Here is a 57,671-nt window from a genome sequence, read left to right as displayed (position 1 = left end):
AACCCGCCTTACGTAGATGAAGAAGATATTGGCGATATGCCTGATGAATATCATCACGAACCAGCCATAGGTTTAGCTTCAGGGCGCGACGGTTTAGATTTAACCAAGCGTATTCTTGCAAATGCAGCTGATTACTTGACTCCAGATGGCTTGTTAGTTGTTGAAGTGGGCAACTCTATGGTGCATCTAAACGAGCAGTTCCCTGATGTTCCTTTCACTTGGGTAGAGTTTGAACATGGCGGAGACGGTGTGTTTGTTCTTACTTATGATCAGCTAGTTGAAAATGAATCACTTTTCGCCATCTATAAAGATAGTGAATAATAACGATTAGAAAAATATATCACCTTGAGGTAATGAGATAGCATGTCGGGAAATAGCATAGGTCAGAATTTTGTCGTAACGACTTTCGGTGAAAGTCACGGTGTTGCATTAGGTTGTATTATTGATGGTTGCCCACCAGGTCTTGAACTGACAGTTGAAGACATGCAACACGATTTAGACCGCCGCCGCCCTGGCACATCTCGTTACACGACAGCACGTCGTGAGCCTGATGAGGTGCGGATCCTATCGGGTGTTTTCGAAGATAAAACAACGGGAACATCCATTGGTTTATTAATTGAAAACACCGATCAGCGCAGTCAAGATTATTCAAACATCAAAGACTTATTCCGCCCAGGCCACGCTGATTACACCTATCAGCAAAAGTATGGTCTACGTGATTACCGTGGTGGTGGCCGTTCATCTGCCCGTGAAACTGCGATGCGAGTAGCAGCTGGCGCGGTTGCTAAAAAATACCTAAAGCAAGTTCATGGAATCGAAATTAATGGTTACATGTCTCAGTTGGGGCCTATCTGCGCCGAATCGGTTGACTTAAATGAAGTCGAACAAAATGCTTTCTTCTTTCCTGACGCCTCTAAATTAGAGCAACTTGATGAGTACATGCGTGATTTAAAAAAATCGGGCGACTCTGTTGGTGCTAAAATTACTGTTGCAGCTACAGGGGTTCCTGTTGGATTAGGTGAACCAGTATTTGACCGACTTGATGCCGATATTGCACATGCCTTAATGGGGATCAATGCCGTTAAAGGTGTTGAAATCGGCGATGGATTCGGTGTTGTGACTCAAAAAGGCTCTGAAGGGCGTGATTTAATGTCTCCAGCTGGCTTTGAGTCAAATCATGCTGGCGGCGTTTTAGGTGGCATTTCTTCTGGTCAACCAATCGTTGCTCATATTGCGCTAAAACCAACATCAAGTATTTCAGTTCCAGGACAAAGCATGACAGCACAAGGCACTACTGCTGATGTTGTGACTAAAGGTCGTCATGACCCTTGTGTTGGCATTCGAGCGGTACCCATTGCTGAAGCGATGTTAGCGATAGTTCTAATGGATCACTTGCTTCGTCATCGCGCCCAAAATCAGGATGTGGTTTCCCAAACCCCTGTTATCGGTATGAAATAAATGCCTAATGCGTCATCTGCTGAGCCCAACGTTCGTTGGCTCAGCGCTTGTTACTTTTTCTTTTTTTCAATTCTTGGTTTAATGGTTCCATATCTCGGTGTCTTTTTTGATAACCGAGGTTTTAACGCGCAAGAAATTGGCTTTCTTATGGCAATACTCATGGGAACCCGCATTATTGCTCCCAATGTCTGGGCCATGGTTGCTGACAGAACGGGTATGCGTTCTGAACTGGTTAAGTTTGGCTCAGCTGCAGCTGCGATAACCTATATCAGTTTTTTCTTTGACGGAAGCTTAACGTACCTTGCGTTAAGTTTGATGGTTTATACCTTTTTCTGGAATGCGATTCTTGCTCAGCTTGAAGTCATAACGCTCGAGAGTTTAGGGGATGAGTCGCATCGTTACGGCGCGATAAGAAGCTGGGGCAGTGTTGGCTATATCTGTTTAGTGATTGCAGCAGGTTTTGCTATTAGTGAGTACGGAGCCGAAATTGTTCCCTCCATTGGCATGGTGCTGTTTATTGGCATGTTTTTATGCGCATTGGCATTACCTAATAATAGAGCCTCGCTCGGTGAGGCTAACGCTAGGCCCCCTTTAACCTTAACATCGCCTATTATTTGGTTTTTAATCTCAGCGATATTATTGCAAATGAGTGTTGGCCCTTTTTATGGCTTCTTTGTTTTATACCTAAAACAAGCTGGTTACTCGGAAGGGGTCGCAGGTTTATTTGTGGCATTTGGCGTGGTTGTTGAAATTTTAATGTTTATGCTAGCGCCGAAACTATTAGGGCGCTTCGGTGTAAAATTGTTACTGATAGTCAGCATAGCCTTCACAGTATTAAGATGGGTGCTATTAGCTTATGGGGTAGATAATATTCTACTTTTATCAGTTAGTCAGGCATTGCATGCATTCACATTTGGTCTCACACATGCAGCATCGATACATTTTATTCATCGTAATTTTGATATTGCGCATCGCAGCAAAGGCCAAGCTTTATATGCCAGTTTAAGCTTTGGTTTAGGTGGCGCGATTGGAATATGGATAAGCGGAATAATCTGGGGTGATGGCTCAGGGTCTAGTCTGACTTGGTTATTTGCCTCCTTGTGTGCCTTATTATCATTATTAGCTGCAGTAGCGATAAAGGAGCCAAAGGCTCTTGGTATAAGTAATGGTTAATATTAGTTTTAATAGTGGTTTTTACGTCAGAATAGACAAATAGAGGATTGATAGCAGTGAAGCGTTTTCGATTAGGTTTGATCATTAATCCGCTAGCCGGATTAGGCGGCAGTGTAGGGCTCAAAGGCTCTGACAATGTGGCTCAAATAGCCATAGAAAAGGGCGCAGAGCCAAAAGCTGGTTTAAGAATGCAGCAAGCTTTAGCTGTGATAGAGCCGTTTAAAGATCAAATAGATATCATTACTGCATCTGGTGACATGGGGCAAACCCTCGCCGTTGAGATGGGGTTCAGCGCAACCTGTGTTCACTCTTATCAAGAGAACAACGCTAGTCAGCATACTTTAGATTCCACAGATTCAGCAGATTCAAAGATTGCAGCTCAATCATCCACAGCTCAAGATACTCGAACGACTGCGAAAGCGCTCATGAATGAATCTTTAGATTTATTATTGTTCGCTGGTGGCGATGGCACTGCCCGCGATATTTACGCAGTAGTTGATGACTCATTACCTACCCAGTTGCCAGTACTGGGCGTGCCAGCGGGTGTAAAAATTCATTCAGGAGTCTATGCAATAACGCCTCATGCTGCTGGCGTTGTCGTTAGCATGCTGCTCAAACGAGAGTTAGTGAGCTTAATGACTGCAGATGTCATGGACATTGATGAGCAAGCGTTCAGGCAAGGAAAGGTTAAAGCAAAACGTTTTGGTGAAATGTTAGTTCCTGCTGAGCCGCGTTATATTCAAGCGGTTAAAATGGGCGGTAAAGAAGTCGATGAATTAGTTTTGGCTGACATTGCAGCGGATGTCATCAATCAAATGGAAGATGAGTTATATATCATCGGCAGTGGTTCAACTGTTGCTGCTGTTATGGAAGAATTACACCTAGATAATACTTTACTCGGTGTTGATGTGATTCAACACCAAGAGGTGATTGCTGCAGATGTGACTGCAAATCAGTTGTTAACATTAACTGCAGACAAGCCTACAAAATTAGTGATTACGTTAATAGGCGGGCAGGGACATATCCTTGGCCGTGGTAATCAGCAGCTATCGCCTGAGCTGATTAAAAGAGTCGGAAAAGATAATATTATTATCCTAGCGACAAAAACAAAACTAAAAGCACTTGAAGGCAGGCCATTAATTGTGGATAGTGGCGACCCTGAATTAGATAGTGTGCTTACTGGTTATTATAAAATTACCACTGGATACCACGATTACGTGATGTACCAAGTTGCCAACCCAGATTTATCGGAGAGTTAAACCATGTTAGAGAAGTATGATGCAGCGTTAGAAGGGTGGATTGAGCATACCGTTGCCAACGGTGATGATGACGCGCTTTTTGCAAGTGGCTACTTACAAGGTCATATTGCCGTGGTTTTTTCTCAGCTTGAACAAGAGCAGCTAAGTGGTCTTGATGCTTTAGATGACAAAATGGTTGATTGTTTGGCGCTCGCTAATGATGAATTAGAATCTGCTGACTTTGCTTTAGTACAATCGGCTTGGCAACAATTACGTCAAATCATCAGCGATATAAAATAAGCATTAGTAAGCGAATTGGCATGACTGAACAAAAAAACATATCAACAGCTTCAATCGGGCTGGTTAATCCTAAAACGCCAGTGAATGTTGGCGGTATCATGCGCGCCGCAGGTTGCTATCAAGCACAATCTGTTTTTTATACGGGTAATCGATACGAGTTAGCGGCACGTTCTGGTGAGGCGCAATACGATGTTGATACTAAAAATGCAGCTAAAACGATTCCGCTAACACGGGTTGAATCACTGCTTGAGCAGGTGCCTGAAGGCGCTAAAATTGTTTGTGTCGACTTAGTTGTTGGTGCAACGCCGTTGCCGTTATTTGAACATCCTGCAGATGCGTTTTATATCTTTGGTCCAGAAGACGGCACCATTCCGCAGCAAATTATTGATGCTGCAGACGAGGTGGTTTATGTGCCAACGGTGGGATGTATGAATTTAGCGGCCTCAGTCAATGTATTGTTATATGACCGTTTATCAAAAAGTACTCAAATAGCGGCTGATGACGAATTAATCCGTGAAAGTCGAGACAATAATAATCGTACCAAAGTAAAAACTTGGCTTAAATAACCGATTATTTATTTCTCATATTTAGTTAAAAATTGGTCAAGCAATGCTTGGCCATTTTTTTGTGCTAATTCAGCTTGTAAGCATTGATATATCGCTGTTTCGTGGTCAGCGATTAAATCAAATATGACTTGGTTTTCAGTACAATCATTTGCCCATTGACGATATTCGACTTCATAAGGTTCAACCCATTTCACTAACGTTTGTAGTAATTCATGCCATTCAAGCTTCATCCACTTTTGCGCATCATGATTACCTTTCTGGGTCATTTGTTCGACAGGGTAACTAAAGCGTTCAGATTGTTTTAACAGGTGCGATAATAAGTGTTCTCCTGTTAACGTTTCTACTTCAACTAGTTTTCGCCACAATGATTGACGCGGCTTATCTTCCTCAACATTCATTAGAAGAGTAAAAAAAGCGATGCCGTACAACTCGCCTAAATAAGCTTGGTGGATCCTTTGGTTCATAACACTTCCTATAACAAGTTTAGAATATTGATGTTAAATGAATCTTTATCGTTTACTGACTAAACACCTTAATCAAACTCGAAATTAAACCATCAACGATTTACCTTTGAGTAATTTCCTTAGCCACATACGGTTAGGGTTTAACATTGCAAACATGTCGTAACTTATGGGTGGGGTTTGCTCGCATAATATTGAGGCCAGAGCTTCAGCAGCCAAAGGGCCTGAGCTTAACCCTCTAGAGCCTAGACCGCCCAACACATATAAGCCTTGGTATGATGGGGCAGTTCTGCGGCGCCAAAATTTTCTGCTGGCTACTGTCAATTGGTGTTCGCCTAATGGCTCAGTATTGTACTGCTCAAAAATAGCGTTAATGTTTGGCGCTAATCCCATCATAGGGCAGTGATCTCGAGTCACCATGCGTACACCAACTCTTGCGTTTGCATCAGATATATCAACATCATTTACCCAATCTCTATCGGGGAAGCTGTGATGCATCTTTTGAGCGTTCTCAAGTTGTTCATTGGGACAATACTCAAGACTGTCTGGTGATTTGACATAACTTGCGCCAACACAGTGATGTTGCTGATTTTCTGGTGTCAGGTAACCGTGAGCGCAAATGACAGTATTCAAATCAGCCAACTTTCCTTTTGATGGAATATGACTGACTTGACCACGAAAGCCCGTCACTTGCAGCGAGCTAGTTTGCGCAAATTCAGTTAATTGCGCGCCAGAAGCGACCACCACTGTTTGATGAGTAAACTGCTGCTTGGTTAATTCACTTTGCACACGGGTAGTTAACTGCCAAGTGGAACTTGTTTGTTTGTTAGTTGGTTCAGCTTGGGTAATTTCAAGTTGAGTTAGCTTACATACTTGATGATTAAGCTTTACGATAACCTCAACGCCTTTGCTAGCAGCAATGGCTTGGGCTTGTTTAATGGCGGCTTTGGCGAATTCATGGGGGCAGATCCAGCCAGCTAATGGATAGAAAAATGCGGGTTTATCAATCTGAATATTGGCTAATGCATTCGCTTCATTAGGTTTGACAGCATAAGCGACTTCGCTTGGCCAATGTTGACCGTTAATGATTTTATTTAATCTGGCATCACTGCGCTCATCAAAGCCAGTTTGAAGAACACCACAAAGCTGATGACTAATTTGATGACCAGCATCGGTGAGCTCTTGTAAACGGCGGCGACTGTATAAAAATGCTTGCTGAAAATATTGACTCATCAAGTTGTTATCAGGGGTCAATAAAGGGTATATCGCCCCTTGTTTATTACCTGAAGCGCCATCGGCAAGGTGCTCATCTTTACAATAAATAGTGACACTTTTGCCTTTCTCTGCAAGTGATAAAGCAAGATGAGCTGCTGCAATACCACCACCAATAACTGCAACTGAGCTCTCGCGTTCATGATTATTATGTGCACGATTATTCGCATCTTCACACACATCGGTTTTAAATTCAGTATTAGGCAAACAATAGGCATATTCGCTTAATAACGTTTGGCGTAGCGCTTTACGTTCACACAGTGCAATGTCATCGAGAGCCCGATTTAAATCAGTTGGCCTGGTAGTTAAAACACCTTCAACTTGCTGGGTAGATGTGAGTTTGAACCCAGTAAGCTTGGCAAGGTGCGATAGCTTTGTGGGCTTCTCAAGTTCACTAAAAGCATAAATTGTAGCATTATCTTGGCTAATTCTGCCCATCTGCCAACAGAGTTTTTCTGTTAGGTGTTGATCTAAATACTGAGGACAGGTCGTATGAGGTAAGCAATGCCAAAAGCTGATTAGAGATGGCTGGCTAAAAGGCACACCTTGGACATTTTTGAGAATATCACCAAAGTGAATATCAATGATGAATTGACCTTGGTTGAAACTAAGTCTTTGACAGCCAGCAATATTGGCAATGCAAGATGTTTTTAGTTGTTGAGAAAGCGCATACCAAGGATGTGACGGGGTATTTATTTCACTGTTAGCATGTTCAATTAACTGGAACAGCTCCAAAGCATTTAAACTATGAGCATCAAATACACTTAAATGAATCGATTGATTGAATCGTTCAGATAATTGCCATAGCAGCATGATTTCCATGCCAATCCCAAAACCGATTTGACCAATACATAAGGTTTTATGAGAGTTTGGCGTATCTAACAAGACAGTTTCATAATAATGCCTTATGCTTGCTGCATAATCAGGGTTTTGACAGTAACTACTTGGAAAATTAGTCGATATTGTTGCACAATCTCGGGTAACTATAGGGAAGTCAGTGGTTAAATTGGTCAAAGCTCATACTCAAAATTGGTTCTATTGAGATTATTTTACCTATGTTTGTTGAAAGCTGACCACTTTATTCGTCTAAAGCGGATATCATTGCGGCAGCAAAATTAGGTACTGACACGTACAAAATGGATAGCAAAAAATGAAAAGAGTCGTAATAACAGGTTTAGGTGTTGTTTCAAGCATCGGTAATAACAAGCAAGAAGTGACAGATTCACTCAAAGCTGGACGTAGTGGTATTACCCATTCTGACCAATTCGAAGAAATGAAATTACGCAGCCATGTGTGGGGCGAGATTAAATTAAACCCAGCAGATCACATTGATCGTAAAGCGCTACGTTTTATGGGCGATGCTGCAGCTTATGCATACATTGCTATGCAAGAAGCTATCAGCGATGCAAACTTAACTGAAGAACAATATTCTCACCATCGTGTGGGTTTAGTTGTAGGCACAGGTGGTGCATCTTCTAAAAACCAAGTTGAAGCAGCTGATAAGCTACGTGACAAAGGCGTTAAACGTGTAGGTCCATACATTGTACCTCGCATCATGGCCAGCACGGCAAGTGCATGTTTAGCTACGCCATTCAAAATTAAAGGCATGAACTATTCAATTAGTTCAGCTTGTGCAACTTCTGCTCACTGTATTGGCCATGCGGCTGAACTTATCCAAATGGGTAAGCAAGATATGGTATTTGCTGGTGGTGCTGAAGAGTTAGATTGGACCCTCACCATGGGCTTCGATGCAATGGGCGCACTATCAACTAAGTACAATGAAACACCTGAAAAGGCTTCTCGTACATATGATGCTGATCGTGACGGCTTTGTTATCTCTGGCGGCGGCGGAATCGTTGTTGTTGAAGAGTTAGAACATGCATTAGCACGTGGTGCTAAGATTTATGCCGAAATTGTCGGTTATGGTGCATCTTCTGACGGTTACGATATGGTTGCTCCATCAGGAGAAGGTGCTGTGCGTTGTATGCAAATGGCACTTGCTGATGTAGATACACCCATTGATTATGTCAACACTCATGGTACATCAACACCTGTAGGTGATGTTCGTGAACTTGAAGCGTTACATGAAGTATTCCAAGACAATATCCCGCCAGTGGCTTCAACTAAGTCAATGACAGGTCATGCTCTAGGCGCTGCTGGTGTTCATGAAGCTATTTACAGCTTAGTGATGATGGAAAATAGCTTCATCGCTCCAAGTATCAATATTGATACCCCAGATGAAAAAGCGGCTGGCATTCCATTAGTGACTGAGTATCGTGATGCTGAACTAACTACTGTAATGAGTAACAGCTTTGGATTTGGTGGCACTAACGCAACATTAGTGATGCGCAAATTTAAATAGTTATTTATGACTATGATGAGTTAGCTTTTATCACAGTCTTTTTGAACATCGTTTTAGAATGACAGTTTATAAAGCTAAACTTGATTAAAGCCTTTAACGGAAACGTTGAAGGCTTTTTTGTTTTTAAATGAACTGATTCGCGACTAAACAAGCTGTCAGGCAAAAAAGAATTCATTATTTCGTTTTTGTAGGTAACGACTGTTTCTCATTACTTGATAGAATAAGCTAATTGTGTCGTTTTATGATGGTAACCCCAAAGTATGAAGATTGTTGCTGATGAGAATATGCCTTATGTCGAAGCGTTATTCGGCGAATTAGGTGAAATCACCCGAGTGAATGGCCGCCAGTTAACCCCTGAGCAGTTAATTGATGTTGACGTTTTATTAGTGCGTTCAGTGACCAAGGTGAATCAAGCGTTATTAGCACAAGCGAACAAACTTAAATTTGTTGGCAGTGCCACTATAGGTACTGATCATATCGACTTGGAATATTTACAGCAGCAAAATATTCCTTTTACTAATGCGCCTGGTTGTAACGCAACCGCAGTGGGTGAATTTGCTTTTATTGCAATGCTTGAGTTAGCTAAACGATTTAAGCAGCCATTACAAAACAAAGTGGTTGGCATTGTGGGTGCTGGCAATACCGGCTCAGCACTTGAATATTGCCTAAAAGCTTACGGTATGAAGGTGCTATTGTGCGATCCAGTATTGGCTAAACAAGGTGATATAACCAATGCTGCTCGAGAGTTTGTCTCCCTTGATACCATTATTGAGCAAGCCGATATTATCAGCTTACATGTGCCGATTACGCGAACTGGTGAAGATAAAACTTGGTACATGTTTGATGAAGCCAAACTAAACCAACTTAAACCCAATACTTGGTTGCTAAATTGCTGTCGCGGCGAAGTAATAGATAATCGTGCTTTGATAAAAGTGAAGCAACAAAGAGATGATGTAAAGTTAGTGCTAGATGTTTGGGAAGGGGAGCCTAACCCAATGCCTGAGCTAGTGCCCTTGGTTGAATTTGCAACGCCACATATTGCAGGTTACAGCCTAGAAGGTAAAGCGCGTGGAACGCATATGTTGTTCCAAAAGCTATGCGATATTTTAGAGGTTGAAGTTGATAAAAATGTCTCTGACTTGCTACCGGCTTTCAACATTACCCAACTAAATATTGATGGTGAACTTACAGAAGTTCAGTTACTCAATATTGCTAGATTAGTCTACAACCTCAGTGATGATGACTATTTGTTTAGAAATAGCTTCCTTAATAACCATGGGTTTGACCATATGAGAAAAAATCACACTCATAGACGTGAATTTAGTGCATTGTCGCTAGTCAACACGGGGCAATCTGAGGTAGATTGGATGTTTAAATTAGGTTTTTCAGGAGTCGAGCGTTAATTATGTCACAAGAATTTAATGTTGTTGTTTTAGGTGCGTCGGGCGCAGTGGGTCAAACTATGATTGAGATCCTCGAAGAGCGAAAATTCCCAGTCGCGAACTTATACCCATTAGCAAGCAGCCGCAGTGCTGGCGATACCGTTAGCTTTAATGGAAAACAAGTTGAAATTCTTGATGTGGACACGTTCGATTGGAGCAAAGCTCAAATCGGCTTTTTCTCTGCTGGTGGTGATGTATCTGCTAAGTGGGCTCCAATAGCGGCAGAAAATGGTTGTGTTGTGATTGATAACACCTCGCACTTCCGTTATGACATTGATGTTCCACTTGTTGTACCTGAAGTTAACCCGCAAGCAATTGCTGACTTCCGTAACCGCAATATTATTGCTAACCCTAACTGTTCAACGATTCAAATGTTAGTGGCACTAAAACCAATTTATGATGCATTTGGTATTTCACGTATTAACGTTGCCACATACCAGTCTGTATCGGGTTCTGGTAAGCAAGCCATTGATGAGCTTGCTGGTCAAACATCAAAGTTACTCCAAGGCTTACCTGCTGAAAATAAAGTTTATCCAAAACAAATCGCGTTTAACGTTTTACCGCAAATCGATGTGTTTATGGAAAACGGCTACACCAAAGAAGAAATGAAAATGGTGTGGGAAACACAAAAGATTTTTGGCGATCACGATATTGTGGTTAACCCAACAGCTGTTCGCGTTCCTGTATTCTACGGTCATTCAGAAGCAGTACATTTAGAAACTCGTCAACCTGTTGAAGCGGAAGAAGTGAAAGCAGTGTTACGTGATGCTGAAGGTGTTGTGTTATTCGAAAGCGATGAGGACTACCCAACAGTGGTGACAGACTCAGCGGGTACAGACCCTGTGTTTGTTGGTCGAGTAAGAAAAGATATTTCTCACGATTACGGTATAAATTTATGGGTTACGGCCGATAACATCCGTAAAGGTGCTGCTTTAAACAGTGTTCAAATAGCTGAAGTTCTTATTAGAGATTACTATTAATCTACTATGAATTGAGTTATTTAGACTAAAAAGCCTGCAGCCTGCAGGCTTTTTTCGTTTTACCGCTGTCAGCAGTAGCAGGGTGACTAAATCTGGTTTATAGTCTTAATTAATAAAAATAAATGACCTAAAGCCAGTTGTCATGAAGACAACTCGATCGCGCTCAAAGGGAAAGATTGATGATTTTTCGTACTTCTTATTTTGTTGGCATTATGGCCTGTGCAATGGCCGTTGTTTCTGCTTCTCATTTTATCGAGCCTGCCCATGCAGAAACGCTCAGAATTACAGGCCCAAATGGTGAAGTGAGTTCAGCTGCAACTCGTCAATACGGTCCTACAACATCTGCTGATACCTTTTGGAGCATTGCTCAGAAAGTTAGACCTAATCAAGACATCTCTGTTTATCAAGTTATGGCAGCGTTATTTGATGCCAACCCTCATGCCTTTAGTAGTGATAATTACAATTCCTTAGAACGTGGCATGACGTTATTAATACCTTCTGCAGATGTTATGGTTCAAATTAGTCGTAGTGAAGCGAAAACCCGAGCAGAAAATAACGACAAACGTCTGCCTAATGCAAATAAGCCTAGCGCCACAAACATTAGCGCCACAAACATTAGTGCCACAAGCCCTGCTATTCCTAGTGCTAATAATCAGCCTTCAGCGCAGAAACCGTTGCAGATTGTCGCTGACCCCAAACAACCCACGGCCGAAGAGCTTGCTAAACAAGCTGCAGAGCAAAGCAAACCTCAGATAGATGAATTAACGGTTAAATTAGAAGAAGCTCAATCCAAAGCATTATCTCTGACAGATGAATTAGCCCGTTCAGAAGATATGTTGATGGTTAAAGACGCTGATAACGCCGCATTAAAAGCCAAGATTCAAGAACTCACCTTGCAGCTTTCTGCAATGCAAGAAGACTTTCAGTTACTGACAGAAAAATACCAAGGGTTAGAAACAGCGCACCAACAGTTAGTTGAGCAAAATAACCAGCCTGAAGTTGTGGAAGAACCTACTGATTTCTGGCGCTCAATTTCAGACAATATGCTGGTGTTAGCAGTAGTTGCAGCGCTGCCACTAATCATTATTTTCTTACTTATATTTTGGCTAATGCGTCGTAAGAGTAAAGCCGCCGAAGCTAGTGAGGCAGAAACCGCCGAAGAAATTGCCCAGCCACTGACTCAGCCAGAAGCAGAAGTTGATGATGTTGAAAACTTAGCCATACATTTAGATGAAGACGAAGCAGCATCAGAAAACATAGATGATTTGATGGAGTTAGAAACAGCTGCCACAGAGGAGCTAAGTCTTGATGATTCTTCTGACGCTGACATGTATATCACTGAAGATGCTGATAGCGCAGAAGAAGCTGAAGGAACATCATTAGATGATCTTTGGGCTGAAGCGATGGAAGAACAAGAGGAAGACCTTCAACCTCTAGAAGCTGATGAAGATGATCTTGATAGTCTGCTAGAAGGCTTAGATACGCCAATTGAATCAGATAACTCTGAGGCAGCCGAGGAAGTCACCAGTAATGATAGTGTCGCTGATGAAGATGATTTAGATAACCTGTTAGCAGGCTTTGATGAGTCAGAATCAAGCGCTGATACAGCCGAGAGTGAGTCTGACCCACAAGATGATATCGATAACTTATTGGCAGGCTTTGATGAGCCAGAACCAAGTGCTGATACAGCCGAGAGTGAGTCTGACCCACAGGATGACATCGATAATTTATTGGCAGGCTTTGATGAGCCAGAATCAAGTGCTGATGCAGCCGAGAGTGAGCCTGATACACAAGAACAAGATGATATCGACAACCTATTAGCTGGTTTTGATACTCCTGATAATGCCAATTCTGGACCATCTGAAGCAGAACCTGAAGTCAAAGTAACAGAACCTCAGGATGATATTGATAGTTTATTAGCTGATTTTGATTTGCCAGCTGAGACATCAACTGAATCAGAGGTCGAGTCAAAGGTAGAGTCAAGCCAAGATCAAGAACTCAATCAAGAACTCAATCAAGAGCCATCAGAGCAAACAGAAGTTGTCGCTGAAGATGATTTAGATGCGTTATTAGCTTCTATTGATGCTCCCGCTGAAGAAGAGCATGACTTTACTGCAGAAATTGCAGCTGAGTTAGAAGATGACGTATCACTTAGCCTTGATGAAACCGCTAATATTGATGAGCTGGTTGCTGAGGTGGACCCTGAAAAAGAGTTTGCTCCTCTTTCAAATGAAGGTCTTGATGTTGAGCAAGTCTTGAATGCTGAGCTTGAAGAAATTGAATCAGAACTTTCTATAGCATCTGACAATGACGATATTGATTCTCTGATATCAGAGCTAGAGTCTGAGACGACGCAAGAAGCTGAACAAGATGAGTTTGAGCAAAGTTCAACTGATTTAGATGCTACAAATGAGCTGAGCTCAGATTCAGACTTAGAAGTAGGTTTAGATTCTACATCAGAGCCAAGCCAAGAAATTAGTGACATTATTGCAGATATTGAAGCTACTGAACCTCAATCCTCTCCAGAGAATGACATTGTAGAAGAGGCTGAAGCAGAGGCAGAATTAGATAAAGCTGAGCCAGATTTTGATGAGTTATTAGCTGATTTAGATGTAAACAATCAGCAAGAAACTGCTATTGATTCATCAGACGTTCAAGAAGAAATTGAGGCTAACGATAACAGCACTGAGCTAAAATTTGCTCCTGGTGATGAGTCTGCATTAAATATTCAAGATGACTTACCAGCATCAACAGACACCAATGAAGACCCACTTGTTGCTGAACTTTTGGCAGCAGAGCATGAAGATGAGCTATCGCAGCAAAGTCATAACGAACAAGATTCAGATATTGACGAGTTAGATGCACTTCTAGCTGATTTTGATGTTGATAAAATTGCAGACGAAGAAGTGCCATTATTCTCAAATGATGATGCTAGTTCAGAGCAAGAGACTGTTTCTGAACAAGAAATTAGTTCTGTACAAGAGACTGCTTCTGAACAAGAGTCGATTTCTGAACAAGACTTTGATGCCATGTTATCAGAGCTTTCTGTAACTGATAACGAGCCTGAATTAAGCACTGCTGAAAACGAGCTTAATGTCGAAGAACAACCAGACACTGATCTAGTGGCTAAAGAGTCAGGCTTTTTTGATGATTTAAAATCTAAGAAAAGCGGATCTCAGAGCTTAGATTGGGAAGCCGATTTATTCCAACAAGCGTCAAATCATCCGGCTTCAGAACAAGTTGAAGAACTTGATACCGATGATGATAGTTATCAATTGGTTGACGATAATTTAACTGTTGATGAAGCCCTAGCGGCTTTAGATGCTCAAGAAGCCAAAGGCGCTGATAAAAGTGATGTGCAACCAAGTGCTGAACTTACTCCAGAGCTTGCGCCAGAACAGACTCAAAACCTTAGTCCTGAAAAAACGCTATCTAGTGAGCCTTCAGATGACATGCTGAATACCTTTGAGCAAGAAAATGGCTTTATTGATATCGACAAGTTACTTAATGATGCCGATGAAGATGTTGAGATAAGCGATCAATATAAAGATGTCGATGTTGATATGGGTGAGGTAAATTCTCTCATTGGTAACGCTGAAATGATTGATGTTGATGATGAAGAGAATTCAGTTAACGCCAAATTAGACTTAGCCCGTGCCTACATTGAAATTGAAGATGAAGACGCAGCTAAAGCGATTTTAAAAGAAGTTCAAATTGACGGTAATGAACGCCAGCAAACAGAAGCAGGCAAATTGCTCAAAGATATGAGCTAATAAACAGCGAATATAGTGTGTTAACTAAGCAGTAAAAATGAGGAAACGGCGCAGCATGCATGCGCCGTTTTTTTTGTGCTAAAATGCGCGCTCTTTAAATTTGAGGGTTATTTCAATGCGTGTGGCGTTAGGTGTCGAATATGATGGTAGTCAGTACTTTGGTTGGCAACGACAGAAAGAAGTTGTTTCTGTGCAAGCCAGAATCGAAGCGGCTTTATCATCAATAGCCAATGAACCAATTGAGATAATTTGTGCCGGTAGAACCGACTCAGGCGTTCATGGCACAGGGCAAGTCGTGCATTTTGATACTCAATCTACACGGCAAATGTCAGCATGGACTTTAGGCGTTAATGCTAAGTTACCTGACGATATTGCAATTCGCTGGGCTAAAGAAGTGGATGATACTTTCCATGCGCGGTTCTCTGCTACAGCACGCCGATACCGTTATATCATCGATAACAGTGAGTTTAGACCTGGCATTCTGCGCAATGGTTTAAGTCATTATCATTACGACCTTGATCATCAATTAATGCATCAAGGAGCCCAGTTGTTTGTCGGTGAACACGATTTTACCAGTTTCAGAGCATTACAATGCCAAGCCCACAGTCCAGTGAGAACCATTGAATTCATTAATGTTACTCGTCAAGGGCGATTCATTATGATTGATATTAAAGCCAATGCTTTTTTACATCATATGGTGCGTAACATTGTTGGCACCTTGATTGAAATTGGTCAATCAAACCAAAAAGTTGAATGGGTTAATGAGCTGCTAGCATTAAAAGATCGCAAGTATGCGGCGCCAACTTCAAAGCCTAATGGCCTTTATTTAGTCGATGTGACTTACCCTGAGCATTATGAGCTACCCAAACCGCCAATGGGTCCATTGTTTATGTTGGATTAATTTAGCCGAGTGATTAAGGCTAAAGTAGAATATGACTTGTTGAGTTAAGGAAAAACATGAGTTCAGTAAGCGACAGCGCCAATAATAATAGTCAGGCTATCGTAGCTCCAGACAGTAATGCGAGCTTGTTACAGTGGCTGGATTATTTACTTTCTATTCATCCTACTGAGATAGAAATGGGCTTAACTCGTGTCACAGAAGTCGCAAAACGTTTAGCGTTATTAAACCCAGACTCAACGGTTGTCACCGTTGCAGGCACAAATGGTAAAGGCACCACTTGTGCCATGATTGAATCGGTATTACTGCAAGCAGGTAAAACGGTTGGAGTATACAGCTCACCTCATTTAGAGCACTTTAATGAGCGAGTTCGTCTAAATCATCAAGATGTCTCTGACCAACAACTCATCTCAGCATTTCAAGCAATTGAAGATGCAAGAACACAAAGTGGTCTTGCAGAAATATCCTTAAGCTTTTTTGAGTACGCCACCCTTGCTGGTTTATATATTTTTAAGCAACAAAAGCCAGATGTTATTTTACTTGAAGTCGGCTTAGGTGGCCGTTTAGATGCCACCAATATCATTGATGCAGATGTCACAGTCATTACCTCGATTGATATCGACCATCAAGAATACCTAGGTGATACTCGAGAGCTTGTTGGGCGTGAGAAAGCAGGAATATTTAGAGCTAATCGCCTAGCCGTCATTGGCGAGCCTGATTTACCAACAACTGTCCTTGAATATGCTGCTGAAATTAATGCTAATGTTTATCAAGTTAACCAAGACTTTAGCTACCATCTTAATGGCGATACATGGCAATTTAACGGCCGTGATACCGTGTTTAACAAATTAGTTTTACCTAAGTTACCACTTGCCAATGCAGCCACAGCAATCGCAGTGATAGAGCAAACATGGCCATCTATTAGCGCTGAACACATTACCAAAGGAATTGCGACGGCGAGCCTTTCTGGTCGATTGGAGCAAGTGCTTGATAAGCCCGTTGTACTCGTTGATGTTGCTCATAATCCCCACGCAGCAAAATATTTAGCATCGCAATTACAGCAATATAAACCTGCTCGCATTGTTGCTTTGTGCGGCATGTTAAAAGATAAAGATGCCTCTGCAGTGCTAGCACAGCTGACTGACACCGTGGATGAATGGTATTTTACTGGTTTAGATGTTGAGCGCGGTTTAGATGCAGAATCATTAGCGAGTCAGTTAGCTAAAAGTGGCGCCAACAAAGCGATGTCATCACAGTTTGATTCAATCGAGCAAGCTTGGCAGGGCATTAACGCAAATATAAACGCGGATGATGTGGTAATTGTTTTTGGCTCATTTTACACTGTGGCTGGCTTTAGCAAAATTTTAGAAAGGGAATAAACAATTGTCTGCTCAATTTCAAAATAGATTAGTAGGAACAGTCGTTATCGTGGCACTTGGGGTGATTTTTTTGCCTGACTTGCTGGATGGCAAAAAACAACGAGAAATCGAAGAGTTTACTGAGATCCCTCTGCGACCTGTTATCAATGAGCAAACAAGCGATGTTATTGGTGAAGGGTATACACCTGAAACCTTTGAAGTTGAAGAAATCGCTCAAACCCAAGATTTAGGTAGTTCAGAACAAGCTTCCAATAAGGAGACTGCTAAAAAAGAAGCAGACTCTGTAAAAAACAATTCTGGAAACAAATCTGGAAATAATGCAACTAAAGCCAAAGAAACCCAAGCTAAAGAAACCCAAGCTAAAGAAACTAGCCCAAAACAAGTTGCTAAAACGACTCCAGCAGTTAAAAAAGTTGAACCTATTAAAGCAGGTTACACCTTGCAGCTTGGTGGTTTTAATAATGCCAAAAATGTTGAAGAGTTAGTTAAAAAGCTCAGACAAAATGGATTCACTGCTTATACCTTGCCAGTAAAACCTATTGATGGCTCATTAACTAAGGTGTTTGTAGGTCCAGAGCTTTCGGCTGACAAGCTCAAAACATATCAGGCAAAAATCAAAAAACTTAATGGTCTTCAAGGTAAGATTGTTCAATACAATCCCCTAGAAAACTAACTATTCACTATTGTTTGGCACAGCGCAAAGTCAATTTATCTAGCAGTTGGTGAGAAAGTTTTCTGTCTCTGTTAGAATCGCGCCGTCTTAACATCTATACCGGATCCCCATCTCAATGGTTTGGATTGATTACGCTATTCTCATCGTCATCGGCTTATCAACTGTCATCAGTTTGATCCGCGGATTTGCCAAAGAAGCCATGTCTTTAGTGGTTTGGTTTGCCGCCTTCTTTATTGCCAGCCAATTTTATCAAGATTTAGCCGTTCATTTAACGCAAATGAACGACGAAATGACACGCAATGGTGTAGCCATAGCCGTGTTATTTATTTCTACGCTTATTTTAGGCGCCCTAGTTAATTACTTATTAGGCCAACTGGTTTCAAAAACCGGTTTGTCAGGCACCGACCGAGTCTTAGGCTTGTGCTTTGGTGCTTTGCGCGGGGCATTAATTGTCAGCGCTATCTTATTTTTTCTGGATGCTTTTACCGGTTCGCCAAGTCAAGACTGGTGGAAAGAGTCAGAACTTGTACCCCAATTTGGAATTGTTATTCAGTGGTTTTTTGACTACTTGGAAAACACATCCAGCTTTGTACCCAAAATATAAATATAAAACATCTTACAATGAGGAAGCTTACCCATGTGTGGTATCGTCGGAATAGTTGGTCAGTCATCGGTTAATCAAACCATTTATGACGCATTGACCGTGCTTCAGCACCGTGGTCAAGATGCAGCAGGTATTGTGACTGTTGACAAGAACGCGTTTCGTTTACGTAAGGCAAATGGACTAGTTAAAGACGTTTTCGAAGTTAAACATATGCAGCGCCTGCAAGGTAAAGCAGGTATTGGACACGTGCGTTACCCAACAGCAGGTAGTTCAAGCGCTTCTGAAGCGCAGCCATTTTATGTTAACTCACCATTCGGTATTTCATTAGCGCATAACGGTAACTTAACCAACACGGTTGAGCTTGCAGAAAGCCTAGTGAAAAAGCGCCGTCATGTTAATACCACCTCAGATTCTGAAGTGTTACTTAACTTGTTAGCTGATGAACTTCAAGAAACTCGCAGCTTAACGTTAAGTGCTGATGAAGTGTTTGATGCAGTCGCTAAAGTACACGCCCAAACTCGTGGCGCTTACGCAGTAGCTGCTATGATCATCGGCCAAGGTTTAGTGGCATTTCGCGACCCATTCGGTATCCGCCCATTAGTACTTGGTAAGCATGAAACACCAACAGGTACTGAGTACATGGTTGCATCAGAAAGTGTTGCTCTTGATGCTGTAGGTTTCGAAGTGATGCGTGATGTCGCGCCGGGTGAAGCGATTTACATCTCATTAGATGGTCAGCTATTTACTCGCCAATGTGCGATTGAACCAAGCTATGCACCATGTATTTTTGAATTTGTATATTTTGCACGTCCAGATTCAGCGATGGACAAAATTTCAGTTTATGGCAGCCGCGTAAACATGGGCGCAAAACTAGGCGCTAAAATTCAAAAAGAATGGGAAGATCATGATATTGATGTGGTTATCCCAATTCCTGAAACATCATGTGATATCGCATTAGAAATTGCGCGTTGTATGGACCTTCCTTACCGCCAAGGTTTCGTTAAAAACCGTTACATTGGCCGTACGTTCATTATGCCGGGTCAGCAAGAGCGTAAGAAGTCAGTACGTCGTAAGCTGAATGCCATTAATACTGAGTTTAAAGGTAAAAACGTATTGTTAGTCGATGACTCAATCGTTCGTGGTACCACGTCTGAGCAGATCATCGAAATGGCACGTGAAGCAGGCGCAAAGAAAGTTTACTTTGCTTCAGCAGCACCTGAGATTCGTTTCCCTAACGTTTACGGTATCGATATGCCAACAACTAATGAGCTGATTGCTCATGGCCGTGATGCAGATGAGATTGCAAAAATCATCGGTGCTGACGGTATTATCTTCCAAGACTTAACAGATTTGGTTGATGCAGTAGGCATGGAAAACCCTGAAATTAAGCGTTTTGAAACATCAGTATTCGATGGCCAATACATCACAAACGATGTTGACCAAGCTTACTTAGACCACTTAACGCAGTTACGTAATGATGACGCGAAGGCGAATAGCAAAGACATCGGCACTAACTTAGAAATGCATAATGTCTGTCATCCTTAATTTGTAGTGACTGTTTGTTAAAAGCCAGCGAAAGCTGGCTTTTTTGTTTTTGGATAATGTAAAAACAACATAGCCTTGATTGTAAATGATTAGGGCCTGTTGATCTTTCAAGGTTGTTTTTACAGCGAATTGTTGGCCATTTATACAAGGCAGAGACTTTGTGGTGTAGTTATTCTACATAAAAAGTCGATAACGCAGTAAAAATGACCAACAAACGCTGCCCGAAGGGTTCGACTAAAAGCGTTTTACTCTTTGTTGGATGAATTTTGCTTAGATGACTAGGCATCAACTCATCCGCCTCGATTAAAACGCTTTTACTTCGAACAAAATTTAACCAGCAAAGATCAACAGGCCCTAGGGCTAAGCGGTTTAATTTGTTAATTTACGCAGATAATTAAGATGTGTACGGAGAGCCAAGCAGATGTCTAAAATTGAGTTTACTGCAGAACAGCGCGAACTGATGGTGCAAAAAATTCAAACCTATTTTGAAGATGAGCTAGACCAAGATTTAGGTCAGTTCGATGCCGAATTTTTATTGGATTTCTTTGCCAGTAATATTGGTGCGCACTTTTATAACCGTGGCTTACATGATGCACGAGCAATATTCGAAGCACGTATCGAGACCATTGATGAAGATATATACGGTATTGAGAAAGATATACGATATTGAAAAAGATATAAAATAGCTTCTCAAGTAAATCAGTCATTTACTATTTGTACGACAAACTATTTACATTGTGCTTTTCCTCCCCTAGGTTAGTCAAAGAAACTCAATCTTAAATGATTCAAAATGGAGGAAAGACAATGTCTCAGCCACAAAGAAATGATATCCCGCAAGAAGCATTTGATTGGTACGATGAATATGCCCACGGTGGCATGGACCGTCGAACCTTCATGAAGAAACTGGGTACCTTAGTCGCTGTAGGTTACTCCATGAGTGTACTGACTTCTGCATTACTCCCCAATTACGCACTAGCAGAGCAAGTATCATTTAATGATGCAGATATCAAAGCCACCTATGAGACATTTGACTCACCACAGGGGTATGGCAAAGGCCAAGGCTACTTGGTGGTTCCCGTGAGTCAAGCTGAAGACAAAGTTGCCCCTTTGCCAGTTGTATTAGTTATTCACGAAAATCGTGGCTTAAATCCTTATGTTAAAGATGTCGCTCGCCGTCTTGCTAAAGCTGGATTTATTGCATTCGCGCCAGATGCGCTATATCCACTTGGTGGCTATCCTGGTAATGATGACGAAGGGCGGGCGATGCAACGCTCAATGGACCGCGATAAAATTCAGCAGGACTTTATTGCTGCGGCCAAGTTTTTAAAATCCCATGAAAACAGTAATGGTAAGCTAGGCGCTGTAGGTTTTTGTTTTGGCGGCTATATTGTCAATTATCTTGCAGCAGTCGAATCTGACTTGCTTAGCGCAGGTGTCCCTTTTTATGGAACACCCGCTAAAAAAGAACTTCGAGAAAATATTAAAGCATCATTGATGGTACAACTCGGCGAAGAAGACGAAAGGGTTAATAAATCATGGCCTGATTACGAAGCTGATTTAAAGCGTTATAACGTACCTTATCAAATGCATATGTATAAAGGTGCTAAACATGGTTTTCATAACGACTCGACTGGCCGCTATGACGAAGCCAACGCCAAACTTGCATGGGAGCGTACCATTAGCTTCTTTACTGAGAAATTGAGTTAACGCCCCTTCATTGATGATGTCACTTTAAAAGGAAGCTTCGGCTTCCTTTTTAATGCCACATTTCCTTAGCTAGCGGTTTGTTTAGCTCATTTTCATATAACGACATACCACTTGTTTAGGTTAAAAGACTAAAATATGGTGATATTACTCATTTTAGTTACCCTATAAAAATTTTAAACCTCTGAATTTATGGGTAAATAATAGTGGCCTTTAAATTGCTTCAATCAAATACTCGATACTTTGAATCAGACAGCAAGCGTAAAGTTGTAAGCTTAACCCTAACACTAAGCGCACCACTAAACATAAGGGATTATGATGATAAACAAACTCGCAAAATTTCTAAAAGAATATAAATCACTGCTCATTTTTATTGCGCTAATGAGCGTATTCAGAAGTGCAGTCGCTGATTGGTATACCGTTCCTACAGGCTCAATGAAACCAAGCATATTAATCGGTGACAGAATTCTTGCAAACAAAATGGCTTATGATGTTCGCATTCCTTTTACTCATGTTTCATTATATAAAACAGGCGATCCAGCTCGCGGCGACATTATTATTTTTGACTCTGAAGCTGCAGGAAATAGATTGGTAAAACGTGTGGTTGGAGTACCTGGTGACACCGTTGCGCTAAACAATAATCAACTGGTGATTAATCATCAAAGCATTAGCTATCAGGAGGATGTAGCACTAACAGGTAAAGTATCTCAAAAACTTGAACTCGATGGTGAGCCAGTTAGCCAATTATCAAGCAGCCAATCATCAAGTAGCCAATTATCAAGCAGCCTTAATTCACAGGATAAAATCGAAGATTTACTCGGCGTAGAGCATTCAATAAGAGTCAATACATTGGGCTCAAAACGCTCCAGCTTTAACGAGGTCACTGTGCCGTCCGGTTATTATCTCGTACTAGGTGATAACCGGGATAACAGCGCTGATTCACGAGTTATAGGATTTGTCCCTCGCAATGAAATCATTGGACGCACAAAAAGTGTTGTGATGTCTTTTAATTATGATAATTACTATTTACCAAGACAAGATAGGTTTTTCCATTCCCTCGTCAGTGGCTAAAAGTGGCTAAAGCACTTTACTCTTTGCCGATCAATTAATTCAAAATAAGCCACTCATTTATGAGTGGCTTATTTTTTACTTCTCGCTCAATTTAAGCATGTCTTTTCTAGTTTAACTTGTTTAATATCAATAAAATAAATAAGATTTTTTTCAAATTAAAGCCTTACAATCTCAGTGCTAATTACACATTCAATTAAAAGGACATTGCATGTCGACTGCCACTCAACAGCAAATCGGAATGATTGCATTAGTCGTTGACGATTATGATGACGCTATTGCCTTCTACACTCAAAAACTACAGTTTACCTTGGTCGAAGATACCGATTTAGGCGATGGAAAACGTTGGGTGTTAGTTTCACCGCCAAATGGTAATGGCACCAAATTGCTATTAGCCCAAGCCAGTAATGACACTCAAAAACAATCGGTGGGTAATCAAACTGGAGGTCGGGTGTTTTTGTTTCTTCAAACTAACGATTTTTGGCGTGACTATAAGTTAATGCAGGCCAATGAAGTGGTATTCAATGAGGAGCCTAGGGTTGAAGAATATGGCACTGTCGTGGTGTTTCAAGATTTATACGGCAATAAATGGGATTTACTGCAGTTGAATAGGCCTGCTAAATAAAGCGATAACTAGTATTAAAAGCCGTATTTAATGCAATTGTTAAGTTTAATTATTGGTTTGTAGAGGTAATAAATGGGAATGGTGATTGCTTTTATTTTATGGGGTGTGACAGTGGTTTTTTCCGCTATCACCATTGGTGTTATTCATCTGTGCAATAAAAAAGCTAAACAGCGAGAGGTTAACAGCAAGTACATACTTCATATTGCCATAAGCTCAATACCATTGTGGTTGTTGATTTTCTATTTCCCTGTTGATGGTTACACATCTCATAACGATCTCGATGTACTGCTTATGGTATGGTCAACCAAAACTGCACTGATGATATTGAGCCCTGCATTCACCGCTATCGTTATTTTAATGGTTCGTACGATGAAAGCTAAGCAGCTAGCAGAAAATGCTGATTAGCTGCTGAGTAAGTACAAGGTAAGTGATTAATCGAAAGCCCGATAGCACTGAGCTCTTTTCAATATAGTCATCAGTACTTTGCTTATAAGTACTTTGCTTATAAGTTCTTTGCCTATAAGTACGTTGTCTATTAGAACCCAGTGTCAAAGCCACAAAATACTCTGGTAGCGGGCTTAAATAGCGGGCATAAAAAAAGCAGCTTTAAAACTGCTTTTTTATCAAAGCTCATAGCGCTTTGTTGCCACTTTTAGGCTGAATAAACTCAATCAAGCTTAATCAGAAAGTGCTGGTCAGCATATCGACTAACTCAGTTTCAGTGGTTGGCATTTTAGCAAGTTCAACCATTTCTGGTGAGCCACCATTTAACATATAAGCACTTGTGGTCAAATGATCATGATGAAACCATTTCCCGTTTACGCAGACGTCTGTGTAACACTTCTCACATTGTTTCAATTCCATAACGGGCTCCTGAGCTCAAAATTTGCGATAACTAAACCTATCCCATGAATTAGTTGACAATGATGATCTAGATCAACTTTATTTCAGCTTTAATGATGCGAACTCAGATGAAACGTTTGTTTTTGATGTCTTAAAAAGTCAATTGTATGGCAATAGGGGCTATTTTATATTCTTTGTTTTTCGGTTATGAAAATTAACTACAAGAAATAGCTCAAAACTTGCCTGTTTTAGCTCGTTAGCTTGCTTGAACGTAATATTTTGTCGTGCAGACGTCATTTCTTGCCATCGATTACCAAACAAAATTATTTATCGCTAAAGTTAAAAAACTTTTATTAATTACTGTAATTTTTTACTGTAATTATATACAGTGTCAGGATGATATTAAAAAGCCTGCACTAAAAGGCTTGACTGATTTAGACGGTTTGAATTGAATGATCCTGTATATTGCCGAGAAACCCAGCTTAGGTCGCGCTATTGCCGATGTATTACCAAAACCCCATAAAAAAGGCGATGGTTATATCATGGATGCTAATGGCAACTATGTTTCTTGGTGTGTCGGTCATTTACTTGAGCAAGCCGAACCTGACGCCTACGATCCAGCTTACAAGTCCTGGCAATTGGCACATTTACCGATTGTGCCTGACAGTTGGAAGCTTAAGCCTAAATCAAAAACTCGCTCGCAGTTATCCACGTTAAAAAAACTCATCAAACAAGCTTCAAGTCTAGTGAATGCGGGCGATCCAGATCGGGAAGGGCAACTACTGGTTGATGAAGTGATTGCACATGCGGGTGTTAAAGCCGACAAACTTGCCCAAACCCAACGATTGCTGATTAGCGATTTAAACCCTAGCGCAGTAAAACGAGCATTAGGACAAATGCGCAGCAATAAAGAGTTTGTGCCGCTTTCGACATCTGCATTAGCTCGCAGCCGTGCTGATTGGCTTTATGGTATGAATATGACCAGAGCCTATACCATTCAAGGTAAAAAAGTCGGTTATCAAGGAGTATTGTCTGTTGGTCGAGTGCAAACGCCGGTTCTTGGGCTGGTGGTTAGAAGAGATGAAGAAATAGCTAACTTTGTCAGTAAACCTTTCTATGAAGTGCTAGCTCACTTATTGACTCAAGAGCCATCACAAGCTCAACAAGCTTTTACCGCTAAATGGAAGCCTAGTGAAGCTTGTCAGCCATATATGGACGATGAAGGGCGGGTGCTCGCAAAAGGTTTAGCTGAAAATGTTGTTGGTCGTATTAGCAACCAACCTGCCGAGGTCACTAAACTTGAATCGAAAAGTAAACGCCAAAACCCACCGCTGCCATATAGTTTATCGTCATTACAAATAGATGCAGCCAAACGGTTTGGCATGAGCGCAAAAGAAGTATTAGATATTTGCCAGAGCTTATATGAGCGTCATAAGTTAATTACTTATCCCCGTTCAGACAGCCGTTATTTGCCTGTTGAACAACACGGTTTAGCCCAGCAAGTCATTAATGCAATTACAAAAAATGATGCTTCATTAACTCAAAAAGCAGATGCGCCTAATCCCAAGCTTAAATCTAAAGCGTGGGATGATAAAAAGGTTGATGCTCACCATGCGATTATCCCCACTGAAAAAATCACTAATTTAGCTAACCTCTCATCAAAAGAGGCCAAGCTGTATTCTCATATTGCGAGACAGTATTTAGCCCAGTTTTATTCGGCTTACCTTTTTGATGAAACTCAAGTTGAAGTGACTATTGCTGGTGGAGTATTTACCACTAAGGCGAAACAGGAAACATCACTCGGTTGGAAGCAGCTGTTTGCTTCTGCTAATAGTTCTGCTAATGGCTCAGCAAATAGCTCAAGTTCGAATAATGATGAAGATGAGCTAGTCACTTTACCGCCACTGAAAAAAGGCCAGCAATTACACTGTGATCGTGGTCAGTTGCTCGAGAAAAATACTCAGCCTCCCAAGCACTTTACCGATGCAACATTACTCGGTGCGATGACAGGGATTAATCGCTTTGTGACCAATAGCGAAGTGAAAAAAATCCTTAAAGATACCGATGGGCTTGGCACTGAAGCAACCCGAGCTGGCATTATTGAGTTACTGTTTAAACGCGGCTATTTAGCGCGCCAAGGTAAATCTATTATTGCGACTCAAGTTGGGGTTGGATTGGTGCATTCGCTGCCAGAATCGGCAACTACTCCAGACATGACGGCTTTATGGGAAAGTAGTTTGGATGCTATTAGTCAAAAACAGATGCGTTATGACGCGTTTATGTCGCCATTAATCACTCAATTGAATGAACTGATAACTCAAGCGGCTAATCAATTACCCAATGCCTTATCTGGTGTTAGTGGGCCGGGTTATAAAAAGCGTCGCGGCGGCGCTAAAACAGGCTCTCGAACAGGTGCTAAAACTGGTGGCTATAAACGTAAAACTACCTCTGGCTCAAAAAGCACACCTAGAAGAACCACCAAAAAGGCCAGCAGTTGAACCACTCCCTTGAGTAAGTAAATATAAATTCGTCCTTATGATTTCATGTTGCGATTTTGTTTGATTTAGGTAATCTAGCGCCTTTAGTTTATTTAAGTAAGCAAATCATTAGGAAGTTTATGAATATCAAGGATGTTATCAGCCCATCATCGCTATTTAAGGCGATACCTTTACTGCTATTAATTGTCGCCGTATTTAACTCTTACTACATCGTTATTGAAGGTCATGTTGGTGTCGTTAAACGTTTTGGCGAAGCCAAAGATCAACAAAACCCAGGTCTACATTTCAAAATTCCTTTTATTGAAACAGTAGAAGTGATTGAAGTCAGAACCCGTAAGAATGCAGAGAAAATGGCTTCAAGCACCAAAGAGCAAATGCCAGTGACTATTGAAGTGTCAGTTAACTGGACAGTGAATAAAGAAGCGGCATTAGATTTGTTTAAAAGCTACGGCGGCTTAAGTCAATTTGAGCAACGTATTTTAGACCCTCGTTTTCGCTCAGCGACTAAAGATACCATCCCACAGTTTGAAGCAGAGCAATTAATCCAAGACAGAGCCAGTGCGATTCAAGGTATTGAACGTCGATTGTCTGAAGAGATGGCAAGCTTCCCTGTGGTTGTAGATAACATTCAAATTGAAAATATTATCTTGCCGCAAAAGTACATTAACTCTATTGAAATTAAACAAACTGAGAAGAACTTAGCTGCGGCAGAAGAGCATAAGCTTGAAAGGCAGCGTCTAGAAGCTTTACGTGCAGTAAACACGGCAGACGCTAAGGCAAAAGGGATATTAAAAATTGCTGAAGCAGAAGCGCAGTCGATTCTGTTAAGAGGTAAGGCTGAAGCTCAAGCGATTGAAGCAAAAGCTAAGGCACTTAAAAACAACCCGTTAATTGTGACACTTACCGAAGCACAAGCGTGGGATGGTAAGTTGCCAACTACCATGATGGGCGAAGGCGTGATGCCAATAATGGATATTCGCGAAACTAATTCAACTAAAGGCAACTAGCTTCTAGTCTGTCGCAAGCGACTTAATCAAGTGCATTATTTAGCGCAATAGTAAATCTATTGCGCTTTTTGTGGGCTAATTCAGCTGATGTAAACCTCATTCATATCTGACTATCGCGTCTCTTGCATTTCTTACCCACAAGAAATTTAGCCACAAGAAAATCTGCCGCAACCTTAAAATATCTCCATATCTTTGCCGATAACATTGTGGCGTAAAAAGATAACTTTTATCATCCTTTCATCCCTATAATTTCTGCCATTACCAGATGAAACAACATCAAATGAGGCAGGTTATGACAGATTTAGAAATCAAAAACGAACCCAAAAGCAGCTTTCTCTCTCGTCATAAAACCAAGTTCATTATTTTGATGACCTTGGTTGGCATAGTAATAGGTTCAGTGCTGTTAGCCAGTGGGTTTACTGTTCACCACCAAGACATTCCAGCTGATTACTGGACAACGACATCAGCATTAAAAGGCAAGTTGCTCGATACAGAAATCTTTATTGGGGCATTGACCATGATGCTGATTGTGACGATTTGCTTGGCTATTTGGGGGTATTGGAAATTGCACTCTCTCCCCAAAAAACACGCGGAACATACAGGGCAGGCCAAGTTAGTGTTTTGGTTATGTACTATTGGCTTTTTCTATAACGAGTTATGGATAGCCGCCATCTTAATTGTTGTAACCGACTGGAAGAAAATTTCTGCAGTGATTAAAGGGAGACAAGCATAATGAAAGAGCTACTTTACCCATACATTTTGATTTGCTGGATTTTGTTAAAAACCGGCCTAGTCAAACGCACAACGGCTAATTACATTTCAATGGTTGTGGTCGGCGTGCTGATTAACTTAGCGGTGTTTTTCGCCCATCGTTTTTACTCACCAGTCGATTTAACTGATTCATCGGTAGTGAGAGCGCAAACTGCGGTGTTAAGCCCAATCACTGAGTCGATTGATAAGTACTATGTTGATCACAACCAAAAAGTTGAGAAAGGTCAGTTGCTATATACCTTAGTGAATAATGAAGAAACAAATAGCGTGCGCCAAATTGAAGCTGAGATTAACAGCCTAGAGGCTGATATTAGCCAAACTGAGCAAGATTTAGCTCGCTTAACTCAGGTGAAAAATGTGGTAGCAAAGCGTGATATTGACCGATACCAATCAAGTTTAAACGCATTGAATTTTGATAAGGAATCTTTAATTGCCCAAAAGCAACAAGCAGAATTTGAAGCAAGCCGATTAGAGATCCGCGCTCCATTTGATGGCGCTGTTACCCGCATCGATACTGCAGCGGGTTCGAGAATTGGTAACATTCAATTATGGAATACCGAAACTAAAATATTAGAGATGCGTATTCCGGATCAATTATGGAATAGAGTGAAACAAGGGCAATTTGCTGAGTTTTATGTTGACGCATATCCTGGACACATTTTTAGAGGACGAGTGCATTCAGTATCGCTAGCGACTGGTGAGGCAAGAGGCAGTCATGGTAGTCAAGAAAGGGGAGTTGCAGAGCAGCTTATCAATAACTCAAAAAATATTGGTCGCACTGTGTTGATTGAGTTTAGTGACCCTGAAGGAATTGAAATCCCAATTGGCGCTCGTGGTTCAGCTTGGATATCGACAGAGAAACCATTTTCGTTATTAGGACCTATCGACATGCTAGGTGCAGCAACGTTAAGACTTAAAGCAATGAAGAGCTATTTCGGTGCTTTTTAATAAACAATAAAGGTGACTTGCTGCTGAATTAAATGTCCCTGTAACGGCTTATTATGTTTGATTCTTGTTAATAAGTCGTTACTATAGTTTGGTAGATAATTCGATTATAAACACAGATAAATTAGGGGCTTACCATGTCAGAAGAACAAACTACTCTTGCCACACCATTGCATGGCTTTAATAGCCCACAACGCTATTTTGTAGGTTATACCTTAGCCGTTCTAGTTGATTTAACTGTGCTGAATTTACTTGCTGAGTTTTGGCAACACATTACAGTGTCATCCTTCTCGATAAGTTTATTAGTGGCGATTTTACTGCAACTTTTACTCAAACTGACCATTGCGTTCGAACATAAGCTTGCTGACTACTTTAAAAGCAAACCTGGTACAGCGCCAAAGGTTTATCGTGCGCTAAGTACTTGGGCGATTTTATTCTTCTCCAAGATTATCATGCTTGAAGCCATTAACTTAGCCTTCGGCGACAGTATTACCTTTACGGGCCCATTTGACGGTCTAGTGGCATTCTTTGCGCTAGTGTTTGGGATATTAATCGCAGAATTTATCGTCTCTAAGATTTACTTTTCTTTGCGTGATAAACCAAGTGATGAAGAAACTGCAGCAACAGCTTAAGGCAATTTTGCTTGCGGGGAGTATTAGATATCTATGCTCCCTCAAGTTTACCTGCTGAGAATGGTAATATTCTAAATAAGATAGTTTTCAATAAGATAGTTTAAATAAGATAGTGTTTAACAGAGGTTGTTTCAAAAAGAGTGTTGGTTAAAGGTGTTATTGAGTAAGCAGAGCTTAAGTATCTATAGACTGTTGAACTTAATAGACAGTTGAACTTAGTAGAATTTTAGATAAAAAAAATGAGTAACCCAATAAAGAATTACTCATATAAAATTCACTAGTTCACAACATAAAGGGCGGAACAGGCTAGATTATGACCGAGTAGGCTTAACTGAAAATTAATCTAGCCTTTTACATTGTGATCTCACGCCAGTTTTGTAACAAAAACGCCTATTTAAATTATTATTATGTTATCTAAGTGCTTTTTGACGGCTTAAAGCGATTAATTTGTCTAATATATGCTCGCCATCAATTCGAATACCGTTATGCTCATACTCTGAAGTTACCCAATAATTTAGGTTACCAACTAAAGCTGTTGTTTCTAAGCTGTAATTCATATCAACATACATATCTTCGCTGTAAATCGCGGCAGTAACCGGTACCGAGTTTTGCATTAATACGTCCACATCGTACAAGTTGCTCCAATCTGATTTTTGAGCAACCGCATCTGCTAAGGCTTTAAGTGGTTTAAGCTGATTGAATTGTTCAAACATCCATGGGTAAATCATTTCGCCAGTAAATAACAGGCGCTTGCCCTGTTGATAATTAAACTGCGGGTATTGCTCTCTAACGCGATGTGCTGCCCAATTAGCGCCTTGCTGATGAAACTGCTGGCAATAAATCGACTCGTGCATTAAGGCAAAAATGGGATTGGTGTTGTAGTCTAAAAACTGACTAAACTGGTGTAAGAACAGCGGATTAATTTGTTTGCCAGAAGCGGTTTCAATAAGCGCTTGTTCTAACAAGTAATATACGGCTTCAGGGCCTTGCTCCATGCCGATATTAACCCCAAGTAGTTGCAACATCTCAACCGTTAACTGCTCGCCAGTGGCTAGCATGACTTGATTGTTATCTAGGAACTCAGCAAGCTCAGTCGTTAATTGTTCAGCATCTTTGAAGCGGCGATAGAAATCATTGTTTTTCTTCTGCACACGTTGATAAGTTGCTTTATAAACATCGTCAGCACGACGAGTTAACGAAGGTATTCCACCTGTAATAAAAGCTTCTTTGATTGAATCTGGAGCCGCTGACAGGTAACGCAGTACACAGAAGCCACCAAAGCTTTGGCCTAAAATGCTCCACTGAGTATTGTTGGTCAGTTTAAGGCGAATGAACTCAGCATCCCGAATGATATTATCAGCGCGAAATTGGCTGACATAATCCACTTGTTCATCGACAGATAAATGCTCAAGGGTTGCGTGATTGATGAGACTCGAAAGACCGGTGCCACGCTGGTCGAGTAAAATAACCCGATACTCTTGTAATGCGCGTTTTATCCAACCGCTATTTTCAACAGGTCTGACGGCGCCAAATCCAGGGCCACCTTGAAAATAAACTAAATAAGGTAAGTCTTTGTTCTGGTTTTCTGTGCTGGCTATTTCACGGGCAAAAACAGTAATTTTTTCTCCTTCAGGTTGCTGATAGTCGAGCGGAACCGAGAAAAAATGTTTCTTTGAAACAATACCTGAAAGAATGCTGTCCATTTGCATGCCGTACCTGTGAATAGAGTCTAGAGAAAGGTAGTATTGTAGAAACCTTAACTATCAATCACAATGAAAACTTAAGCTGGTTTAAGTAAGTTTTGTTAGCGAAAGCTAATTAATGTTCGTTAAAGTTTACAACGCCTTGATTAAACGAGTATTAGCATATTTTTTTGCGGTAGTTACATGGCATTTCAATCAAGGAATAGTATTGTTTTTCCTTATATTTTTTCATTGATTTAACTGCTTACATCTCAAGTCAGCGTGATAGGTTCGCGTTAATCTAAATTTTTTATGAGTATTTAAAAGATAGATCAAACTTTTTTACGCCACTTGAAGCATAATAAGCTTAAAGCAAACACCTGCTACTGTGAGGAAATAAGAAATGAAATACCAAATCATTCCCGTCACCCCGTTCCAACAAAATTGTAGTGTGATTTGGTGTGAAAAAACCAAACTAGCAGCAGTCGTTGATCCCGGTGGAGACATTGACCGCATTGTCACTGAAGTGAGCAAGTTAGGGTTAACCTTAGATAAAATCTTATTAACTCACGGCCATATCGACCATGTTGGTGGGGCAAAAATGTTAGCCAACCAATTAGATATTCCAATTATTGGTCCTCATATCGCTGATAAATTTTGGTTAGATGGTTTAGCTAAACAAAGCCAAAACTTCGGTTTTCCTCATATTGATTCATTTGAGCCGACTCAATATCTCAATGAAGGCGATGTAGTGACCATTGGCGAACAAACCTTGTCAGTACTGCATTGTCCTGGTCACACTCCTGGACATATCGTGTTTCACTCGCCAGAGTCGCACCTAGCATGGGTTGGGGACGTATTGTTTAGAAGCTCAATTGGCCGTACTGATTTCCCGCAATCAGATCATAAGCAGCTGATTAACTCTATTACGCAAAAGCTGTGGCCATTAGGTGAAAAAGTTAACTTCATTCCGGGTCATGGCCCAATGTCGACCTTTGAAGAAGAGCGTCAGCATAATCCTTTTGTGGCCGACCAACTATTAGCCTAAGCCGCCAAATCAATAATCCGTTACAATTTTAAACTCAAACAATGATGTGACATAAACCAGCGAGTACCTAGGCTCGCTGGATGTTAAGCCTGTATTCTCTACTCGACAACTTCATTTAGTTTTCACTAATCTTTGCATTATTTACCACCTTTGTTAGCTTATAAGCAGGCACAAGATTGTGCGGCAAGTGTGTTAGCGTTGACTCGGTTCAATAATAATTGATGAGTTAATTAAGGATTGATTGAGTAGGCAAGGATATATGGCGCATCATTTATTATCGTTATTAGATATTTGGGCTGAAAAACCACAACTGGAATGGGCACTGGCGGTGATCACCTCTGTTGAAGGTTCTTCGTACCGTAAACCCGGCGCAATCATGCTGTTTGACCCGCTCGGGAAAACATTAGGTATGCTCAGTGGCGGCTGCCTTGAAGCCGATTTACGCAGGCACGCCCAGCAAGCTATTCAATCTCAGCAGGTATTACAGTTAACCTATGACGCCACCGACGAAAACGATACCAGCTATCAGCTAGGTTGCGGTGGTTTGGTTAATATCATGATGGTGCCATTACTTGCAGACAATCACTATCTTGGTTTACCAGAATTACACCAACAGCTCACTCGTGGATATCAAGGCTGTTATCAACTCTCGCTTAATGAAAATGGCAGCCATGCAGGCGAAATGTCGGGTAAATTCATTGCATCCAATGCAGCTAAACATAACAGTTTCGAATCCTCCTCAAAAAATCAGCAGGTCACTAAACAGGTCACTAAACAGAGAGCTAAGCAGGTAACATTAGATGGGCAAGATTATTTATCTGTCCCTGTGAGAGCGCCTTATCATCTTGGGATATTTGGTGGCGGGTTAGATGCTCAGCCGTTAGCGGCAATAGCTGCCGAGCTTGATTGGAAAATTACCGTATTCGATAGTCGCTCCGCCTATGCCCGCAGCTATGACTTTCCTGCGGCAAAAATCAATAAAACACCGCTTACTCAATTAAAAACACAAGAGCTTACTCACCTCGATGCTGCTGTGGTAATGAACCACAACTTAGATCTCGACAGCGACGCCCTTAAAGCGCTGCAGCCTACCAATATTGATTACATTGCACTGTTAGGTCCGGGGCATAGACGGGATAAAGTGTTTGGCTTAGCTCAGTTAACAGAGCAAGATTTCAGTGGTTTCTTTTCGGCACCAGCAGGGCTTGCACTGGGCGGTGAGCTTCCAAGTTCAGTTGCGTTGAGCATTTTATCTCAGTGCCATGGCGTGTTACACCACCGCATTAGTAAGCAGGCAGAATTGAGTCGTTTAGATAAGGTGATGTCCTAGTGACGTTTTTATCTAAGTCCCCTAAAGTGGTCAGCGTGATGTTGGCTGCCGGTCAAAGCACACGATTTGATGGTGCAAAGCTTGCTGCCACAGTATCAGGCCCAGAAGTGAATGACCCAGATCCACACGCTTTAACCTACAGTTTACTGACTCACAGCCTATTGGAATTAACCCAAGCGGCTGAGCAAATAGATATTGGTAAACCTTGCGTTATCCTAGGCGGTCATATCGATGTGTTATCGCCATTAGTGCCAATGAATACACCGATACTCATCAATAAAGACTGGCAAACGGGCATCGCCAGTTCGGTTGCCATGGCGGCAAAATATGCCCAAGCCGAAAAAGCCGACGCTCTGCTGTTAAGCCTTGCAGATCAAGTGGCTGTTTCCCATTTACATTATTTAAGCCTATACCGTGTGTTTTGTCTTTTTGGCCAAACCACAGCGGCTTATTATCAACAAAACCCAGGTGTACCTGCGATATTTGTAGCTGAAGACTTTGATGCCCTTCAGCAGCTCGAAGGTGATGCTGGGGCTAAAAAACTATTAAAACAACATTTAACTAATCAAACCTTGGCTGTACTTCCGTTAGAGCAAGCCGCCATTGATATTGATACCCAAGCCGATCTTAGCTGGTGGTTGGCCAACAAGGAGTAAGTGATGACGCAACAAACGCAAACACTTGAAGTGAACGGTAAAAGCTTCACCTTAGATGCAGATCCAAATATGCCAATTTTATGGGCGCTGCGAGACATTTTAGGCTTAACAGGCACCAAATATGGTTGCGGTGCAGGCCTTTGCGGCGCATGTACTGTCCACATTGATGGTGCGCCAGTTCGCGGCTGCTTAACCAGCATAAAACAAGCTGCGGGTAAGTCAGTAACGACAATTGAAGGGCTTGAAGCCGATAAGTTAAAAGCCGCGTGGGATAAACATAACGTACCGCAATGCGGCTACTGCCAAGCAGGGCAACTTATGTCCGCGGCTGCGTTACTTAACACCACATCCAAACCGTCTGAAGCGCAAATTGATGATGCCATGTCGGGTAATATTTGCCGCTGCGGCACCTATCCTCGCATTAAAGCTGCAATCAATACCGCTGCTGAAAGCAGTAAAGTGGAGGCATAACCATGACCACATTTACCGCAGTTGAAAACATTAGCCGCCGTAACGTGCTAAAACTGTTTGGCGCAGTGGGCGGAGGCTTAGCACTTGGCGCATCAGGCTTAGCGTGGAGTCCTATGGCTATTGCTCAAGAAGGGGCTATTGCTCAAGGTAAGCAAGCGCAGCTGAACATCTTTATCGCGATTGGTGAAGACAATAAGGTGTATTTAACCTGTCACCGCTCTGAAATGGGTCAAGGCATTAGAACAGGTGTGCCACAAGTCTTAGCCGATGAGCTAGAAGCTGAATGGGATCAAATCGTTGTGGTTCAAGGTTTGGCTGACGAGCAATATGGCAGTCAAAACACCGATGGTAGCCGCAGTATCCGTAAGCATTATCAAAAAATGCGTCAAATGGGCGCTACTGCAAGGAGCATGCTAGAGCAAGCAGCCGCTAACCAGTGGCAAGTGACGCCAGCAGATGTGTATGCCAAAGCAGGTAAGATTCATCATAAAACTAATGGTAAAAGCCTGTCATTTGGCGAGCTTGCCATTGCAGCCTCAGCACTTACAACACCAGCACTTGATAGTGTGGTGTTAAAGCCAGCGTCGAAATTTACTCATATCGGAAAATCGCCCACCATCGTAGATATGGACGATATGCTTAACGGCAAAGCTGAATATGGTTTTGATGTAAAAGTAGCAGGTATGGTACACGCCTCAATTACTCGACCGCCAGTATTGGGCAGTGATGTAGCGACTTTAGATGATAGCGCTGCTCGCAAAGTGGCAGGGGTATTGGATGTAATTCAAATTCCTATATCAAAAGGTGCGCCGTTATTTCAGCCCCTTGGTGGGGTTGCGGTTATAGCAACTAATAGCTGGAGTGCGCTGCAAGGCCGTAAAGCATTAAAAATCACCTGGACAGACTCTGCAAACAGTCAATATGACTCGGATACCGATTTAGCAGCGCTTGTTAAACGCGTCGGTGAGTCAGGAACGGTTATTCGTCAATTAGGTGAATCAGTCAGTGATTGGAGTGACGATAATAGTTTATCAGCAGTTTATACTGTGCCGTATTTGACCCATGCCATGATGGAGCCGCCAGCGGCAGCTGCATCAGTGACTAAAGACGGCTGCGAGATTTGGGCATCAACTCAAACACCGCAAAGCACTCAGAAAAATGTTGCTGGGGTTTTAGGCTTAAAAGATGAGCAAGTGAAAGTGAATGTCACCTTGCTAGGCGGTGGTTTTGGTCGCAAGTCAAAACCTGACTTTAGCGCCGAGGCGGCGTGGCTATCACAAAAAATCGCTAAACCAGTCAAACTGCTATGGAGCCGTGAAGATGAAATTCAAAACGGTTACTACCATGCTATTAGTGCGCAGCATTACCAAGCTAAATTAGATGGCAATAAAGCGCCTACGGCGTTACTTGCCCGCAGTGGTTTTCCATCAATAAGCTCAACTTTTGCCGAAGGCGTTGATATGCCATCAGCAGGGGAGTTAGACCTTGGCTTTTCTGATATGCCGTTTAACTTAAGCCAAATTCAGTTGGAGTCTGTTAAAGCCACTGCTCATTCTCGTATTGGTTGGATGCGCTCAGTGTGTAATATTCAGCATGGCTTTGGTGTCGGCAGCTTTGTCGATGAACTTGCAGTAAATGCAGGTAAACCCTGTATTAGCATGTGGCGTGAGCTGCTAGGTAAGCCGCGACATGAAAAGCTTGAAAATCAAGTGGTGAAATACGGTAACTATGGTGAAACCTTAGAGGATTTCCCTATTGATATCGGCCGCTATTTAAGCGTGATTGATGCAGTTGAAAAGGCCATGGAAAAACAGCCTAAAATCCAAGCCAATCAAGGTTGGGGCTTTGCAGTACATCGCAGCTTTGTTAGCTATGTTGCAGTAGCAACATTAGTTGAAATGGACGGCGATAAGTTGACTGTATTAAAAAGCATTGCGGCGATTGACGCAGGCACTGTGGTCAACCCTGATAGGGTACATTCGCAAACCGAAGGCGCCATCATATTCGGCTTAAGTTTGGCGATGATGGGCGAAATTAGTTATAAAGACGGTAAAGTCGAGCAATCTAATTTCCATAACTATCCACTGCTACGCATCGGCCAGTCACCTGAAATCGAAACCATTATTGTCGAGTCAGATGCAAAACCTGCAGGAGTGGGTGAACCCGGCGTGCCACCCGTGGCACCGAGTTTAACTAATGCCATATTTGCAGCCTCAGGTAAACGTTATCGCGATTTACCACTGAGTAAAGTGCTGAAAATCTAGTTCTGACATTTAAAGTGAAAACAATGCTCAAGCTAGGTTATAGCTTGGGCATTTTTCTTGAAATGAATAGATGGAAATAAATAGGTGGGAATGAATAGGTAGGAGTATATAGGTGGAAATGAGCAACGAACTTGGTAATTTAAGTTACCTAGATATTGTCAGAATCTACTGCTTTTCACCATATTATCAAATGCATACCTTTATCACATAAATGCAAACTTTGCTTCTCGCTATGTAAACAAGAAAATGCTCACCTTCTATTACCATTACGCCTTAAGTTTATGAAAATAAATAACTTTTTTAATATGGATATTTACATAACGACCCCAAATAACTCTCGGTTATCTTAATTCTCGGTTTATCCACTATTTAGTCGATTGATTTAAATTTTGATGGCTGTTAAGTTATTAAAATTATTAATAAATTAAGCTGGAAAGTGATTGAGTTTTGGTAAGTAGCCTACGGGTGTTTATCGGAATTCTCGCTAATAAGCTGTTAGCAGTACAAGATGAATTTTCTCTGGAATCTGATATTTAAACGAAAAATTAGACGAGATGCTAGGGTTCCATTAACTCAAATATTGGAACAAGTTTTATCGTACCTCGCAAAGTCGGAAGACTCTATATGGTCAGATATGGAAGTTGAAGAAACCGTACAATTGATAAATAAGCAATTACACTTTCTAAAGAGTTCGGGCAAAGTAAATGTAAGTAAACTCAATTACTTGTTCTTACCAACAGCACCATTACAAGAAATAGCAATAGAAAATGGCTGGGTTGATGAGTATTTAGAACTAGCAGAGCAATTTGACAGCCATATGGCAAAGTACTGCTAACAAGGCAATTAAGAGCGGACCTCTAACGGTTGGTTGTGTTTCGTTCCTCAACAAGTTTAACCAACCATTATCTGGCCGCTTATTGTGGCGTTATATGCCAAGGAGAAGTCGTGGTCGGCGATAAAGGTCAAATCCAAACAACTAAAGCTTTAGCAAAATTTTGCGCTGAACATCATTGTCCACCCGGTTGGGTTTCTCGTTTAAATGAAATTGCTGAGTTGCTTGAGAGAGACGATAAGAAAATAGTTTTATCTCGTCTAAAAATGTTTAAAGGTGGCGGTATGGGCTCATTTCTCGATATTTGGCCTGAGGTTGCATTTGAACATGAAACTCCAGAGTATATTGAAGTTATTTGGTGGGCTTTAATCGGTCACTGGCGAAGCCAGATGGATCGTCTGTAAAAGCATATAACAAGCCAATCAAGCGGGAAAATTTACAGTTGGCTTTTTTCGCTTCGCTCAATATTTTAGCCAACTATAAATTTCCCCTTATTGGGGCGTTATGCATCAAAGGAGAAATAGGTGTATCAAAATAAACAAGCCTTAGCTTTAGGGTCAGTAGTGTTTTTATTCTTCGCTTTTATAATGTTGATATTCGTTGCCCTTTGGGCGTGGCCTAAATATAACGTCTATAAGCAAGAGTTAAATGGTCGCGCAGCTTTAAAAGAAGCAGAGTGGTCGAAGCAGATCTTAATAGAGGAAGCTAAAGCAAGAGAGCAGGCTGCTTTAATGCAAGCTAAGGCCAAAGTTACGCTAGCCGAAGCTGAAGGTAAGGCTAAAATAGTTCGTGCTAAAGCCGAAGGTGCTGCAGATATCGAGCGAGCAAAAGCCGCCGCCGAAGCCAATCGAATTATTGGTGAGTCGCTAAAAAACAACGAAGAATATCTTCGATACATTTGGATAAAGGGGTTGCAGGATGGTAATGGGGAGCGCATCTATATTCCAACTGAAGCAGGTCTACCTATTTTGGAGGCGGGCAAAGCTGGCAAATAATGCATAACAAAGTTATCAAAAATCGCCCGTCCCGGGCTGGACCTCCGTTGCGTCGCTCGTTTTGTGCTTTAATAGCACAAAACCACCAACGCAACTCCGGCCTTTTATAACGGCGTTAACCGTGAATTTATGATCAACGAAAAATCTAAGGTAAAAATTCTCGAACTCTGGAAAGCTAGAGAGCCGGGTGTTTCTTATCCTCCAGCAAGTGACGAGCAGATCGAAGACTTCGAGGACGTATGTCGAGCGATGCCAGAAGACTATAAATGGTTTCTCTTAAACTGCGGAGGAGGAATCATAGGTTCAGAATGGGTCGATTCCATCGATGAATTGCATTCAACTCACACTAAATTTGATGAAGAGTGCGCTATTGAAAACGGTTGGACTATTGGCAAGTGCTTTATCATTGGCTGGGACGGCTCTGGAAGCCCAATCGCAATAGATCCTGAAGGAAAAATAATTATAGAATGGGAAGCAGATGGTGAAGTTTATCAATTGGCTTCTTCACTGGAAGAGTGGTTATTAAATGGTTTGGTGCCAAGCAACGGTTAACAAGTCAAAGCACGCGGACTTGGAAAAGCTATCACCCTTTTTGTTCCAAAAAAGCCGCCAACTTCACCAAGCCGGTGTTTGAGGCGTTATATGCCTATGAGACTTGTGTGTATGTATAAAGTATTAGCTATATTCTTTTTCTTGCACTTGTCTGGCTGCACAAATGACAGAGCGGCTGTAGTAAGCGATGATAATGTTTTGGTATTTCTAACTGAGCAAGAAGCAGCACTTCAAGGTGTTTTAAACCGGCCAATTCCTGAGCCTATCGATAACTTAATGAAGGGCTCCGATATAACAGTTATCAGGGATACTTACGGGAAAGATTATTGGGCATGCAATATAAGGCTACCAAATAAAAAAGTTGGCTGGGTGTTGTGTACATCTTTGGATTTTAATTAAGCTAATCAAGCATATAACAAGCCAATCCAGCAGTAAAAAATAGTTGGTTTTTCTCCTTCCTCGCTTATTTTAATCAACTATTTTTTTACCTGTTAATTAGGCGTAATAAGTATAGGGTAATCAATTGATTGAACGAAAGCGCGGTATTTATAATGGACGTAATAAGTCGTCTGCATACAAAGATCTAGTATGGACGGTAGCTACGTCGTCAGATACCTCTTTAGATATTAAAGGGCAAACCCAATTAACGTTAGATACAATTCAAGATAATCTAGTTGAGCTTGGTAGCGATAAAACTCGAATAGTATCTGCTCAAGTCTTTATTGCAGATATGAACTCTAAGCAGGCGATGGACTCTGTATGGTGTGATTGGTTTGGTGATAACCCTCAAGATTGGCCGCAAAGAGCCTGCTTGGGTGTAGATCTTGAAGGTGAAGTGTTAATTGAAATTACCGTTACCGCAGTCCGCTAAAGTACAGCTAGCAAGGCATATAAATCAACGCATTCAGGGATTGAGATTCTTTTACCGTGTAGATTATTTATTGGCGTTGTTTACGCGCCCAAATAACCAAGATAAAACATCATTCCATCGATATTTAGAATAAGTAGCCTATAAGTGTTATCGTCAAAGCCCGCCTGAGTGACATCTTAGGCAATGATAGATTCATGATAGATTTATGATACTGAAAAGGACTTTTAAGCTATGGGCTATTCTTCAATTACAAATATTTCTTCTGTAGTAAAAATTCCTTTTGTAATAAAAATAAGCGCTATTTTGCTTAGTTTGTTTTTCTACACGGCCACAGTTTGGGCGACTCAAATACAACAAAACTTAACACTAGTTGAGTCGGAAGATGGTCAATTGCATTTGGATGTGATGATTCAAGCTTTGTCAGGTCGGATGATTATAGATACAGGCTCTTCAAGCTCTGTTTTAGACCGCAGGTATTTATCCAGTATTGATGATTATACTTCTTTGAATGTTGAAAAAGGCTATGGCTTTGGGTCTGAGCAAGCGATGATGGTCAGTGAGAAAATACAGCTATCAGGCTTTACCGTATCAGGATATGAACTCTCTAGCGTTAATATAAACACTCATAATTTGTCGGGTATTAATCGAAAGTATTTAGGCTTGCTGGGTTTTGACCTGCTGCAATTAATCGCTAAAGGGCTACAATTTTCTGAGCTACAAACTCAATTGCTGGCCCAATATACCCTTGATGAAACCAAGAATAACCTCAGCTTATTTTCGTCAGGTTTTGGCATACCTTACGTTGTGGTTAATATTAACGAGCAGGAAGTGGGACTCATTTTAGATACTGGCTCACAATATTCGATAATTAACCGTAAGAATGCTGTCGACTTATCTATTGCTTCTGAACTTATTCCTAATGCTTATGGCCAAGATATTAATGGCAAACAGATCCCCATTAGCATGAGTGATTCTATTGTGGTGTCTAATGGTAAGGCTTCGCTATTTGAAAACCGCTTTATTGTTACTGATCTCGATTCGGTCATTGTTAACGATAGCTTCAATCACCAAGTCGTCGGGATTATCGGGCTTAACCAGTTAAAATCATTAAATACTAAAATAGGTTTTGAATCTAATACGGTGACTTTTCAATAGGTGGGAGCTTGATATAAAACATCGGCTTTTGGATGTTACAGAGTGTCATGTGATTGGCTATGTGGCTATAAATTGCAACCAGTGCAATTACCAGTGTAACTACCAGAGTAACTACCAGTGTTGCTATTAGTGTTGTTGTGATTAGCCTTAAATGTGCGAGTTACTTTGTTAACGCAGCAACACCGCTATAGCTCCGCTCAGCCTTAAGCAAGATATCTTGATATAAGTTGGTTTGTTTTAACTGCGAAATTGCCTCATTGACTAGCATGGCGGTATGGGGATCATGGCACGCAATATAGCGAGGGGCTTGGTCGAATAATTTGACCTTGGTGACTTCATAAGGTGATTTAATTCGGCTGTCAATTTGGTTGCGATAATAATCGAAAATCCGTTGTTCAAGAATAATAGCTTGAATACGCTCGCTAAATAGCATCAATATTTGGTTTTTTTGACTCGCAATTTCATTATAACGCTTATGTGTTTTTGATATCTCTGAAAACTCTGGCCCTAAGTAGTGGTTCGCATTTTGAAACCCTATCAAAGAGTAGTTTTTAAGGTCTTGAATAGTATCTATTTTCAGTTTGTTTTTTGAAAGAAAATAAACACTGTTTTGATACTCTAATAAGCTTTGAGTTAAAAATAATCCGTCGCTATTTGAAGGAGAGTTGATAATACAGTCGATTTTTTTGGTTTTGACGAGTCGTAAAGCCCTGAGGTTGGTTGCAAAGGTAATTTCTCCCAGTTGCAAACTGCTGGCTGTTAAAGCTGCATCGAGTAAGTCATATTGCAGGCCGCTTTTCTTATCAACAAAAAAGTAAGGTTCAATACTATTACTGGTCGTAAAGTGGATGGTTTTTTCTTCAGAAGCAATTATGGACTGACTTGTAAATATAAGCGCCGCATAGATAAAAAAGCTAACAAATACATGCTTACTTTTTGAGGCTTTTGGGTATTTGATATGCTTCAACTTATAAAGTCCTTTCTAAAGTTGTGGCTCAATTTAGAGCTAAATCACTTAAATAGCCATCTTCTAATGTAACCACTGTCTAATGAAAACACTTTCTATTGAAAACACTTTCTATTGAAAACACTTCCTAATGAAACATAGTAGCATAAATACGATTTGTTTAAGTGTAGCTAATAAACCTTACAAGAAAGTGAAGAGCGTGAAATATACCCTGAGAGGTATTATTTTTCGTCTTAAAACAAAAAGCCTAACGCGTTAACGTTAGGCTTTGGGTTTACCGTTTTATTTGCTTTCTTATCAACTAGTCACTCTTAACTAATCTGAGAATGAGCTCCAAATCGGCGCGTGATCAGATGGTTTTTCAATGCCACGTAAATCGTAATCTACATCTGATTCAGTGAGGCGTGGTAATAATGACTGAGTGACCATAACCACATCAATACGCAGGCCGCGGTTATCGACAAAGCCTTTGCTGCGGTAATCAAACCACGAGTAACGTTCAGTGCGCTCTGGGTGCAATTCACGGAAGCTATCGACTAAGCCCCAGTCTTTTAAACGCTGCAACCATTCACGCTCTTCAGGTTGGAAGCTACATTTACCGGTTTTAAGCCAGCGCTTGGCGTTCACTTCACCAATGCCAATGTCTAAATCCACTGGCGAGATGTTAATGTCACCAATAATGGCGATGTCTTCATCTGGGGTGTGGTTGTCAGCAAGGTGCAGCATTAGATCTTGGTAGAACTTACGCTTAGCTGGGTATTTTGTTTCATGGCTGATGTTTTCACCTTGTGGGAAATAGCCATTCATCACGGTAATTACGCGGCCGTTTGCTTGGGTGAATTTACCCATGATCATTCGGCGCTGTGCATCTTCGGCATCATCTTTAAAGCCTTTGATGATTTCGATTGGCTCAGCTTTTGACAGCATAGCCACACCGTAATGGGCCTTGCCGCCATGGTAATGCACGTGATAACCCATAGCTTCAACGTCTGCTACTGGAAATGCTTCGTCGTGTACCTTAGTTTCTTGTAGGCCGATAACGTCAGGCTGGTGGCTGTCGATAAGTGCTTGCAATTGATGTAAGCGCGCACGAATACCATTGATGTTAAATGAGACAATTTTCATTAGACAAGTACTCGCTTAAATGGCTTAACAATCACACTGGCGTATACGCCAGCTTCGATATATGGGTCTTGGTCTGCCCATGCTTGTGCGGCAACTAATGACTCAAACTCGGCAACCACGAGTGAACCAGTAAACCCTGCTTCTGCTGGGTTTTCGTTATCAATAGCAGGGTGTGGACCTGCAACTAATAAGCGACCTTCAGCGGCTAAAGCTTCTAACCTTGCTAAGTGAGCAGGGCGGGCACTCATGCGCTTTTCTAAGCTGTTTTCAACATCTTGTGACGAAATCATGTACCACATAGATAGGTTCCTTGAATTATTTTATTTGTTCCGATTCATCATGTTCCATATGTTTATACAGGTACATAACGGTAATAACAGTATTCACTAAGGTAAGAGCGGTTAAACCAAATACTTTAAAGTTTACCCAGGTTTCTAACGGCAGGCTAAAGGCGATATAAATATTACCAATGCCACAAGCAACAAAGAATGCGACCCAATACCAAGTGACATTAGCCCAGATTTTGTCAGGGCATTTCATCTCTTTGCCGAGCATGCTTTTTAGGATTGGCTTGCCAATTAGTTGGCTTACAAGCAGCGCGATAGCAAAACAGGCATAAACAATGGTGACTTTCCATTTAATAAAGGCATCGTCATGGAAGATAAGGGTTAAGGTGCCGAAAAATGTCACCATCGCAAAGGTGATGAGATGCATTTTCTCAACTTGCTTGTACATAATGTAAGTGACAATCAATTGCACTGCAGTGGCGGCAATTAATGCCCCAGTTGCGGTGTAAATGTCGTAAAACTTGTATATGGCAAAAAAGATCACCAATGGAAGAAAATCGAGCAATTGTTTCATATGATGCGACAGCCTAAATAAGTCAATTTACTGATTAATCGCCATTCTTGCCTTATTGAGCTTGGCTTGGGTATTAATCATGATGGAAATAATAGGCTCAGAGTCTAGCATGGCTGTAGGGTTGATATGAAGGGCAGTAGAGGCTTGTTTAATGGTTTTACACGCAATATCGGTTAATAAAAATTCATATAGACGATAATAAAATGCCACTCGAATGAGTGGCATTGATAGTCTTAAATCAAGCTTAATATTTAGGGAGTTTACCCGCTATTTTGTTCGCTTATTTATGACCTGCAGTTTATAAACTTGAACTTAACAGTCGTTACTTATAAGTCGCCGCTTTCATGTTACGGGTAAACTCAGCTAGTGCGTTAAGTAAGGCTTTTTCATCGTCTTTGTTACGTTCGATGATTTTAACCACTGCAGAGCCTGAAATAGCGCCTGCTGCACCCGCGTTAATGGCTTCGCTAACTTGCTTAGGCTCAGCAATACCAAAACCTAATAGCGGAGGTGGCGCATTAAACTCTGCAAGTTTGGCAAGCACTTCACCAATTGGGGTACCCGCTTTTGACTCTGTGCCAGTTACACCCGCACGAGATAACAAGTAGGTATAACCTTGGCCATGTTCACTGACCATTTTGATGGTGTCAGTATCGGCATTTGGCGGCGCGATAAAAATAGGCGCCACACCATGTTTATGGGCTGCTTCTCTAAAAGGGGCAGACTCTTCAACAGGCACATCGGCAATTAATACTGAATCCACACCCGCTTGTTTGGCTTTTGCGTAAAACTCATCAACGCCATTGGCGAACACTAAGTTGGCATACAGCAATAGGCCAATAGGCATGTCAGGGTATAACTCGCGTATTTGTGAAAGCAGCGAGAAACAATCGGCAACTGTGGTGCCTGAATCTAACGCACGTAAGTTAGCGCCTTGAATCACTGGGCCGTCAGCTAAGGGATCTGAAAACGGGAAACCTAGCTCTAACGCATCAGCGCCATTATCCACTAAGGTTTTAATGATCTTTAACGAGATCCCAACCGTTGGGTCGCCAAGGGTCACGAACGGCACAAATGCGCCTTGTTGTTTTTGCGCTAATTGGTCAAAAGCTGCTTGATAACGATTAGTCATGATAAGTCCTTATTTAGTAGCTTCAGCTGACGCTTTTTGTTCTAAGATGTCAGATACCGTGAAGATATCTTTATCGCCACGGCCTGATAAGTTAACCACTAAAATGGTTTCCTTGGTGGCTTCTTTCGCTAAACGCACCGCGTAGGCAATCGCGTGAGCTGACTCAAGCGCTGGGATAATTCCTTCAGTGCGCGCAAGTAGCTGGAAACACTCTAGCGCTTCATCATCGGTAGCTGACTCGTAACGGGCGCGACCTGTTGCATTAAGGTAAGCATGCTGTGGGCCAACAGATGGAAAATCAAGACCTGCAGATACTGAATATGACTCTTCAATTTGGCCGTCACTGTCTTGCATTAGTGGCGCTTTCATACCAAAGAAAATACCGGTTTTACCGTGTTTAAGCGGTGCGCCGTGCATTGGGGTATTAATGCCTTTACCAGCGGGTTCAACGCCGATAAGCTCAACGTCAGTTTCATCGATAAAGTCAGCGAACATACCAATTGCGTTTGAGCCACCGCCTACACAGGCGATAACAGCATCTGGCAAGCGACCTTCTTTTTCAAGGATTTGCTTTTTGGTTTCTTCACCAATCATGCGCTGGAATTCACGTACAATCGTTGGGAATGGATGTGGCCCTGCTGCTGTGCCAAGTAAGTAATGTGCTTTGTCGTAACTTGCTGACCAGTCACGCATCGCTTCGTTACAAGCATCTTTAAGGGTTGCTGAACCTGATGTCACAGGGATAACCTCTGCGCCCATTAGCTTCATTCTGAATACGTTTGGTGATTGACGCTCAACATCTTTTGCGCCCATGTAAACCTTACATTTAAGGTCTAATAACGCACAGGCTAATGCGGTTGCAACGCCATGTTGACCGGCGCCTGTTTCTGCAATAATTTCCTTTTTACCCATACGTTTTGCTAATAGCGCCTGACCAAGTACTTGGTTAGTTTTGTGCGCGCCGCCATGGAGTAAATCTTCACGCTTAAGGTAGATTTTAACCATAGGGTTAGGGCTTAAGTTACGGGTTAAGGTTAATGCGGTAGGGCGACCTGCATAGTTTTTCAGTAACTCGGTAAATTCTTTTTGAAAGTCTTCATCTTCTTGAGCTTCTACAAACGCGGTTTCTAGTTGCTTTAGTGCTGGCACAAGGATTTGCGGTACGTACATACCGCCGTATTCGCCGAAATAAGGGTCAAGCTTAAGCTTTGTCATTGGATCTTTCCTTATCAATATTTGTGAAATACCCATGTTGGCTACTTCGTCATTCTTTATTTAGTTCTGTATTTAGTTCTGTATTGAGTTCTTTATTCAATTGTTTAACTGTTGGTGCTCAGATTATTGAGCACCAAAGTGATTAATTCTTTCTGATTGCTGTAAATGCTTGGGCAATCTTTTGCGCATCTTTAATGCCTGGTTCGGATTCAACACCTGAGTTGAGATCTAAACCGTAAAAACCTTGTTGGTTTGCATCAAATGCGTTTTCAGGTGTTAACCCACCTGCAAGCATGCTGTTTTCTCGCTCTGCATTGGTAATGGCAGAAGTCTCGAGTAACGCTTGCCAGTTAAATGTCTCGCCTGTGCCGCCAAAACCTGTTGTGTTTTTACTGTCGAATAAATAACGATCGCAACCTTGAGGTTTATCACCGACACAGTTTGTGCTGCTGTCAACGCTGACCGCTTTCCAAATTTGGCAATCAAGTTTAGCGTCAGCCAGTAACTGTTTTAGCTCACTAATATCGTCACTGGTTTCGCTGCCATGAAGCTGCACTGCGGCTAAACCAACAGCCTTAACTGTCGCTAGAATTTCAGGGTTAGGCTTATTGACGAATACACCAACAAAGTTCAAACCCGTTTTCGCTTCTGTTTCGGTTAGTGCTTGTCGACTTTGCTCAACTAATGCTGCAGCTTGCTCAACACTCACGTTACGAGGTGATTTAGGGTGGAAGATTAATCCACCGAACACTGCGCCAGCTTGAGTCACTGCTTTGATGTCTTCAAGGCGGGTTAAACCGCACACTTTGTTATTGCCAAAAATCAGCTGACGACAAGCAAGGTCAATATCCTCTTGCGCCATGATAGAGCTGCCTACGAGGTAGCCGTCCACTAACGGATTTAAGCGCTTAACCTGTTGGTTATTATAGATGCCAGATTCACTGATAATGACTCTGTCAGTTGGAATTTGCGGCGCTAGCGCTTCAGTGGTGGCTAAATCAGTACTTAAGTCACGTAGATTGCGGTTGTTAATACCCACAATGCGCGCGTTAAGATCAATTGCGCGTTCAAGTTCTTCTTGGTTACTGACTTCGGTTAGCGCATCTAAATTGTATTTCTCGGCTTCGGTAGCCAGTAATTTGTATTGTTCGTCATCCAATACCGACAGCATTAACAATACGGCATCTGCGCCTTGGTGAGCGGCCAGCTTGATTTGGTATGGGTCAACAAAGAAGTCTTTACATAAGATTGGCTGATTAACACGTGCACGCACTAATGGAATGTAATCTATATCGCCTTGGAAGAACTGCTCATCGGTTAATACCGAAATACCCGATGCGTATTTACCGTAAATATCAGCAATGGCTTCAACATCAAACACTGGGCGAATAAGCCCTTTTGATGGACTGGCTTTTTTACATTCAAAAATGTAACCGGCATTAGGGGCTTTAAGGGCATCAAATAAACTGCGGTCAGATATTTTAGGTTGCAAGCAGGCTTCTGGGTAACGCAATTTAAGTGAGGCAATATGGGCAACTTTGGTATCAACAATCTTGGTTAATACGTTAGATTCTTTAGCTGTATTATTGGTGATAGTTGCCATTATTTTGCATCCTCTTGTTGGCTTGCATCAGCCAATTTAGTCAACACGTCAAAAGCTTTACCACTGTTGATGGTTTCAAGCGCAAGTTTGGTGCCTTGCTGAACTGTGTCACACACCCCGCAGACATAAAGCGCACAACCTGCGTTAATGGCAACAGCATCGCGATGGGCAGGCTTGCCTTCGCCTTTTAAAATAGCCTGAGTGATAAGGGCGTTATCACTTGGCTCACCGCCTTCAAGGGCTAAAATATCAGCAGGCTCTACCCCTAACTCTTGCGGGGTTAATTTATAAAAGCGAATGTTGCCATCGTTAAGCTCAGCTACTTGGGTTTCGCCGTGCAGGGCGACTTCATCAAGTCCGCTTCCGTATACCACCATGGCGCGTTTAACACCTAATGCGTTTAATACATTAACGATAGGGGCAATCAGCTTTGGAGAGTATACACCCAGTAGCATAGCTTCAGGTTTTGCTGGGTTAATCAGCGGGCCTAAGATATTAAAAATGGTGCGGGTTTTAAGTGCTTGCCTTACAGGTACTGCGTGGCGAACACCTGCGTGATAATGCGGCGCAAATAAGAAACATAAACCAAAGTCTTCAATGCATTGGCTGGCCGCTTCTGGAGTCATTGTCAGGCCGATACCACAATGAGATAACACATCTGAAGCGCCAGATTTACTTGATACGCCACGGTTGCCGTGTTTTGCCACTTTTGCACCAGCAGCAGCTGCAACAAAAGATGCAGTCGTTGAGATATTAATGGTGTTGTGACCATCGCCGCCTGTACCCACAATATCTACAACGCCAGTTGCTAATGATTGAGCACTGCGCGGAAAAGGTTTAGCTGCTTGACGAAGTGCATCAGCAGCACCTGTGATTTCTTCAATGGTTTCGCCGCGCATTTTAAGCGCCACTAACATACCGGCCATGGCAACGGGGTCCATTTCGCCTTCAACAATAGCAGTGAATAGCTCAGCGCTTTGGCTGCGCGTTAAGGCATTGCCTTGATAAAGTGAGTCTAATAGAGGTTGAAGCTGAGACATTATAATGCGCCTTTATTTGATTCAGATTGAGTTAGGTAAGTCAGGGTTTGGGTTAATAGCGTGCTACCTAAAGTGGTTAAAATGGATTCTGGATGGAACTGGAATCCTACCGCTTTATCTTGCGGATGAATTACCGCCATTGGCATATCTTCAGTGGTAGCAATCACGTCTAAACAATCTGGCACCTTAGTGGCGACCAAGCTGTGATAACGGGCTACAGGAAGCGGAGAGGGCAAGTTAGCAAATACGCCTTCGCCATTATGAATAGTAGGGCTGGCTTTACCGTGCACCACAAAAGGAGCGCGCTCGACTTTACCGCCGTAATACTCAACCATGGCTTGATGACCTAAACAAATCCCTAGCATAGGTACTTTGCCTGCCACTTTACCGATAAGCTCCATCATACAACCTGCTTCATGAGGTGCACCAGGACCTGGTGATAGGACTAATGCCGCTTTACCTGATTCCGCGATAAGCTTTTCAGCTAAGTAGTCAGCACTAACGTCATTTCGGTAAATCAGCACTTCAAAACCTAAGCTGCGGAACTGATCCACTAGGTTATAGGTGAATGAGTCAAAGTTATCGAGTAAATACAGTTTCATGTTATTGGTGCTCTGAGAAGTCGTCATTACAATCCACCTCCCATTTTGATGGCAGAAATTACCGCTTGGGCTTTTTGACGGGTTTCGTCGGCTTCAGCTTGTGGGTCTGAATCAAACACCACCCCAGCGCCAGCTTGAATAAAGGCCACATCATTTTTAACGAATGCTGAGCGAATAACGATACAAGTATCCATATCACCTAAACCGTTAACGTAACCGACGGCGCCGCCATAACTGCCACGACGTGCTTGTTCGGCCTCACGAACTAATTGTGAAGCACGGACTTTAGGTGCGCCAACTAAGGTGCCCATATTCATGCAGGCTTGATATGCATGCAGTGCATCTAAGTCTTCACGCAATTGGCCTGTAACGCGACTGACTAAATGCATCACGTGTGAGTAGCGGTCAACTTTTAAAAGTTCGGCCACTTTACGGCTTCCGCTTTGGCTAATACGGGCAATGTCGTTACGGGCTAAATCAACCAGCATTAAATGCTCTGACAACTCTTTCTTATCAAGACGTAATTCAAGTTCAATGCGGCTGTCTAAGTCAAAATCAATCATGCCATCGGCTGTTTTACCGCGCTGACGTGTGCCTGCAATGGGGTACACTTCAACTTGATTGCTTGCAGCATCATATTTAAGTGCACTTTCAGGTGATGCGCCAAATAAGGTGAAATCAGGGCCGCGAAAGTAAAACATGTATGGACTTGGGTTCGTTAGGCGTAATGCTCGATAAGCCCCTAAGGTATTCGGGCATGGCAGGCTAAAACTTCTTGAGGGCACAACTTGGAAAATATCACCTGCAACAATGTGCTCTTTTAAATCAACCACTGTTTGTTTAAAGGTTTCGTCGCTGATGTTAACTTGAGTGTCAGCATCCACAGTAACTAAAGGCTTAACGGGTGCTAATGTTTGGCATTGCTGTTTAACATCTATGACTCGTTTAGTCAGTGTTTCTGCAAACGGTGCGTCAGTAGAAAACTGATGGGTAATGATTTCAGCTTGCTGTTGTTGGTGGTCAACAAGAATCAAGGTTTCAGCGAGGTAAAATAAGTAATCAGGACAATCATTATCAGCGTTAGGCACTTCTGGTAATGGTTCTACAGTATCAATTAAGTCATACGCTAGCACACCGCCTAAAAACAAATCTTCGAAGGCATCTTTTTGATCAGTTTGAATGTGTTGTACAAACATTCTTAAACCATCAAGCGGTGATGTGGACTTTAAACGCGCATCTTCATCTTGTAGCTGCTTGGCTTTAGCAAGATTAATGACTAATACATTATCTTGCAGTTGCTGCTCACTTGATTTGAAGAAGTCACTAATGGGTGAAAGTAAGCTAGCACCATTGTCAGTGAGGGCTGAGAAAGTCAGCTTGTAACCATCACATCTCACCATCATCGCCGCGTGGGTCAGTACGATGCTTTTTAAATGGTCTTTACTTTCTATCTCAGCAGATTCAAGCAACATTGTATGTGGCGCATTAGCGGTGACATGCTGATAAAGGCTCAATGGATCAGCGTGATACGCTAATGATTGTTTTTGCGTTATGACATGGGCGAACTGATGTTTCATAATACGTATTGCGCCTCTTTAAAATGTTGATTTTTCATACTTAGTACTCTATTTCTTGTTCGGTATGCATTTGTTATATCGAAGAGTGCAAGCCGTAAATAGCAAGAAAGCCCACATCTCTGCGGGCTTTCTAGTAAAATCTTGTGTTATTTAAATAACTACAACGCTTCACACCACCCGTTAATTTGGGAAGTGCCACCACCAATTGATGTTTAGAGCGTTAAAGTTTGTCATTTAAATCGAATCTCTTGAGTTTAGGTCTTATATCTAAAAGGTTAGCAAAATGCATTTGGCTAACGTATGCCTTATAGAAGACCTTAGCTGGCCTTTAAAGTCAATTGAATATTTCTCAAATTTGGCATTTTTTTGTTCATGGCGGCTAAAGCGTCATCAATTTGCTGAATATGTAGCAAATAATCACTACAGGGTTAAGCTTTTCAACAAAGATTAAAGTACAATAACGTTATGATAACAGACACTCTATTGGCCGATCTTCATAGCCATACGACCGCATCTGACGGCGTACTTACTCCTTCTGAACTTGTTGAACGTGCCATTGAAAAGGGCGTTCAAATGTTAGCAATAACCGATCACGATACTGTTGCAGGACTTGCCGAAGCGCATCAATTCAATCAGCAACACGAAACACCATTAAAATTAATTGATGGTGTTGAAATATCTACTCGCTGGAACAATTTTGATATCCATATTGTTGGTCTCAACATGGATAAACAAGACCCTGTGTTACTCGATTTTTTGAGCCGCCAACGTGAACTACGTGAAGAGCGCGCTTTGGAAATTGGTAACCGTTTAGCCAAAGCAGGTATTGAAGGCGCTTACGAAGGTGCAAAACATTACGCTGATGGCGCGGCGATTAGCCGAGGTCATTATGCGCGTTGGTTAGCTGAAAACGGCTATGCTAAAGATATGCCTAGTGTGTTTAAACGCTATTTAGCACGCGGAAAAACCGGTTATGTGCCCAATAATTGGAGTGACATGGCAACCGCTATCGACATTATTCATCAAACAGGTGGTGTGGCTGTATTAGCGCACCCAAGTGGCTATAAATTGTCGGCTAAGTGGCTTAAGCGGTTAGTACGTGAGTACAAAGAAGCAGGTGGCGATGCGATGGAAGTCGTACTTGGTCAACAAAGCATTGATGATCGCGCTAACTTGGTCGCTTTAAGTCATTTGAATAGCTTAATGGGTTCTATTGGCAGTGATTTCCACTTCCCAAGTAATTGGATCGAGTTAGGTAAAAATTTATTCCAACCTGCTGGCATACAGTGGGTTTGGCAATCAGAATCTTGGACGGAGCGCACATGAGCCAATTCTTCTATATACATGATGAAAACCCGCAAGCAAGATTAATTAGCCAAGCGGTCAACATACTAAAACAAGGTGGGGTAATTGTTTACCCAACTGACTCAGGTTACGCACTAGGCTGTATGATTGGCGAAAAAGATGCCATGACTCGTATGGTACGTATTCGTAAAATCGACAACGATAATAACTTCTCGTTAATGTGTCGCGACTTATCTGAACTGGCAAACTTTGCCCGTGTTGATAACCAAGCGTATCGTTTACTAAAAAGCTGCACGCCTGGGCCTTACACTTTTATCTTTAAAGCCAGTAAGGAAGTGCCGCGCAGATTACAGTGTGACAAAAAGAAAACCATTGGTATTCGTGTCCCTGATAACCTGATTGCTTTAGCACTGCTAGAAGCATTAGAAGCACCGATTATGTCTACTAGTTTAGTGATGCCAGACGAAGAGTTTGCTGAGTCTGATCCTGAACATATTCGCGATATTTTAGAGCACAGCGTCGATGCCATTATCCATGGTGGATACTTAGCTGAAAACCAAACCACTGTGATTGATATGTCTGATGGCGATATTGAAATCGTCCGTGAAGGTGCTGGCGATATCAGCTTATTTGAATAAGCTTTGCAGGCTTTATGCTTGCATCTAGGTTATTAAGGACTATTTTTGACTCGCAAGTTTAACGGATAGTTGTTTCAACCCTATGCAATAGTGCGTATAATCGCGCGTTTGGTAATTTCTAGCTATAGTTCTGATGTAATAGCCAGAGTTAAAGGTAATTCAGTTTGACACTTTAAGGGTGTTATTGCCTGTTTTAACCATCTGATATTAAGTCATTTAATTAAGGAATGAACAAATGCAGGGTATACAAAAAAGTTTACCTTTAGCGGTTGTTCGCGGTGAAGCACTCGATGCAATGCCGACAGATTTGTTTATTCCGCCTGAAGCGCTTGAAGTGTTTTTAGAGACATTTGAAGGGCCATTAGATTTATTATTGTATTTAATTCGCAAGCAAAAACTGGAAGTTGTTGACTTGCCGATTGAAAAAATTACCACTCAGTATTTAGTCTATATTGATATTTTAACTGAAGCGCGAATTGAGCTGGCTGCCGACTATTTAGTGATGGCAGCAACACTTGCGGAAATTAAATCTCGTCTGTTATTGCCTAAAATTGTCACTGCAGATGAAGAGGAAGAAGATCCTCGGGTGGTGTTAATTCGCCAGTTAAAAGCCTATGAAGTGATCAAACAGGCCGCAGCTGATTTAGATGGCTTGCCACGTTTGGAGCGGGATGTTTACTTAGCACAAGCTAAAGCCGCGCCCAATATTAAGCCTGTGATCATGCCTCCTGAAGTATCGTTAGTTGATATCGCTCAGGCGTTTTCTGAGGTATTAAAACGAATTGATGCAAACGAACATCATCATGTAAAACGTGAGTTGCTTTCAACCCGCGAGCGAATGAGTCAGATTTTAGCAAAACTATCGACCGAGCAATTTATACCTTTTACCGACTTATTTGATGTCAGTGAAGGTAAAGCGGGTGTGGTAGTGAGCTTTTTAGCTTTGATGGAGCTCGTCAAAGAACTATTAGTCGACTTAGTACAAAATGAACCGTTAGCGCCAATTTACGTTAAAGCATTTTAAAGTGCGTGGCACTCGATACGAGAAAGGACATCATGCAAATAAATGACATTCAATTAAAACAGTTAATCGAAGCCAGTTTATTTGTAATGGGAAAACCACTCAGTATCAAAATGATAAAAGATACAGTACTGGTAAAATTTGATGTGTCTCGAGCAAGGATTAAAGCTTGCTTGGACGAATTACAACAAGATTATCAAGAGCGTGGGGTACAACTAGTTGAAGTAGCTAGTGGTTATCGCTTTCAAACCCAAGAGTTGTTAAGTGAATTCTTACAACCTTTGTGGCAAGAAAAATCCCCTAAATATTCACGTGCGACGTTAGAAACCTTAGCGGTGATTGCTTACCAGCAACCAGTAACCCGTGGTGATATTGAACATGTAAGAGGTGTGGCCGTCAGCAGCCACATAATAAAGAGTTTAGCTGATAGACATTGGGTAAAAACCGTAGGCCATAAAGAAGTTCCTGGGCGACCAGCACTCTATGCCACTACCACAGAGTTTTTATCCTATTTTGGCTTGAAAGCGTTAGCGGATTTACCCTCGCTTACGGATGAAGAGTCATTGCAGGCGCTATTTGAGAAAGTTTCAATGGCACCACAACAAACAGAAGAGTCGAACTAGATGAGCGAAAAATTGCAGAAAGTCTTGGCCCGTGCAGGCCATGGCTCCCGTCGTGAGATGGAGGCATGGATTGCTGCAGGCCGTATTAGTGTAGACGGAGAAATTGCCAGTTTAGGTGATCGCGTTGAAGCAGACGCTAAAATCCGCATCGATGGTCGTGCCATCGTGATCAAAACTGAAGAAGACATTATTTGTCGTGTATTGGCTTACCATAAGCCAGAAGGCGAGATTTGTAGTCGTAAAGATCCTGAAGGAAGAACCACCGTTTTCGAACGTTTACCTAAGATACGTGATTCACGTTGGGTAGCTGTTGGGCGTTTGGATATTAATACTTCAGGTTTATTATTATTCACATCAGACGGTGAGCTTGCTAACCGTTTAATGCACCCATCAAATGAAGTTGACCGTGAATATGCGGTTCGTACATTCGGTGATGTATCAGAATCTGCTGTGCAACGTCTGCGTAAAGGTGTGACCCTTGAAGATGGCCCTGCTAACTTTGATAGTATCAAACCTGCGGGTGGCGAAGGCTTAAACAAGTGGTGGCATGTGACACTTAAAGAAGGACGTAACCGTGAGGTTCGTCGTTTATGGGAGTCGCAAGAAGTACAAGTTAGCCGTCTAATCCGTGTTCGTTACGGCATGGTTGAGTTACCTAAAGCATTGCCTCGTGGTGGTTGGACTGAGCTTGATATGGAACAAGTTAACTACTTGCGTCAGCTAGCTGGTTTAGAGCCTGAAACGCGTACATTGCTTGGTACCGATAAGCACAGTGTTGCTCGTGCTCAAGTTAAAGGCGCTAAAATTCGCCGCGCTGTTCGTAAACATAAAACAGCTGTAGCGCGTCCTAAAACGACTCGTCAACGTACTTAAATCACTCGTTAATGTACTTGAAAACCCCATTGGGAAAGTCAATTTGACGAATGCAGTATTACGTTTAATTAAGGTCACTTAAGGTGGCCTTTTTTATTGCCTGAAATTGAACTAGCACAGGAAAATTAGCGCCAAAAATTTCAGTGACTTCCTTGAAACTGTGTATATCGCTAACTATATTTAATTTGATGGTTTTTTCATCAATAACGTGTACTTACAGATAAGGGAGTATTTAATGAAAAAGTTAATCGTCATATTGGTTGCTTGTCTTTTATATGGCTGTGCATCAGCACCGACATGGAAAGGAATGTCAGAAAGAGAGATAGCAGATTGGAAAGCCATTGGGTTTGATGCTGCCAAAGCTCAAACATGGAGTAAAAGTGGTTTTAATGCCGAGCAATCCCAGCAATGGAGTAAAGCAAGTTTTGATGTTGAGTCAGCATCGGATTGGTCAAAAGAGAAATTTAATCCAGAAGAAGCCGGAACCTGGAAACAAGCAGGCTTTGAATTAGATGATGCAGTTGAAGATAGAGCAAAAGGCTTAACCCCTGTAAAAATGGATAAATAGTGTTAATTTTAGGCATTAAAGCCAAGGTTGCTGCTCAAATAGCCAAATGAACAAATTATTTCAATTTATACTTTACACCAGCGAGGGAGATAGCTATTATTTCGCTCGTTCGGAGAGATGGCAGAGTGGTCGAATGCACCGGTCTTGAAAACCGGCATGGGTTTGTAGCCCATCTAGGGTTCAAATCCCTATCTCTCCGCCATATTTAGAAAAGCCCGCTAATTTATTAGCGGGCTTTTTGCTATCTAGATATTAATAAATAAAACAGCATAGGTTTGTAGTTCATCGATGTAGGGTTCAAGCCCTTATCTCTCGACCATATTCAAGACGAAAGGCTCATCATTTCTGATGAGCCTCGTTGGCGAAACGACGTTATCAGTAAAACCTTCAGACGGGCTGGCAATAGCCGTTGTTGAAGCAAATAGCACGCCGCACACTAATAATTTCT

The 57,671-nt window shown here is 41.7% G+C and carries 58 protein-coding genes, 1 tRNA gene and 1 pseudogene (1 of these 60 running past the window's edge); 44 read left to right on the top strand and 16 right to left on the bottom strand.

All coding sequences use genetic code 11. From position 1 onward, the window contains the following. The 6 genes in view from prmB to FNZ24_RS03920 are tightly spaced (at most 56 nt apart) and all read left to right on the top strand, a layout consistent with a single transcriptional unit that may run on beyond the window. On the top strand, positions 1-321 hold the end of the coding sequence (gene prmB, locus FNZ24_RS03945) for a 50S ribosomal protein L3 N(5)-glutamine methyltransferase (RefSeq protein WP_102529495.1). It extends 624 nt beyond the left edge of the window; 321 of the gene's 945 nt are visible here — the last part of the coding sequence; the start codon falls outside the window, past its left edge; its stop codon occupies positions 319-321. A 42-nt stretch (positions 322-363) separates the two neighbouring features. Then, entirely contained in the window at positions 364-1,458 is a 1,095-nt protein-coding gene (gene aroC / locus FNZ24_RS03940; RefSeq protein ID WP_153913125.1) for a chorismate synthase, read from the top strand. Further along, the gene (locus tag FNZ24_RS03935) at positions 1,459-2,631 is read left to right on the top strand and encodes an MFS transporter (protein ID WP_153913124.1); all 1,173 of its coding nucleotides are present in this window, start codon (positions 1,459-1,461) and stop codon (positions 2,629-2,631) included. A gap of 56 nt (positions 2,632-2,687) precedes the next feature. After that, on the top strand, positions 2,688-3,890 hold the full coding sequence (locus FNZ24_RS03930) for an ATP-NAD kinase family protein (protein ID WP_153913123.1): 1,203 nt from the start codon (positions 2,688-2,690) through the stop codon (positions 3,888-3,890). A gap of 3 nt (positions 3,891-3,893) precedes the next feature. Beyond that, entirely contained in the window at positions 3,894-4,169 is a 276-nt protein-coding gene (locus FNZ24_RS03925) for a YfcL family protein (protein ID WP_153913122.1), read from the top strand. A 20-nt stretch (positions 4,170-4,189) separates the two neighbouring features. Continuing rightward, entirely contained in the window at positions 4,190-4,735 is a 546-nt protein-coding gene (locus FNZ24_RS03920; RefSeq protein ID WP_153913121.1) for an RNA methyltransferase, read from the top strand. 8 nt (positions 4,736-4,743) lie between these two features. On the opposite strand, the gene FNZ24_RS03915 is transcribed toward FNZ24_RS03920, so the two are convergent. Beyond that, entirely contained in the window at positions 4,744-5,199 is a 456-nt protein-coding gene (locus FNZ24_RS03915; protein ID WP_153913120.1) for a hypothetical protein, read from the bottom strand. 84 nt (positions 5,200-5,283) lie between these two features. Next, on the bottom strand, positions 5,284-7,482 hold the full coding sequence (mnmC, locus tag FNZ24_RS03910) for an FAD-dependent 5-carboxymethylaminomethyl-2-thiouridine(34) oxidoreductase MnmC (protein WP_153913119.1): 2,199 nt from the start codon (positions 7,480-7,482) through the stop codon (positions 5,284-5,286). A gap of 136 nt (positions 7,483-7,618) precedes the next feature. Here mnmC and fabB point away from each other — a divergent pair, with 136 nt between their 5' ends. The 9 genes from fabB (at position 7,619) to purF (ending at position 20,124) form a co-directional block, all read left to right on the top strand. Then, the gene (fabB, locus tag FNZ24_RS03905; protein WP_153913118.1) at positions 7,619-8,830 is read left to right on the top strand and encodes a beta-ketoacyl-ACP synthase I; all 1,212 of its coding nucleotides are present in this window, start codon (positions 7,619-7,621) and stop codon (positions 8,828-8,830) included. Positions 8,831-9,090: 260 nt separating this feature from the next. Then, on the top strand, positions 9,091-10,233 hold the full coding sequence (locus FNZ24_RS03900; RefSeq protein WP_153913117.1) for a 4-phosphoerythronate dehydrogenase: 1,143 nt from the start codon (positions 9,091-9,093) through the stop codon (positions 10,231-10,233). A 2-nt stretch (positions 10,234-10,235) separates the two neighbouring features. After that, positions 10,236-11,252 (top strand): aspartate-semialdehyde dehydrogenase, encoded by a 1,017-nt coding sequence (locus tag FNZ24_RS03895; protein ID WP_153913116.1) that lies wholly within the window; start codon positions 10,236-10,238, stop codon positions 11,250-11,252. Between the two features lie 179 nt (positions 11,253-11,431). Continuing rightward, positions 11,432-15,025, top strand: coding sequence for a FimV/HubP family polar landmark protein (locus FNZ24_RS03890; protein ID WP_153913115.1), 3,594 nt, complete (start codon positions 11,432-11,434; stop codon positions 15,023-15,025). A 115-nt stretch (positions 15,026-15,140) separates the two neighbouring features. Continuing rightward, the gene (gene truA / locus FNZ24_RS03885) at positions 15,141-15,926 is read left to right on the top strand and encodes a tRNA pseudouridine(38-40) synthase TruA (RefSeq protein ID WP_153913114.1); all 786 of its coding nucleotides are present in this window, start codon (positions 15,141-15,143) and stop codon (positions 15,924-15,926) included. Positions 15,927-15,982: 56 nt separating this feature from the next. Beyond that, positions 15,983-17,302 (top strand): bifunctional tetrahydrofolate synthase/dihydrofolate synthase, encoded by a 1,320-nt coding sequence (gene folC, locus FNZ24_RS03880; RefSeq protein WP_153913113.1) that lies wholly within the window; start codon positions 15,983-15,985, stop codon positions 17,300-17,302. Between the two features lie 4 nt (positions 17,303-17,306). Next, positions 17,307-17,975, top strand: a complete 669-nt coding sequence (gene dedD, locus FNZ24_RS03875; protein WP_153913112.1) for a cell division protein DedD — start codon at positions 17,307-17,309, stop codon at positions 17,973-17,975. Between the two features lie 115 nt (positions 17,976-18,090). Beyond that, positions 18,091-18,579, top strand: a complete 489-nt coding sequence (locus FNZ24_RS03870; protein WP_153913111.1) for a CvpA family protein — start codon at positions 18,091-18,093, stop codon at positions 18,577-18,579. Between the two features lie 33 nt (positions 18,580-18,612). Beyond that, entirely contained in the window at positions 18,613-20,124 is a 1,512-nt protein-coding gene (gene purF, locus FNZ24_RS03865; RefSeq protein ID WP_153913110.1) for an amidophosphoribosyltransferase, read from the top strand. 88 nt (positions 20,125-20,212) lie between these two features. Here purF and FNZ24_RS21625 read toward each other — a convergent pair. Continuing rightward, positions 20,213-20,410: pseudogene (locus FNZ24_RS21625) on the bottom strand (hypothetical protein); the annotation flags it as partial. A 135-nt stretch (positions 20,411-20,545) separates the two neighbouring features. Here FNZ24_RS21625 and FNZ24_RS03860 point away from each other — a divergent pair. The 5 genes from FNZ24_RS03860 (at position 20,546) to FNZ24_RS03840 (ending at position 23,926) form a co-directional block, all read left to right on the top strand. Then, complete coding sequence (locus FNZ24_RS03860; RefSeq protein ID WP_153913109.1) at positions 20,546-20,794, top strand: DUF2164 domain-containing protein; 249 nt, start codon at positions 20,546-20,548, stop codon at positions 20,792-20,794. 134 nt (positions 20,795-20,928) lie between these two features. Beyond that, positions 20,929-21,831, top strand: coding sequence for a dienelactone hydrolase family protein (locus FNZ24_RS03855; protein WP_153913108.1), 903 nt, complete (start codon positions 20,929-20,931; stop codon positions 21,829-21,831). A 315-nt stretch (positions 21,832-22,146) separates the two neighbouring features. Further along, positions 22,147-22,899, top strand: a complete 753-nt coding sequence (gene lepB / locus FNZ24_RS03850) for a signal peptidase I (RefSeq protein WP_153913107.1) — start codon at positions 22,147-22,149, stop codon at positions 22,897-22,899. A 208-nt stretch (positions 22,900-23,107) separates the two neighbouring features. Continuing rightward, positions 23,108-23,521, top strand: coding sequence for a VOC family protein (locus FNZ24_RS03845; protein ID WP_153913106.1), 414 nt, complete (start codon positions 23,108-23,110; stop codon positions 23,519-23,521). A gap of 72 nt (positions 23,522-23,593) precedes the next feature. Continuing rightward, a complete protein-coding gene (locus FNZ24_RS03840; RefSeq protein WP_153913105.1) occupies positions 23,594-23,926 on the top strand; it encodes a hypothetical protein in 333 nt (110 codons plus the stop codon). A 276-nt stretch (positions 23,927-24,202) separates the two neighbouring features. On the opposite strand, the gene FNZ24_RS03835 is transcribed toward FNZ24_RS03840, so the two are convergent. Then, entirely contained in the window at positions 24,203-24,385 is a 183-nt protein-coding gene (locus tag FNZ24_RS03835; RefSeq protein WP_153913104.1) for a hypothetical protein, read from the bottom strand. A 431-nt stretch (positions 24,386-24,816) separates the two neighbouring features. Between FNZ24_RS03835 and FNZ24_RS03830 the strand changes: the two genes are divergently transcribed. The 5 genes from FNZ24_RS03830 (at position 24,817) to FNZ24_RS03810 (ending at position 30,217) form a co-directional block, all read left to right on the top strand. Further along, a complete protein-coding gene (locus FNZ24_RS03830; RefSeq protein ID WP_153913103.1) occupies positions 24,817-26,862 on the top strand; it encodes a DNA topoisomerase III in 2,046 nt (681 codons plus the stop codon). Between the two features lie 119 nt (positions 26,863-26,981). Next, complete coding sequence (locus FNZ24_RS03825) at positions 26,982-27,869, top strand: prohibitin family protein (RefSeq protein WP_153913102.1); 888 nt, start codon at positions 26,982-26,984, stop codon at positions 27,867-27,869. A gap of 292 nt (positions 27,870-28,161) precedes the next feature. Then, the gene (locus tag FNZ24_RS03820; RefSeq protein WP_153913101.1) at positions 28,162-28,602 is read left to right on the top strand and encodes a hypothetical protein; all 441 of its coding nucleotides are present in this window, start codon (positions 28,162-28,164) and stop codon (positions 28,600-28,602) included. Next, on the top strand, positions 28,602-29,588 hold the full coding sequence (locus tag FNZ24_RS03815) for an HlyD family secretion protein (RefSeq protein WP_153913100.1): 987 nt from the start codon (positions 28,602-28,604) through the stop codon (positions 29,586-29,588). The genes FNZ24_RS03820 and FNZ24_RS03815 overlap by 1 nt, the downstream gene beginning before the upstream one ends. Before the next feature lie 134 nt (positions 29,589-29,722). Continuing rightward, the gene (locus FNZ24_RS03810) at positions 29,723-30,217 is read left to right on the top strand and encodes a hypothetical protein (protein WP_153913099.1); all 495 of its coding nucleotides are present in this window, start codon (positions 29,723-29,725) and stop codon (positions 30,215-30,217) included. Between the two features lie 410 nt (positions 30,218-30,627). Here FNZ24_RS03810 and FNZ24_RS03805 read toward each other — a convergent pair whose 3' ends face one another. After that, positions 30,628-31,926: an alpha/beta fold hydrolase gene (locus FNZ24_RS03805; protein ID WP_153913098.1), complete on the bottom strand. Its 1,299-nt coding sequence runs from the start codon at positions 31,924-31,926 to the stop codon at positions 30,628-30,630. Positions 31,927-32,302: 376 nt separating this feature from the next. Between FNZ24_RS03805 and FNZ24_RS03800 the strand changes: the two genes are divergently transcribed. The 12 genes from FNZ24_RS03800 to FNZ24_RS03745 all read left to right on the top strand — a co-directional run bounded on the left by FNZ24_RS03800 (position 32,303) and on the right by FNZ24_RS03745 (position 42,073). Then, positions 32,303-32,947 carry an MBL fold metallo-hydrolase gene (locus FNZ24_RS03800; protein WP_153913097.1) on the top strand — a complete coding sequence of 215 codons (645 nt, stop codon included), beginning with the start codon at positions 32,303-32,305 and terminating at the stop codon, positions 32,945-32,947. A gap of 259 nt (positions 32,948-33,206) precedes the next feature. Next, a complete protein-coding gene (locus FNZ24_RS03795; RefSeq protein ID WP_153913096.1) occupies positions 33,207-34,277 on the top strand; it encodes an XdhC family protein in 1,071 nt (356 codons plus the stop codon). Then, positions 34,277-34,933 carry a nucleotidyltransferase family protein gene (locus FNZ24_RS03790; protein WP_153913095.1) on the top strand — a complete coding sequence of 219 codons (657 nt, stop codon included), beginning with the start codon at positions 34,277-34,279 and terminating at the stop codon, positions 34,931-34,933. The genes FNZ24_RS03795 and FNZ24_RS03790 overlap by 1 nt, the downstream gene beginning before the upstream one ends. A 3-nt stretch (positions 34,934-34,936) precedes the next feature. Next, complete coding sequence (locus tag FNZ24_RS03785) at positions 34,937-35,404, top strand: (2Fe-2S)-binding protein (RefSeq protein WP_153913094.1); 468 nt, start codon at positions 34,937-34,939, stop codon at positions 35,402-35,404. 2 nt (positions 35,405-35,406) lie between these two features. Next, positions 35,407-37,668, top strand: a complete 2,262-nt coding sequence (locus FNZ24_RS03780; RefSeq protein WP_153913093.1) for a xanthine dehydrogenase family protein molybdopterin-binding subunit — start codon at positions 35,407-35,409, stop codon at positions 37,666-37,668. Positions 37,669-38,176: 508 nt separating this feature from the next. Beyond that, positions 38,177-38,503, top strand: coding sequence for a hypothetical protein (locus FNZ24_RS03775; protein ID WP_153913092.1), 327 nt, complete (start codon positions 38,177-38,179; stop codon positions 38,501-38,503). A gap of 110 nt (positions 38,504-38,613) precedes the next feature. Beyond that, positions 38,614-38,904: a hypothetical protein gene (locus tag FNZ24_RS03770; RefSeq protein ID WP_153913091.1), complete on the top strand. Its 291-nt coding sequence runs from the start codon at positions 38,614-38,616 to the stop codon at positions 38,902-38,904. A 120-nt stretch (positions 38,905-39,024) separates the two neighbouring features. Beyond that, the gene (locus FNZ24_RS03765; protein ID WP_153913090.1) at positions 39,025-39,495 is read left to right on the top strand and encodes a hypothetical protein; all 471 of its coding nucleotides are present in this window, start codon (positions 39,025-39,027) and stop codon (positions 39,493-39,495) included. Positions 39,496-39,624: 129 nt separating this feature from the next. Continuing rightward, positions 39,625-40,047: an SMI1/KNR4 family protein gene (locus tag FNZ24_RS03760; RefSeq protein WP_153913089.1), complete on the top strand. Its 423-nt coding sequence runs from the start codon at positions 39,625-39,627 to the stop codon at positions 40,045-40,047. Between the two features lie 111 nt (positions 40,048-40,158). Further along, a complete protein-coding gene (locus tag FNZ24_RS03755) occupies positions 40,159-40,446 on the top strand; it encodes a hypothetical protein (protein WP_153913088.1) in 288 nt (95 codons plus the stop codon). A 124-nt stretch (positions 40,447-40,570) separates the two neighbouring features. Next, entirely contained in the window at positions 40,571-40,918 is a 348-nt protein-coding gene (locus FNZ24_RS03750) for a RidA family protein (protein ID WP_153913087.1), read from the top strand. A 231-nt stretch (positions 40,919-41,149) separates the two neighbouring features. After that, positions 41,150-42,073 carry a hypothetical protein gene (locus FNZ24_RS03745; protein ID WP_153913086.1) on the top strand — a complete coding sequence of 308 codons (924 nt, stop codon included), beginning with the start codon at positions 41,150-41,152 and terminating at the stop codon, positions 42,071-42,073. Between the two features lie 160 nt (positions 42,074-42,233). Here the strand turns inward: FNZ24_RS03745 and FNZ24_RS03740 are convergent, their stop codons facing one another. The 11 genes from FNZ24_RS03740 to FNZ24_RS03690 all read right to left on the bottom strand — a co-directional run bounded on the left by FNZ24_RS03740 (position 42,234) and on the right by FNZ24_RS03690 (position 52,198). Beyond that, on the bottom strand, positions 42,234-43,040 hold the full coding sequence (locus tag FNZ24_RS03740; RefSeq protein WP_153913085.1) for a substrate-binding periplasmic protein: 807 nt from the start codon (positions 43,038-43,040) through the stop codon (positions 42,234-42,236). A 315-nt stretch (positions 43,041-43,355) separates the two neighbouring features. Beyond that, positions 43,356-44,165, bottom strand: a complete 810-nt coding sequence (gene xthA / locus FNZ24_RS03735) for an exodeoxyribonuclease III (RefSeq protein WP_153913084.1) — start codon at positions 44,163-44,165, stop codon at positions 43,356-43,358. Beyond that, the gene (locus tag FNZ24_RS03730) at positions 44,165-44,464 is read right to left on the bottom strand and encodes a YciI family protein (RefSeq protein ID WP_153913083.1); all 300 of its coding nucleotides are present in this window, start codon (positions 44,462-44,464) and stop codon (positions 44,165-44,167) included. Before FNZ24_RS03730 ends, xthA begins: the two co-directional genes overlap by 1 nt. Before the next feature lie 16 nt (positions 44,465-44,480). Continuing rightward, positions 44,481-45,026, bottom strand: a complete 546-nt coding sequence (locus FNZ24_RS03725) for a septation protein A (RefSeq protein WP_153913082.1) — start codon at positions 45,024-45,026, stop codon at positions 44,481-44,483. A 27-nt stretch (positions 45,027-45,053) separates the two neighbouring features. Next, the gene (locus tag FNZ24_RS03720) at positions 45,054-45,251 is read right to left on the bottom strand and encodes a hypothetical protein (protein ID WP_153913081.1); all 198 of its coding nucleotides are present in this window, start codon (positions 45,249-45,251) and stop codon (positions 45,054-45,056) included. A 97-nt stretch (positions 45,252-45,348) separates the two neighbouring features. Continuing rightward, the gene (gene trpA / locus FNZ24_RS03715; protein ID WP_153913080.1) at positions 45,349-46,158 is read right to left on the bottom strand and encodes a tryptophan synthase subunit alpha; all 810 of its coding nucleotides are present in this window, start codon (positions 46,156-46,158) and stop codon (positions 45,349-45,351) included. 9 nt (positions 46,159-46,167) lie between these two features. Next, on the bottom strand, positions 46,168-47,373 hold the full coding sequence (gene trpB / locus FNZ24_RS03710; protein ID WP_153913079.1) for a tryptophan synthase subunit beta: 1,206 nt from the start codon (positions 47,371-47,373) through the stop codon (positions 46,168-46,170). Between the two features lie 142 nt (positions 47,374-47,515). Then, entirely contained in the window at positions 47,516-48,976 is a 1,461-nt protein-coding gene (gene trpCF, locus FNZ24_RS03705; RefSeq protein WP_153913078.1) for a bifunctional indole-3-glycerol-phosphate synthase TrpC/phosphoribosylanthranilate isomerase TrpF, read from the bottom strand. After that, entirely contained in the window at positions 48,976-50,016 is a 1,041-nt protein-coding gene (gene trpD, locus FNZ24_RS03700; RefSeq protein WP_153913077.1) for an anthranilate phosphoribosyltransferase, read from the bottom strand. The genes trpCF and trpD overlap by 1 nt, the downstream gene beginning before the upstream one ends. After that, a complete protein-coding gene (locus FNZ24_RS03695) occupies positions 50,016-50,618 on the bottom strand; it encodes an aminodeoxychorismate/anthranilate synthase component II (RefSeq protein ID WP_153913166.1) in 603 nt (200 codons plus the stop codon). Before FNZ24_RS03695 ends, trpD begins: the two co-directional genes overlap by 1 nt. Before the next feature lie 26 nt (positions 50,619-50,644). Next, a complete protein-coding gene (locus tag FNZ24_RS03690; protein WP_416384811.1) occupies positions 50,645-52,198 on the bottom strand; it encodes an anthranilate synthase component 1 in 1,554 nt (517 codons plus the stop codon). 462 nt (positions 52,199-52,660) lie between these two features. On the opposite strand from FNZ24_RS03690, the gene rnm reads away from it, so the two are divergent. The 7 genes from rnm (at position 52,661) to FNZ24_RS03655 (ending at position 57,425) form a co-directional block, all read left to right on the top strand. Next, positions 52,661-53,521: an RNase RNM gene (gene rnm / locus FNZ24_RS03685; RefSeq protein WP_153913075.1), complete on the top strand. Its 861-nt coding sequence runs from the start codon at positions 52,661-52,663 to the stop codon at positions 53,519-53,521. Then, on the top strand, positions 53,518-54,138 hold the full coding sequence (locus FNZ24_RS03680) for an L-threonylcarbamoyladenylate synthase (protein ID WP_153913074.1): 621 nt from the start codon (positions 53,518-53,520) through the stop codon (positions 54,136-54,138). The genes rnm and FNZ24_RS03680 overlap by 4 nt, the downstream gene beginning before the upstream one ends. Before the next feature lie 235 nt (positions 54,139-54,373). Next, positions 54,374-55,162 (top strand): segregation and condensation protein A, encoded by a 789-nt coding sequence (locus tag FNZ24_RS03675; RefSeq protein ID WP_153913073.1) that lies wholly within the window; start codon positions 54,374-54,376, stop codon positions 55,160-55,162. A 32-nt stretch (positions 55,163-55,194) separates the two neighbouring features. Continuing rightward, positions 55,195-55,782, top strand: a complete 588-nt coding sequence (scpB, locus tag FNZ24_RS03670) for an SMC-Scp complex subunit ScpB (protein ID WP_153913072.1) — start codon at positions 55,195-55,197, stop codon at positions 55,780-55,782. Next, on the top strand, positions 55,783-56,655 hold the full coding sequence (rluB, locus tag FNZ24_RS03665) for a 23S rRNA pseudouridine(2605) synthase RluB (protein WP_153913071.1): 873 nt from the start codon (positions 55,783-55,785) through the stop codon (positions 56,653-56,655). It abuts the gene before it with no gap. 235 nt (positions 56,656-56,890) lie between these two features. After that, a complete protein-coding gene (locus FNZ24_RS03660; RefSeq protein WP_153913070.1) occupies positions 56,891-57,223 on the top strand; it encodes a hypothetical protein in 333 nt (110 codons plus the stop codon). 111 nt (positions 57,224-57,334) lie between these two features. Continuing rightward, positions 57,335-57,425 (top strand) — tRNA-Ser (locus FNZ24_RS03655). Positions 57,426-57,671: the final 246 nt, after the last annotated feature.

It is taken from the genome of Shewanella sp. TC10, assembly GCF_009663145.1.
Lineage (GTDB): Bacteria > Pseudomonadota > Gammaproteobacteria > Enterobacterales > Shewanellaceae > Shewanella.
The sequence above is the reverse complement of the archived record's forward strand: the minus strand, read 5'-3'. Positions and strand labels throughout refer to the sequence as shown.

What these genes read in the sequence shown, in the direction of transcription:
- aroC (WP_153913125.1), top strand. Translation starts at nt 364, where the DNA reads ATGTCGGGAAATAGCATAGGTCAGAATTTTGTCGTAACGACTTTCGGT.
- FNZ24_RS03935 (WP_153913124.1), top strand. Translation starts at nt 1,459, where the DNA reads ATGCCTAATGCGTCATCTGCTGAGCCCAACGTTCGTTGGCTCAGCGCT.
- FNZ24_RS03925 (WP_153913122.1), top strand. Translation starts at nt 3,894, where the DNA reads ATGTTAGAGAAGTATGATGCAGCGTTAGAAGGGTGGATTGAGCATACC.
- FNZ24_RS03920 (WP_153913121.1), top strand. Translation starts at nt 4,190, where the DNA reads ATGACTGAACAAAAAAACATATCAACAGCTTCAATCGGGCTGGTTAAT.
- FNZ24_RS03915 (WP_153913120.1), bottom strand. Translation starts at nt 5,199, where the DNA reads ATGAACCAAAGGATCCACCAAGCTTATTTAGGCGAGTTGTACGGCATC.
- fabB (WP_153913118.1), top strand. Translation starts at nt 7,619, where the DNA reads ATGAAAAGAGTCGTAATAACAGGTTTAGGTGTTGTTTCAAGCATCGGT.
- FNZ24_RS03900 (WP_153913117.1), top strand. Translation starts at nt 9,091, where the DNA reads ATGAAGATTGTTGCTGATGAGAATATGCCTTATGTCGAAGCGTTATTC.
- FNZ24_RS03895 (WP_153913116.1), top strand. Translation starts at nt 10,236, where the DNA reads ATGTCACAAGAATTTAATGTTGTTGTTTTAGGTGCGTCGGGCGCAGTG.
- FNZ24_RS03890 (WP_153913115.1), top strand. Translation starts at nt 11,432, where the DNA reads ATGATTTTTCGTACTTCTTATTTTGTTGGCATTATGGCCTGTGCAATG.
- truA (WP_153913114.1), top strand. Translation starts at nt 15,141, where the DNA reads ATGCGTGTGGCGTTAGGTGTCGAATATGATGGTAGTCAGTACTTTGGT.
- folC (WP_153913113.1), top strand. Translation starts at nt 15,983, where the DNA reads ATGAGTTCAGTAAGCGACAGCGCCAATAATAATAGTCAGGCTATCGTA.
- FNZ24_RS03870 (WP_153913111.1), top strand. Translation starts at nt 18,091, where the DNA reads ATGGTTTGGATTGATTACGCTATTCTCATCGTCATCGGCTTATCAACT.
- purF (WP_153913110.1), top strand. Translation starts at nt 18,613, where the DNA reads ATGTGTGGTATCGTCGGAATAGTTGGTCAGTCATCGGTTAATCAAACC.
- FNZ24_RS03860 (WP_153913109.1), top strand. Translation starts at nt 20,546, where the DNA reads ATGTCTAAAATTGAGTTTACTGCAGAACAGCGCGAACTGATGGTGCAA.
- FNZ24_RS03855 (WP_153913108.1), top strand. Translation starts at nt 20,929, where the DNA reads ATGTCTCAGCCACAAAGAAATGATATCCCGCAAGAAGCATTTGATTGG.
- lepB (WP_153913107.1), top strand. Translation starts at nt 22,147, where the DNA reads ATGATAAACAAACTCGCAAAATTTCTAAAAGAATATAAATCACTGCTC.
- FNZ24_RS03845 (WP_153913106.1), top strand. Translation starts at nt 23,108, where the DNA reads ATGTCGACTGCCACTCAACAGCAAATCGGAATGATTGCATTAGTCGTT.
- FNZ24_RS03840 (WP_153913105.1), top strand. Translation starts at nt 23,594, where the DNA reads ATGGGAATGGTGATTGCTTTTATTTTATGGGGTGTGACAGTGGTTTTT.
- FNZ24_RS03835 (WP_153913104.1), bottom strand. Translation starts at nt 24,385, where the DNA reads ATGGAATTGAAACAATGTGAGAAGTGTTACACAGACGTCTGCGTAAAC.
- FNZ24_RS03830 (WP_153913103.1), top strand. Translation starts at nt 24,817, where the DNA reads ATGATCCTGTATATTGCCGAGAAACCCAGCTTAGGTCGCGCTATTGCC.
- FNZ24_RS03825 (WP_153913102.1), top strand. Translation starts at nt 26,982, where the DNA reads ATGAATATCAAGGATGTTATCAGCCCATCATCGCTATTTAAGGCGATA.
- FNZ24_RS03820 (WP_153913101.1), top strand. Translation starts at nt 28,162, where the DNA reads ATGACAGATTTAGAAATCAAAAACGAACCCAAAAGCAGCTTTCTCTCT.
- FNZ24_RS03815 (WP_153913100.1), top strand. Translation starts at nt 28,602, where the DNA reads ATGAAAGAGCTACTTTACCCATACATTTTGATTTGCTGGATTTTGTTA.
- FNZ24_RS03810 (WP_153913099.1), top strand. Translation starts at nt 29,723, where the DNA reads ATGTCAGAAGAACAAACTACTCTTGCCACACCATTGCATGGCTTTAAT.
- FNZ24_RS03805 (WP_153913098.1), bottom strand. Translation starts at nt 31,926, where the DNA reads ATGCAAATGGACAGCATTCTTTCAGGTATTGTTTCAAAGAAACATTTT.
- FNZ24_RS03800 (WP_153913097.1), top strand. Translation starts at nt 32,303, where the DNA reads ATGAAATACCAAATCATTCCCGTCACCCCGTTCCAACAAAATTGTAGT.
- FNZ24_RS03795 (WP_153913096.1), top strand. Translation starts at nt 33,207, where the DNA reads ATGGCGCATCATTTATTATCGTTATTAGATATTTGGGCTGAAAAACCA.
- FNZ24_RS03785 (WP_153913094.1), top strand. Translation starts at nt 34,937, where the DNA reads ATGACGCAACAAACGCAAACACTTGAAGTGAACGGTAAAAGCTTCACC.
- FNZ24_RS03780 (WP_153913093.1), top strand. Translation starts at nt 35,407, where the DNA reads ATGACCACATTTACCGCAGTTGAAAACATTAGCCGCCGTAACGTGCTA.
- FNZ24_RS03775 (WP_153913092.1), top strand. Translation starts at nt 38,177, where the DNA reads ATGAATTTTCTCTGGAATCTGATATTTAAACGAAAAATTAGACGAGAT.
- FNZ24_RS03760 (WP_153913089.1), top strand. Translation starts at nt 39,625, where the DNA reads ATGATCAACGAAAAATCTAAGGTAAAAATTCTCGAACTCTGGAAAGCT.
- FNZ24_RS03755 (WP_153913088.1), top strand. Translation starts at nt 40,159, where the DNA reads ATGTATAAAGTATTAGCTATATTCTTTTTCTTGCACTTGTCTGGCTGC.
- FNZ24_RS03745 (WP_153913086.1), top strand. Translation starts at nt 41,150, where the DNA reads ATGGGCTATTCTTCAATTACAAATATTTCTTCTGTAGTAAAAATTCCT.
- xthA (WP_153913084.1), bottom strand. Translation starts at nt 44,165, where the DNA reads ATGAAAATTGTCTCATTTAACATCAATGGTATTCGTGCGCGCTTACAT.
- FNZ24_RS03730 (WP_153913083.1), bottom strand. Translation starts at nt 44,464, where the DNA reads ATGTGGTACATGATTTCGTCACAAGATGTTGAAAACAGCTTAGAAAAG.
- FNZ24_RS03725 (WP_153913082.1), bottom strand. Translation starts at nt 45,026, where the DNA reads ATGAAACAATTGCTCGATTTTCTTCCATTGGTGATCTTTTTTGCCATA.
- FNZ24_RS03720 (WP_153913081.1), bottom strand. Translation starts at nt 45,251, where the DNA reads ATGCCACTCATTCGAGTGGCATTTTATTATCGTCTATATGAATTTTTA.
- trpA (WP_153913080.1), bottom strand. Translation starts at nt 46,158, where the DNA reads ATGACTAATCGTTATCAAGCAGCTTTTGACCAATTAGCGCAAAAACAA.
- trpB (WP_153913079.1), bottom strand. Translation starts at nt 47,373, where the DNA reads ATGACAAAGCTTAAGCTTGACCCTTATTTCGGCGAATACGGCGGTATG.
- trpCF (WP_153913078.1), bottom strand. Translation starts at nt 48,976, where the DNA reads ATGGCAACTATCACCAATAATACAGCTAAAGAATCTAACGTATTAACC.
- trpD (WP_153913077.1), bottom strand. Translation starts at nt 50,016, where the DNA reads ATGTCTCAGCTTCAACCTCTATTAGACTCACTTTATCAAGGCAATGCC.
- FNZ24_RS03695 (WP_153913166.1), bottom strand. Translation starts at nt 50,618, where the DNA reads ATGAAACTGTATTTACTCGATAACTTTGACTCATTCACCTATAACCTA.
- rnm (WP_153913075.1), top strand. Translation starts at nt 52,661, where the DNA reads ATGATAACAGACACTCTATTGGCCGATCTTCATAGCCATACGACCGCA.
- FNZ24_RS03680 (WP_153913074.1), top strand. Translation starts at nt 53,518, where the DNA reads ATGAGCCAATTCTTCTATATACATGATGAAAACCCGCAAGCAAGATTA.
- FNZ24_RS03675 (WP_153913073.1), top strand. Translation starts at nt 54,374, where the DNA reads ATGCAGGGTATACAAAAAAGTTTACCTTTAGCGGTTGTTCGCGGTGAA.
- scpB (WP_153913072.1), top strand. Translation starts at nt 55,195, where the DNA reads ATGCAAATAAATGACATTCAATTAAAACAGTTAATCGAAGCCAGTTTA.
- rluB (WP_153913071.1), top strand. Translation starts at nt 55,783, where the DNA reads ATGAGCGAAAAATTGCAGAAAGTCTTGGCCCGTGCAGGCCATGGCTCC.
- FNZ24_RS03660 (WP_153913070.1), top strand. Translation starts at nt 56,891, where the DNA reads ATGAAAAAGTTAATCGTCATATTGGTTGCTTGTCTTTTATATGGCTGT.